This is a genomic window from Abyssibius alkaniclasticus (assembly GCF_020447305.1).
GTDB lineage: Bacteria > Pseudomonadota > Alphaproteobacteria > Rhodobacterales > Rhodobacteraceae > Abyssibius > Abyssibius alkaniclasticus.
This window is the reverse complement of the sequence record NZ_CP095732.1, coordinates 722,540-778,390: the sequence shown is the minus strand read 5'-3', so window position 1 is coordinate 778,390 and position 55,851 is coordinate 722,540. Positions and strand designations below refer to the sequence as shown.

56 protein-coding genes and 1 tRNA gene (2 of these 57 only partly in view) are annotated in these 55,851 nt (G+C 60.7%); 21 read left to right on the top strand and 36 right to left on the bottom strand.

All coding sequences use genetic code 11. The features are described 5' to 3' along the window. The 5 genes in view from LGT41_RS04025 to rph are tightly spaced (each overlapping or abutting the next) and all read right to left on the bottom strand, a layout consistent with a single transcriptional unit that may run on beyond the window. Positions 1–111, bottom strand: partial view of a YbaN family protein gene (locus LGT41_RS04025; protein WP_274128754.1) — the 5' end (the start) only. 264 nt of this gene lie to the left of the window's left edge; the window shows 111 of its 375 coding nt (coding positions 1–111); the start codon lies at positions 109–111; its stop codon lies beyond the left edge, outside the window. Beyond that, complete coding sequence (gene hemW / locus LGT41_RS04020) at positions 108–1,265, bottom strand: radical SAM family heme chaperone HemW (RefSeq protein ID WP_274128753.1); 1,158 nt, start codon at positions 1,263–1,265, stop codon at positions 108–110. Before hemW ends, LGT41_RS04025 begins: the two co-directional genes overlap by 4 nt. After that, positions 1,262–1,642, bottom strand: coding sequence for a RidA family protein (locus LGT41_RS04015; RefSeq protein ID WP_274128751.1), 381 nt, complete (start codon positions 1,640–1,642; stop codon positions 1,262–1,264). The genes hemW and LGT41_RS04015 overlap by 4 nt, the downstream gene beginning before the upstream one ends. Further along, complete coding sequence (gene rdgB / locus LGT41_RS04010; RefSeq protein WP_274128750.1) at positions 1,639–2,259, bottom strand: RdgB/HAM1 family non-canonical purine NTP pyrophosphatase; 621 nt, start codon at positions 2,257–2,259, stop codon at positions 1,639–1,641. Before rdgB ends, LGT41_RS04015 begins: the two co-directional genes overlap by 4 nt. Continuing rightward, positions 2,259–2,972, bottom strand: coding sequence for a ribonuclease PH (gene rph / locus LGT41_RS04005; RefSeq protein ID WP_274128748.1), 714 nt, complete (start codon positions 2,970–2,972; stop codon positions 2,259–2,261). The genes rdgB and rph overlap by 1 nt, the downstream gene beginning before the upstream one ends. Positions 2,973–3,072: 100 nt before the next feature. On the opposite strand from rph, the gene hrcA reads away from it, so the two are divergent. From hrcA to LGT41_RS03990, 3 genes are read left to right on the top strand one after another with little or no spacing between them, the layout of a single operon-like run. Next, entirely contained in the window at positions 3,073–4,140 is a 1,068-nt protein-coding gene (gene hrcA, locus LGT41_RS04000; RefSeq protein ID WP_274128746.1) for a heat-inducible transcriptional repressor HrcA, read from the top strand. A 21-nt stretch (positions 4,141–4,161) separates the two neighbouring features. Further along, entirely contained in the window at positions 4,162–4,755 is a 594-nt protein-coding gene (locus tag LGT41_RS03995) for a nucleotide exchange factor GrpE (protein ID WP_274128744.1), read from the top strand. Between the two features lie 56 nt (positions 4,756–4,811). Continuing rightward, complete coding sequence (locus tag LGT41_RS03990; RefSeq protein ID WP_274128743.1) at positions 4,812–5,801, top strand: hypothetical protein; 990 nt, start codon at positions 4,812–4,814, stop codon at positions 5,799–5,801. Positions 5,802–5,829: 28 nt separating this feature from the next. Here the strand turns inward: LGT41_RS03990 and mutS are convergent, their stop codons facing one another. Then, positions 5,830–8,490 (bottom strand): DNA mismatch repair protein MutS, encoded by a 2,661-nt coding sequence (mutS, locus tag LGT41_RS03985; protein ID WP_274128742.1) that lies wholly within the window; start codon positions 8,488–8,490, stop codon positions 5,830–5,832. A 78-nt stretch (positions 8,491–8,568) separates the two neighbouring features. On the opposite strand from mutS, the gene mbfA reads away from it, so the two are divergent. Next, on the top strand, positions 8,569–9,543 hold the full coding sequence (gene mbfA, locus LGT41_RS03980; protein ID WP_274128740.1) for an iron exporter MbfA: 975 nt from the start codon (positions 8,569–8,571) through the stop codon (positions 9,541–9,543). Between the two features lie 67 nt (positions 9,544–9,610). Continuing rightward, positions 9,611–11,869, top strand: coding sequence for an NADP-dependent malic enzyme (locus LGT41_RS03975; protein WP_274128739.1), 2,259 nt, complete (start codon positions 9,611–9,613; stop codon positions 11,867–11,869). A 189-nt stretch (positions 11,870–12,058) separates the two neighbouring features. On the opposite strand, the gene gyrB is transcribed toward LGT41_RS03975, so the two are convergent. The 9 genes from gyrB to mutM form a co-directional block, all read right to left on the bottom strand. Beyond that, a complete protein-coding gene (gyrB, locus tag LGT41_RS03970) occupies positions 12,059–14,476 on the bottom strand; it encodes a DNA topoisomerase (ATP-hydrolyzing) subunit B (RefSeq protein WP_274128738.1) in 2,418 nt (805 codons plus the stop codon). Between the two features lie 78 nt (positions 14,477–14,554). Next, positions 14,555–15,175: a LysE family translocator gene (locus tag LGT41_RS03965; RefSeq protein WP_274128737.1), complete on the bottom strand. Its 621-nt coding sequence runs from the start codon at positions 15,173–15,175 to the stop codon at positions 14,555–14,557. Then, positions 15,172–16,269 carry a DNA replication/repair protein RecF gene (recF, locus tag LGT41_RS03960; RefSeq protein WP_274128736.1) on the bottom strand — a complete coding sequence of 366 codons (1,098 nt, stop codon included), beginning with the start codon at positions 16,267–16,269 and terminating at the stop codon, positions 15,172–15,174. The genes LGT41_RS03965 and recF overlap by 4 nt, the downstream gene beginning before the upstream one ends. A 5-nt stretch (positions 16,270–16,274) precedes the next feature. Continuing rightward, entirely contained in the window at positions 16,275–17,381 is a 1,107-nt protein-coding gene (gene dnaN, locus LGT41_RS03955) for a DNA polymerase III subunit beta (protein ID WP_274128735.1), read from the bottom strand. Positions 17,382–17,523: 142 nt separating this feature from the next. Further along, complete coding sequence (gene dnaA, locus LGT41_RS03950) at positions 17,524–18,870, bottom strand: chromosomal replication initiator protein DnaA (RefSeq protein ID WP_274128734.1); 1,347 nt, start codon at positions 18,868–18,870, stop codon at positions 17,524–17,526. Positions 18,871–18,932: 62 nt separating this feature from the next. After that, complete coding sequence (locus LGT41_RS03945; RefSeq protein ID WP_274128733.1) at positions 18,933–19,370, bottom strand: rhodanese-like domain-containing protein; 438 nt, start codon at positions 19,368–19,370, stop codon at positions 18,933–18,935. 290 nt (positions 19,371–19,660) lie between these two features. After that, positions 19,661–19,927 (bottom strand): 30S ribosomal protein S20, encoded by a 267-nt coding sequence (gene rpsT, locus LGT41_RS03940; RefSeq protein ID WP_274128732.1) that lies wholly within the window; start codon positions 19,925–19,927, stop codon positions 19,661–19,663. Between the two features lie 97 nt (positions 19,928–20,024). Then, positions 20,025–20,801 carry an enoyl-CoA hydratase gene (locus tag LGT41_RS03935; protein ID WP_274128731.1) on the bottom strand — a complete coding sequence of 259 codons (777 nt, stop codon included), beginning with the start codon at positions 20,799–20,801 and terminating at the stop codon, positions 20,025–20,027. 60 nt (positions 20,802–20,861) lie between these two features. Further along, entirely contained in the window at positions 20,862–21,719 is an 858-nt protein-coding gene (gene mutM, locus LGT41_RS03930) for a bifunctional DNA-formamidopyrimidine glycosylase/DNA-(apurinic or apyrimidinic site) lyase (protein ID WP_274128730.1), read from the bottom strand. Positions 21,720–21,807: 88 nt separating this feature from the next. Here mutM and LGT41_RS03925 point away from each other — a divergent pair, with 88 nt between their 5' ends. The 5 genes from LGT41_RS03925 to LGT41_RS03905 all read left to right on the top strand — a co-directional run bounded on the left by LGT41_RS03925 (position 21,808) and on the right by LGT41_RS03905 (position 26,735). Continuing rightward, positions 21,808–22,743 (top strand): histone deacetylase family protein, encoded by a 936-nt coding sequence (locus tag LGT41_RS03925; RefSeq protein ID WP_274128729.1) that lies wholly within the window; start codon positions 21,808–21,810, stop codon positions 22,741–22,743. Then, entirely contained in the window at positions 22,740–22,982 is a 243-nt protein-coding gene (locus tag LGT41_RS03920; RefSeq protein ID WP_274128728.1) for an exodeoxyribonuclease VII small subunit, read from the top strand. The genes LGT41_RS03925 and LGT41_RS03920 overlap by 4 nt, the downstream gene beginning before the upstream one ends. A gap of 1 nt (position 22,983) precedes the next feature. Then, entirely contained in the window at positions 22,984–23,871 is an 888-nt protein-coding gene (locus LGT41_RS03915) for a polyprenyl synthetase family protein (protein ID WP_274128727.1), read from the top strand. Positions 23,872–23,903: 32 nt separating this feature from the next. Beyond that, complete coding sequence (gene dxs / locus LGT41_RS03910) at positions 23,904–25,826, top strand: 1-deoxy-D-xylulose-5-phosphate synthase (RefSeq protein WP_274129658.1); 1,923 nt, start codon at positions 23,904–23,906, stop codon at positions 25,824–25,826. Positions 25,827–25,898: 72 nt separating this feature from the next. Beyond that, the gene (locus LGT41_RS03905; RefSeq protein ID WP_274128726.1) at positions 25,899–26,735 is read left to right on the top strand and encodes a fumarylacetoacetate hydrolase family protein; all 837 of its coding nucleotides are present in this window, start codon (positions 25,899–25,901) and stop codon (positions 26,733–26,735) included. Here LGT41_RS03905 and LGT41_RS03900 read toward each other — a convergent pair. Both LGT41_RS03900 and LGT41_RS03895 read right to left on the bottom strand, forming a co-directional pair. Continuing rightward, positions 26,728–27,492: a C40 family peptidase gene (locus LGT41_RS03900; RefSeq protein WP_274128725.1), complete on the bottom strand. Its 765-nt coding sequence runs from the start codon at positions 27,490–27,492 to the stop codon at positions 26,728–26,730. The genes LGT41_RS03905 and LGT41_RS03900 overlap by 8 nt on opposite strands. Beyond that, positions 27,489–28,871, bottom strand: coding sequence for a leucyl aminopeptidase family protein (locus tag LGT41_RS03895; RefSeq protein ID WP_274128724.1), 1,383 nt, complete (start codon positions 28,869–28,871; stop codon positions 27,489–27,491). The genes LGT41_RS03900 and LGT41_RS03895 overlap by 4 nt, the downstream gene beginning before the upstream one ends. Positions 28,872–28,994: 123 nt before the next feature. Between LGT41_RS03895 and LGT41_RS03890 the strand changes: the two genes are divergently transcribed. Then, the gene (locus LGT41_RS03890) at positions 28,995–29,648 is read left to right on the top strand and encodes a carbonic anhydrase (protein ID WP_274129656.1); all 654 of its coding nucleotides are present in this window, start codon (positions 28,995–28,997) and stop codon (positions 29,646–29,648) included. A gap of 33 nt (positions 29,649–29,681) precedes the next feature. On the opposite strand, the gene LGT41_RS03885 is transcribed toward LGT41_RS03890, so the two are convergent. The 4 genes from LGT41_RS03885 to LGT41_RS03870 all read right to left on the bottom strand — a co-directional run bounded on the left by LGT41_RS03885 (position 29,682) and on the right by LGT41_RS03870 (position 33,980). After that, complete coding sequence (locus tag LGT41_RS03885; protein ID WP_274128723.1) at positions 29,682–31,334, bottom strand: DUF4139 domain-containing protein; 1,653 nt, start codon at positions 31,332–31,334, stop codon at positions 29,682–29,684. A 102-nt stretch (positions 31,335–31,436) separates the two neighbouring features. After that, the gene (locus tag LGT41_RS03880; protein WP_274128722.1) at positions 31,437–32,459 is read right to left on the bottom strand and encodes an aspartate-semialdehyde dehydrogenase; all 1,023 of its coding nucleotides are present in this window, start codon (positions 32,457–32,459) and stop codon (positions 31,437–31,439) included. A gap of 124 nt (positions 32,460–32,583) precedes the next feature. Next, positions 32,584–33,789: an MFS transporter gene (locus tag LGT41_RS03875; RefSeq protein WP_274128720.1), complete on the bottom strand. Its 1,206-nt coding sequence runs from the start codon at positions 33,787–33,789 to the stop codon at positions 32,584–32,586. 114 nt (positions 33,790–33,903) lie between these two features. Further along, positions 33,904–33,980 (bottom strand) — tRNA-Pro (locus LGT41_RS03870). Between the two features lie 152 nt (positions 33,981–34,132). Here LGT41_RS03870 and LGT41_RS03865 point away from each other — a divergent pair. Next, positions 34,133–34,894 (top strand): hypothetical protein, encoded by a 762-nt coding sequence (locus tag LGT41_RS03865; RefSeq protein ID WP_274128719.1) that lies wholly within the window; start codon positions 34,133–34,135, stop codon positions 34,892–34,894. A gap of 72 nt (positions 34,895–34,966) precedes the next feature. Here LGT41_RS03865 and LGT41_RS03860 read toward each other — a convergent pair whose 3' ends face one another. After that, entirely contained in the window at positions 34,967–35,536 is a 570-nt protein-coding gene (locus LGT41_RS03860; RefSeq protein WP_274128718.1) for a TetR/AcrR family transcriptional regulator, read from the bottom strand. A 63-nt stretch (positions 35,537–35,599) separates the two neighbouring features. Between LGT41_RS03860 and LGT41_RS03855 the strand changes: the two genes are divergently transcribed. After that, a complete protein-coding gene (locus tag LGT41_RS03855; protein WP_274128717.1) occupies positions 35,600–36,544 on the top strand; it encodes an SDR family NAD(P)-dependent oxidoreductase in 945 nt (314 codons plus the stop codon). A gap of 68 nt (positions 36,545–36,612) precedes the next feature. Here the strand turns inward: LGT41_RS03855 and leuB are convergent, their stop codons facing one another. Beyond that, entirely contained in the window at positions 36,613–37,722 is a 1,110-nt protein-coding gene (gene leuB, locus LGT41_RS03850; RefSeq protein ID WP_274128716.1) for a 3-isopropylmalate dehydrogenase, read from the bottom strand. Between the two features lie 57 nt (positions 37,723–37,779). Then, the gene (locus LGT41_RS03845; protein WP_274128715.1) at positions 37,780–38,664 is read right to left on the bottom strand and encodes a LysR family transcriptional regulator; all 885 of its coding nucleotides are present in this window, start codon (positions 38,662–38,664) and stop codon (positions 37,780–37,782) included. Positions 38,665–38,751: 87 nt separating this feature from the next. On the opposite strand from LGT41_RS03845, the gene LGT41_RS03840 reads away from it, so the two are divergent. Next, positions 38,752–39,648 (top strand): Rossmann-fold NAD(P)-binding domain-containing protein, encoded by an 897-nt coding sequence (locus LGT41_RS03840; RefSeq protein WP_274128714.1) that lies wholly within the window; start codon positions 38,752–38,754, stop codon positions 39,646–39,648. Here LGT41_RS03840 and LGT41_RS03835 read toward each other — a convergent pair. The 7 genes from LGT41_RS03835 to LGT41_RS03805 all read right to left on the bottom strand — a co-directional run bounded on the left by LGT41_RS03835 (position 39,602) and on the right by LGT41_RS03805 (position 46,441). Next, a complete protein-coding gene (locus LGT41_RS03835; RefSeq protein ID WP_274128712.1) occupies positions 39,602–40,615 on the bottom strand; it encodes an endonuclease/exonuclease/phosphatase family protein in 1,014 nt (337 codons plus the stop codon). The two genes, LGT41_RS03840 and LGT41_RS03835, sit on opposite strands and share 47 nt — an antisense overlap. Beyond that, positions 40,612–41,400 carry a hypothetical protein gene (locus tag LGT41_RS03830; RefSeq protein WP_274128711.1) on the bottom strand — a complete coding sequence of 263 codons (789 nt, stop codon included), beginning with the start codon at positions 41,398–41,400 and terminating at the stop codon, positions 40,612–40,614. The genes LGT41_RS03835 and LGT41_RS03830 overlap by 4 nt, the downstream gene beginning before the upstream one ends. A gap of 37 nt (positions 41,401–41,437) precedes the next feature. Next, positions 41,438–42,043 (bottom strand): 3-isopropylmalate dehydratase small subunit, encoded by a 606-nt coding sequence (gene leuD / locus LGT41_RS03825; protein ID WP_274128710.1) that lies wholly within the window; start codon positions 42,041–42,043, stop codon positions 41,438–41,440. Between the two features lie 15 nt (positions 42,044–42,058). Continuing rightward, positions 42,059–42,574 carry a DUF4276 family protein gene (locus LGT41_RS03820; RefSeq protein WP_274128709.1) on the bottom strand — a complete coding sequence of 172 codons (516 nt, stop codon included), beginning with the start codon at positions 42,572–42,574 and terminating at the stop codon, positions 42,059–42,061. A 29-nt stretch (positions 42,575–42,603) separates the two neighbouring features. Beyond that, a complete protein-coding gene (locus LGT41_RS03815) occupies positions 42,604–43,812 on the bottom strand; it encodes an AAA family ATPase (protein ID WP_274128708.1) in 1,209 nt (402 codons plus the stop codon). Then, complete coding sequence (leuC, locus tag LGT41_RS03810) at positions 43,812–45,221, bottom strand: 3-isopropylmalate dehydratase large subunit (RefSeq protein ID WP_274128707.1); 1,410 nt, start codon at positions 45,219–45,221, stop codon at positions 43,812–43,814. Before leuC ends, LGT41_RS03815 begins: the two co-directional genes overlap by 1 nt. Before the next feature lie 212 nt (positions 45,222–45,433). Then, on the bottom strand, positions 45,434–46,441 hold the full coding sequence (locus tag LGT41_RS03805) for an asparaginase (RefSeq protein WP_274128706.1): 1,008 nt from the start codon (positions 46,439–46,441) through the stop codon (positions 45,434–45,436). Between the two features lie 173 nt (positions 46,442–46,614). Between LGT41_RS03805 and LGT41_RS03800 the strand changes: the two genes are divergently transcribed. From LGT41_RS03800 to LGT41_RS03785, 4 genes are all read left to right on the top strand, one after another. Then, positions 46,615–47,178 (top strand): invasion associated locus B family protein, encoded by a 564-nt coding sequence (locus LGT41_RS03800; RefSeq protein ID WP_274128705.1) that lies wholly within the window; start codon positions 46,615–46,617, stop codon positions 47,176–47,178. Positions 47,179–47,195: 17 nt separating this feature from the next. Beyond that, positions 47,196–47,744, top strand: a complete 549-nt coding sequence (locus tag LGT41_RS03795; RefSeq protein WP_274128704.1) for an invasion associated locus B family protein — start codon at positions 47,196–47,198, stop codon at positions 47,742–47,744. A gap of 102 nt (positions 47,745–47,846) precedes the next feature. Continuing rightward, a complete protein-coding gene (gene rlmN / locus LGT41_RS03790; protein ID WP_274128702.1) occupies positions 47,847–49,034 on the top strand; it encodes a dual-specificity RNA methyltransferase RlmN in 1,188 nt (395 codons plus the stop codon). An 88-nt stretch (positions 49,035–49,122) separates the two neighbouring features. Beyond that, the gene (locus LGT41_RS03785) at positions 49,123–49,635 is read left to right on the top strand and encodes a L,D-transpeptidase family protein (RefSeq protein WP_274128701.1); all 513 of its coding nucleotides are present in this window, start codon (positions 49,123–49,125) and stop codon (positions 49,633–49,635) included. Here the strand turns inward: LGT41_RS03785 and LGT41_RS03780 are convergent. Next, positions 49,622–50,146, bottom strand: a complete 525-nt coding sequence (locus LGT41_RS03780; protein ID WP_274128700.1) for a CAP domain-containing protein — start codon at positions 50,144–50,146, stop codon at positions 49,622–49,624. The two genes, LGT41_RS03785 and LGT41_RS03780, sit on opposite strands and share 14 nt — an antisense overlap. 158 nt (positions 50,147–50,304) lie before the next feature. Here LGT41_RS03780 and LGT41_RS03775 point away from each other — a divergent pair, with 158 nt between their 5' ends. From LGT41_RS03775 to LGT41_RS03765, 3 genes are all read left to right on the top strand, one after another. Then, positions 50,305–50,898, top strand: coding sequence for a L,D-transpeptidase (locus LGT41_RS03775; protein WP_274128699.1), 594 nt, complete (start codon positions 50,305–50,307; stop codon positions 50,896–50,898). Between the two features lie 160 nt (positions 50,899–51,058). Further along, positions 51,059–51,247 carry a hypothetical protein gene (locus LGT41_RS03770; RefSeq protein WP_274128698.1) on the top strand — a complete coding sequence of 63 codons (189 nt, stop codon included), beginning with the start codon at positions 51,059–51,061 and terminating at the stop codon, positions 51,245–51,247. Positions 51,248–51,419: 172 nt separating this feature from the next. Beyond that, the gene (locus tag LGT41_RS03765) at positions 51,420–51,668 is read left to right on the top strand and encodes a hypothetical protein (protein WP_274128697.1); all 249 of its coding nucleotides are present in this window, start codon (positions 51,420–51,422) and stop codon (positions 51,666–51,668) included. 46 nt (positions 51,669–51,714) lie between these two features. Here the strand turns inward: LGT41_RS03765 and LGT41_RS03760 are convergent, their stop codons facing one another. The 4 genes in view from LGT41_RS03760 to queG are tightly spaced (at most 57 nt apart) and all read right to left on the bottom strand, a layout consistent with a single transcriptional unit that may run on beyond the window. Then, complete coding sequence (locus tag LGT41_RS03760; protein WP_274128696.1) at positions 51,715–52,389, bottom strand: YjbF family lipoprotein; 675 nt, start codon at positions 52,387–52,389, stop codon at positions 51,715–51,717. Between the two features lie 11 nt (positions 52,390–52,400). After that, on the bottom strand, positions 52,401–54,482 hold the full coding sequence (locus LGT41_RS03755; protein WP_274128695.1) for a YjbH domain-containing protein: 2,082 nt from the start codon (positions 54,480–54,482) through the stop codon (positions 52,401–52,403). Positions 54,483–54,539: 57 nt separating this feature from the next. Beyond that, complete coding sequence (locus LGT41_RS03750) at positions 54,540–55,430, bottom strand: SDR family oxidoreductase (protein ID WP_274128694.1); 891 nt, start codon at positions 55,428–55,430, stop codon at positions 54,540–54,542. Positions 55,431–55,433: 3 nt separating this feature from the next. Continuing rightward, a protein-coding gene (gene queG / locus LGT41_RS03745) for a tRNA epoxyqueuosine(34) reductase QueG (protein ID WP_274128693.1) crosses the window boundary here: on the bottom strand, positions 55,434–55,851 show its 3' end. Its footprint extends 632 nt past the window's final position; only the last 418 of its 1,050 coding nucleotides appear in the window; the start codon falls outside the window, past its right edge; the stop codon is at positions 55,434–55,436.

The following is a 55,851-nucleotide window of genomic DNA, read 5'->3' as shown; positions in this document are numbered from 1 at the left end:
GACAATCAGAAACGGCACCGTCGGGATGATCGGCAGCACAGCACCCACCAGCCCAAACCCCGTAAAGACCAGCCCGATGGCCAGCCACATGCCGTGGCGCACGCTGTTCATGGCGAAATATCGCGCAAGATTGCGTTCAAGACGATCCGACCGCGCGGCGTGGTGGCCAGCCGAGCGCCCTGTCGCACCAGCAGGCCCTCATTCGCGCAATCGGCCACAGCGGCCATGTTCAGCGGCTGTCCAGCCAATGCCTCGTATCGCCCCATATCGCAGCCTTCTACCAGCCGCATCGACATCAGCAGATACTCGCTTGCCTCCTCTTCGGCGCCTAGCAGCGCCTGTTCCACAGCCCCGTGCCCCTGATTTTCCACCCGTGCCAGCCAGGCTTCGGGGTTGCGCTGGTTTGCGCGCGCAAACCGGCCCTCATTCAGGCTCAGCCGCCCATGCGCACCCGGCCCAACGCCCGCATAATCGCCATAGCGCCAGTAAACCAGATTGTGCCGGCTTTCGGCACCGGGCCGCGCGTGGTTGGACACTTCATAGCCCGGCATCCCCGCCGCATCGCACAGATGCTGGGTCATCTCATACATATCTGCGCCCAGGTCATCACCGGGCAGGCCGCGCAGCTTGCCACGTGCGGCAAGCTCGCCAAAACGTGTGCCATCTTCGATGGTGAGCTGGTAAAGCGACAGATGGTCGACCGCCAGTTCAAGCGCGCCAGCAAGCTCCGCCTCCCAGGCCGCAAGGCTTTGGTTCTGGCGGGCATAGATCAGGTCAAAGCTGACACGCTTGAATAAACCACGTGCAATATCAAAGGCTTGCATGGCTTCAACAGCCGAGTGCATTCGCCCGAGTGCCTTGAGGTCGGGGTCATTCAGCGCCTGAATGCCCATCGAAATTCGGTTCACGCCGGCAGAAGCAAACCCACGAAACCGCTCGGCTTCAACCGATGTCGGGTTCGCTTCCAGCGTTATTTCGGCATCCGGCTCCAACACCCATAGCTTGGCAACCTCATCAATCAGCGCGCCAACCAGGGCGGGCGGCATCAGGCTGGGTGTGCCACCGCCAAAAAAGACAGACCGCACATTCCGCTGCCCGGTCAGCGCCGCATTTGCGCGTAATTCGGTGATCAGCGCGCTTTGCCATTCCGCATAATCCACCTGTTGGCGCACATGGCTGTTAAAGTCGCAATAGGGGCATTTGGCAAGGCAGAAGGGCCAGTGGATATAGATGCCAAAGCCGCCATTTTGCCAATCCTGGCTCATCCCCGCAGCGCCGTAACTTCAATCTCGATGGCCATTTCAGGCCTGATCAACCCGGCCACGATCATCGTGGCCGCCGGGCGTATATCGCCCAGCCAGCGTTCCAGCACGGGCGCGATGACATCAACCAATCCGGCATCGATGATCGTGTATTGCACACGCTGAATATCGTCGCGTGCAAAGCCCGCCTCATCCAGCACCGCGGCAATGGTCTGAAAGCAGTTTTCAGCCTGCATGGCCACATCCTTGGGCATGGCCATTGTGGTATAATCATACCCCGTCACGCCAGAGACAAAGCACCAGTCGCCCTTCACGATCGCGCGGCTAAAGCCCAGCTTCTTTTCAAACGGCGAACCTGTCGAGATGAGCCGGCGGGTCATGTGCTGGCACCTTCCAAACATTGGCGCACAAAGGCCTCGAAGGCGCGGGCGCGGTGGCTGATCTTGTTCTTTTCCCAACGGTCCATTTCACCAAAGGTGATGTCATAGCCATCGGGCTGGAAAATCGGGTCATAGCCGTGGCCCTGATTGCCGCGCATCGGCCATGTAAGCTGGCCTTGCATCACGCCTTCAAACACCTCGTCATGGCCATCGGGCCAGGCCAGCACCAGGGTGCAGTTGAACTGCGCGGTAAAGGGCGCGACAGCACCGCTTTCCTGCACCCGCGCCCAAGTGTCGGTCATCGCCATCACGAAATCGCGCCCATCGGGGGTTTCGGCCCAATCGGCGGTGTAAACACCGGGGGCACCGCCAAGCGCGTCAACCGAAATGCCGCTATCATCGGCCAGCGCGGGCAGGCCGGTGGCCTTGGCAGCGGCATGGGCCTTGATGCGGGCATTGCCGATGAAATTATCCTCGGTTTCCACGGGTTCCGGCAGACCAAGCTGGCCCGCCGACACCGCCTCCACCCCGAATGGCGCCAGCAGCGCGGCAATCTCTTCAAGCTTGCCGTGGTTATGCGTTGCCACAACCAGTTTTTGCGCCACCAGCTTGCGCATTATACAACCGCCGCAGCCTGTGCAGCCACCAGCGCCGCAATACCGCTTTCAGCCAGATCCATCAGCCTGTTCAACTCGGCGCGCGAAAACGGCGCCCCTTCAGCCGAGCCCTGCACCTCGACCAAGCCAAGCTTGCCGGTCATCACGAAATTCGCATCCGTGCCCGCATCGCTGTCTTCCAGATAATCGAGGTCCAGCACCGGCTGGCCTGCATAAATGCCGCAAGACACGGCGGCCACATGGTCGGTCAGTGGGTCGGATTTGATTGCGCCCGATGTCATCAGCGCATTCACCGCCAAACGCAGCGCCACCCAACCACCGGTAATGGCCGCGCAGCGCGTGCCGCCATCGGCCTGGATCACATCGCAATCCACAGTGATCTGGCGTTCACCCAGCGCCACACGGTCAACACCGGCGCGCAGGCTGCGGCCGATCAGGCGCTGAATTTCCATCGTGCGGCCGCCAATCTTGCCCGCCGAAGCCTCGCGCCGCATCCGCGAGCCTGTGGAACGCGGCAGCATTCCGTATTCCGCCGTGACCCAGCCCAGCCCGGAATTGCGCAGAAAGGGCGGCACCCGTTCTTCCAGCGAAGCGGTGCAAAGCACATGCGTATCGCCCATTCTGATCAGGCACGAGCCCTCGGCATGTTTGTTGACGTTGGTTTCAATCGAAATGTCGCGTAGCGCGTCGGTCGCGCGGCCGGAAGGGCGCATGGTAAACTCCTTGTTTTCTGCCTTGGCTCATACATGGCCCAGCCCCGCGCGTAAAGCGCCAGCAATTGACCTCTCCCCGGCCAGTGCCTAGATTTGGGGCATGACGCAGCAAGCATCCCCTCTTGGTGATTTGACATCCCGATCACGCGAAGTGTTTCGGCTGATTGTGGAAAGCTATCTTGCTTCGGGCGAACCCGTGGGTTCGCGCACCCTGTCGCGCAGCCTGTCCGAAGGCGTGTCTGCCGCGACCATTCGCAACACCATGCAGGATCTGGAGCTTCTGGGCCTGCTGAACGCGCCGCATACCTCGGCGGGGCGCATTCCCACACAGCTTGGATTGCGCCTGTTTGTCGACGGGATCATGGAATTTGATGCCGTGCCCTTGCCCGACCGCGCCGAGCTTGACCGCTCGATCGATGGCAATGAATCCGACCTGACCGGCGCGATCGAGCGGGCCGGCGCCATGCTGTCGGGGCTGACGCGCGGTGCCAGCCTTGTTACCGCTCCAAAGCTGGAAGCGCCAATCAAGCATCTGGAATTCGTCTCGCTTTCGGCAGAGCGCGCGCTAGTGGTGCTGGTCACCGCCGACGGGCAGGTCGAAAACCGGCTGATGACCCCGCCACCGGGGATGACCCCCTCGGCCATGCGCCAGGCGGCGAATTTTCTCAATGCCGTGCTGGAGGGCCATACCCTGTCCGAAGCGCGCAGTATTGTTTCACGTGAAATTGCCAAAAACCGTGCCGAACTTGATACGCTCAGCCAGAACCTCATCGAATCCGGTCTTGCCGTCTGGTCCGATGATATGGGCAAGGGCAGCCGCCTTGTGGTGCGCGGGCGGGCGAATCTGCTGGAGGATTCCGCCTCGTCCGCCGATCTTGAGCGCATTCGCCAGCTCTTTGATGACCTCGAACAAAAGCGCGATCTGGAGCAATTGCTGTCTTTGACCGAGGGAAGCGCCGGTGTGCGCATTTTTATTGGCTCGGAGAACAAACTTTTCTCACTTTCGGGTTCCGCTCTGGTGGTTTCTCCCTATATGAACGCCGAGCGAAAGATTGTGGGCGCTGTAGGCGTGATCGGTCCGACCCGGCTTAACTATGCCCGGATCGTGCCGATTGTGGATTATACCGCCCAGCTGATGGGGCGGCTGGTGAACAGCCGCTCACATTAAGTGGAAAGAAGGCAGGAAGTTATGGCGGACGATAAGGATCAACCGTTTCTCGACGATATTGACGCGCTGGAAGCAGAAATCGAGGCTGAAGAGGTGGCCGATGAAGATGGGCTGCTGACCCCGGAAGACATGCAGGCCGAGATTGACGCGCTGAAAGACCGGCTCATCCGCGCCTTGGCCGAGGGTGAAAACATCCGCAAACGGGCCGAGCGTGACCGGCGCGACGCCGAAATGTATGGCGGCACCAAACTGGCCCGCGATTTGCTGAGCGTGCATGACAATCTGAGCCGCGCGCTTGAAACGATCGACGATTCATTGCGCGAACAGGCCGGTGGTTTGGTCGAAGGGTTGGAGCTGACCCAGCGCGAACTGCTTTCGGTGTTCGAGCGTCACCGCGTGGTCATGGTTGCCCCCGAAATCGGCGACCGGTTCGATGCAAAGCTGCATCAGGCCATGTTCGAAGCCCCCGTGCCCAACACCCAGAAAGGCAGCATCATTCAGGTCATGGCCCCCGGCTTTACCATTGGTGACAGGTTGTTGCGCGCCGCCCATGTGGGTGTGTCATCAAACACCGCCCCGGCGGCCGAGCCCAAAAAAACGGATGCTGAAACATAAGGAATGCGCTAAAGTCCTGCCATAACTCACCAATTGGTTGAAATTAAGGTAGGATTATGTGGGACTTTAGCCTTTCCAAAAGTTTCGGATTGATGTTCAAAACCGCACCGTTTGTGGGGCTGCGGCTGGTTGTCTATTTCGGCATTGCCTTGGCCTTTGTGTTTATCACCGGCGTGGGTGCCGGGGTTGGTTGGGGCATTGGCGCAATGGGCGAGGCCGATTTTCAGGCCACCTCCACCGCCTATGGCGGCGTGTTCGGGCTGATCGCGGCCAGCGCCATTCTCTATTTCATCCGCGAATACATTCTCTATATGGTCAAGGCCGGTCATATCGCCGTGCTGGTCGAGTTGATCGACGGGCGCAAACTGCCCGCAGGCCGCGCGCAATACCACCATGCCACCGCCATTGTGAAGCAGCGCTTTGTCGCGGCAAACGTGCTGTTCGGGGTCGATCAGCTTATCAAGGGCGTCATCCGCGCCATTACCGGCATCATGGAGGGCATTGTCAGCCTCATCCCGATTCCGGCGCTGAAAAACCTTGTCGGCATTTTCAAAGTGTTCCTACAGGTTTCGGTTGGTTTCCTCGATGAAATCATCCTTGCCCATGCCATTCGCACCAAGTCGGAAAACCCCTGGGCCTCGGCGCAAGAGGCACTGGTTTTGTATGCACAAAACGGCAAACACATGTTGAAGAACGCCGCGTGGCTGGCGGTGATGATGTATGGGCTGACCTTCATCATCTTTTTGCTGATGCTCGCGCCTGCTGCGGGCATTGCCTATCTCATCCCCGGCGCATGGTCGGCGGGTGGCTTTGTGGTGGCGGTCATCTTCGCGATTGCCGCGCATAAGGCGCTGATCGAGCCGCTTGCCGTGGCCTGCATGATGCAGGTCTATTTCAAGGCGATCGAGGGCCAGACGCCCGATGCGACATGGGATGCGCGCCTGACCAAGCTGACGAAGAAATTCAGGAAGCTGAAGGACAAGGCCGTGGGCTGGATCAACCCCGACCCGGTGCCGGAACCCGCGACGGGGCCGAAAGAAGGCTGAAACTACGCGGGGGGCTTCGGCCCCCCGTTCAGTTATCGGCGTCTTGGGCAAGGTCGCGCAGCTCATAGACCAGATCGAGCGCCTCGCGCGGGCTGAGCGTGTCGGGGAGGATGGTTTTCAGCCTGTCCTGCAACGCGGTATCGCGTTTTGCCGGCGGGGTGCTGGCGGCGGGCGATGAGAAGAGCGGCAGGTCATCAACCAGCCGGGCCGATTTGCCGCCGGAGCGTTCGGCTTCCTCCAGCAGGTCCAGCACGGCGCGGGCACGCTCGACCACCGCATCGGGCAGCCCGGCCAGCCGCGCGACCTGCACACCATAGGAGCGATCCGCCGCGCCTTCGACCACCTCATGCAGGAAAATCACATCATTCTGCCATTCGCGCACCTTCACCGTGGCGTTGCGCAACCCTTTCAGCCGCCCGGCCAAGGCCGTTAGTTCGTGATAATGCGTGGCGAACAGCCCACGGCATTTATTGCCATCGTGCAGATGCTCCAGACAGGCCCAGGCGATAGACAGCCCGTCATATGTCGCTGTGCCGCGGCCAATCTCATCCAAAATAACCAATGCCCGTTCGCCCGCCTGGTTCAGAATCGCGGCGGTTTCGACCATCTCAACCATGAAGGTCGAGCGCCCGCGCGCCAGATCATCGGCAGCCCCAACGCGGCTGAACAGCTGGTCGACCATACCGATATGCGCAGCCTCGGCGGGCACATAGGCCCCCATTTGTGCGAGCAGCGCAATCAGCGCATTCTGGCGCAAATAGGTGCTTTTACCCGCCATATTCGGCCCTGTAAGCAGCCAGATCGGGCGGGCTTCGTCGCCATCGGCCCCAAGGTCGCAGTCATTGGCCACGAAAGGCGGCTTGCCCTCGGCGCGCAAGGCGGCCTCGACAACCGGGTGGCGGCCAGCGGTAATGGCGAAGGCGCGGCTGCTATCGACCTGCGGGCAGGTCCAATCGCCCTCCACCGCCAGATCGGCCAGACCGGCGGCAAGGTCGATCTCGGCAATCGCGCGGGCGGTTTGCAGAAGTTGTGCAGCGCGTTCCTGCACGGCACCGCGCAGAACGCCGAACAGGGTCTTTTCAATCTCCAGCGCCTGCGCGCCTGCATTTGCAATGCGGGTTTCCAGCGTTGAAAGCTCGACCGTTGTAAAGCGCACCGCATTCGCCGTGGTCTGGCGGTGGATGAACTGGGCTGAAAGCGGCGGGTTCAGCATTTTTTCGGCATGGGTGGCGGTGGTTTCAATGAAGTAACCCAGCACATTGTTGTGCTTGATCTTCAGACTCTGGATGCCGGTATCGGCGGTATATTGCGCTTGCAACCTGCCGATCACCCCGCGCCCTTCATCGCGCAACTGGCGGGCCTCGTCCAATTCGGCATCAAACCCGCTGGCAATGAAGCCGCCATCGCGCGCCAGCATGGGCAGGTCTTGTTGCAGCGCCTGGCCAAGAAGTGCTGCAAGGTCGTCATGCCCGGTGAGCGCGTCAAGCGCGGCGCGCAATGTATCGGGCTGCATTGTGGTGCAAAAGAAGTCACGCACAACCTGCGCCTGTGCAATGGCATCGCGCAGTGCGCCAAGGTCGCGCGGGCCGCCCCGGTCGAGCATCAGCCGGGTGAGCGCGCGCTCGATATCGGGCAGGCGGCGCAGACAGTCGCGCACATCTTCGGAAACATTGCGGTTTTCAACGAAATACCCCAGCACGGATTGGCGCGCATGAATGGTGGCAAGGTCGGTTGATGGCGCTTGCAGGCGGGTTTCCAGCAGCCGCGCGCCAGCCCCTGTCAACGTGCGGTCGATTGCGGCCAGAAGCGAGCCTGCGCGGCCACCCGACAGGGCGCGCGTGAGTTCAAGATTGCGCCGCGTGGCGGCATCAATCTGCATGGCCCGGCCCGCAGACTCGCGCAAGGGCGGGCGCAAGGCGGGGAGCTTGCCGCGCTGTGTAAGGTCGAGATAGGCGACAATGCCGCCAAGCGCGCCAAGCTCGGCGCGGCTGAAATTGCCAAAAGCATCGAGCGCTGAGACGCCGAACAGCGCTTTCAGGCGGGTTTCGGCATTCGCGCTGTCAAAACTCGCGGCCGAAAGCGGGGTGGTGACACCGTCAAGCTCTGCTGCAAGTTCGCGCAAGGCTTCTTCTTCCGGCGGCTGGCACAGCACTTCGCGCGGGGCAAGGCGGGCCAGCAGCGGGGGCAGCATCACGGGCGTGCATTCGGAAATATGAAAATCGCCGGTTGAAACATCGACCCAGGCCAGCGCGCCACTGTCGCGCACGCGGCAATAGGCGGCAAGGTAGTTATGCGCGCGCGCATCAAGCAGGCTGTCTTCGGTCAGCGTGCCGGGGGTGACAAGGCGCACGACATCGCGTTTGACGACCGCCTTATAGCCGCGCTTCCTGGCTTCGGCCGGGCTTTCCATCTGCTCGCCCACGGCCACGCGAAAGCCCTTGCGGATGAGGGTGAGCAAATACCCTTCGGCGGCATGGTGCGGCACGCCGCACATTTTGATGTCGGCGCCCTGGTGCTTGCCGCGTGTGGTCAGCGCAATATCAAGCGCGGCGGCGGCGGCAACGGCATCATCGAAAAACAGCTCGTAAAAGTCACCCATGCGGTAAAACAGCAAGGCATCGGGGTATTGCGCCTTGAGCGCAAGATATTGCGCCATCATCGGGGTGGTGCCGGAATCTTCCTTGGCCATATGCGCCCTTAGCTGCCTGTTGCACTTGTATCCTGTGTTGCTTACCTTTGATTTAAGGTAAAAACAAACGGGCAGATCATGTTTGGTTTAGGCGAGAACCGTCGGCATTTTTCGGAGTTGAACGAGGCGGAGATTCTCGCGCTGGCAATTTCGTCTGAAGAGGATGATGCGCGCATTTATGCGGGCTATGCGGCGCGGCTGCGGGCCGATTATCCGACCACCGCCGAAATGTTCGACGGAATGGTGGCTGAGGAAAACGAGCATCATGCGCGGCTGATCGAGCGCTTTCAGGCGCGGTTTGGCGAGGTGATTCCGCTGATCCGGCGTGAACATGTGGCGGGCTATTATTCGCGCCGCCCGGTCTGGCTTTCAAAAACGCTGGGATTGGAGCAGATCCGCGCCGAAGCGCATAAAATGGAGATGGATGCGCATCGCTTCTATCTGGCCGCCGCCCAGCGCAGCACCGACCCTGATACCCGCAAGTTGCTGAGCGCGCTGGCCGCCGCCGAAGCGGGCCATGCCAAGACCGCCGAACACATGAAGGCCGCGCTGGATGGACCGGCGGGCGATGATGAAACCAGGGATGCGCAGCGCCAGTTTGTGCTGACATGGGTGCAGCCGGGGCTGGCCGGGCTGATGGATGGCTCGGTGTCGACACTCGCGCCTATTTTCGCCACCGCCTTTGCCACGCAAGATACATGGACCACGTTCCTGGTGGGGCTGGCGGCCAGTGTCGGGGCCGGTATTTCAATGGGCTTTACCGAAGCCGCCCATGATGACGGGGTGATTTCGGGCCGTGGTGCGCCCTGGAAACGCGGCCTTGCCTCGGGTGTGATGACGTTGATCGGCGGGCTTGGCCATGCGCTGCCCTATCTGATTGCCGATTTCTGGACCGCAACTGTCGTGGCCTTCATTGTGGTGTTTCTGGAGCTTTGGGCGATTGCCTGGATCCAGAAACGCTATATGGAAACGCCCATGCTGCGCGCGATTTTTCAGGTTGTGCTGGGCGGTGCGCTGGTGCTGGCCGCCGGTGTGCTGATCGGCGGCGGCTAACGCTTTTCTTGCGTCGTAGCGCCGGGCGGGCTACCAATTCTGTCTGAGTTGACAAAAGGATACGCCCATGTCGCCGCGCACCAAAGTGACCCCGGAAGAGGCGCTGGCCTATCATTTGGAGCCGGTGCCGGGCAAAATCGAAATTTCCGCATCGACCCCGATGGTCACGCAGCGCGACCTGTCGCTGGCCTATTCGCCCGGCGTGGCCGTGCCGGTGCAGGCCATCGCCGACAACCCCGCCACGGCCTATGACTATACGACCAAGGGCAACCTTGTGGCGGTGATTTCCAACGGTTCGGCCATTCTGGGCATGGGCAATCTGGGGGCGCTGGCCTCCAAACCGGTGATGGAAGGCAAGGCGGTTCTGTTCAAACGCTTTGCCGATGTAAACGCCATCGACATCGAGCTGGACACCGAAGATGCCGATGAGATCATCAATGCCGTGCGGCTGATGGGGCCGACTTTTGGTGGCATCAACCTTGAAGACATAAAGGCGCCGGAATGCTTCATCATCGAGCAGCAGCTCAAGGAGCTGATGGATATTCCGGTTTTCCATGATGACCAGCACGGCACGGCGGTGATTTGCGCCGCCGGGCTGATCAACGCGCTGCATATTTCCGGCAAGAAGATTGCCGATTGCCGCATTGTGCTGAACGGGGCCGGGGCGGCGGGCATTGCCTGCCTTGAACTGCTCAAGGCGATGGGCGCGACCCATGACAATTGCATCATGTGCGACACGAAGGGCGTAATCTATCAGGGCCGGACCGAGGGCATGAACCAGTGGAAATCGGCCCATGCCGCCAGGACCGACACCCGCACATTGGCCGAGGCGATGGTTGGGGCCGATGTGTTTCTGGGCGTCAGTGCCAAGGGGGCTGTCAGTGCTGAAATGGTGGCCAGCATGGCCGATAATCCGGTGATTTTTGCAATGGCCAATCCCGACCCGGAAATTACCCCCGAAGAGGCCCATGCCGTGCGCGCCGATGCGATTGTGGCGACGGGGCGTTCGGATTACCCCAATCAGGTCAACAATGTGCTGGGTTTTCCCTATCTGTTTCGCGGTGCGCTCGATATTCACGCCACCGCCATCAACGATGCCATGAAAATCGCCTGTGCCGAGGCTTTGGCGGCGCTGGCGCGCGAGGATGTGCCCGACGAGGTGGCGATGGCCTATGGCACCAAGCTCAGCTTCGGGCCGGAATACATCATCCCCACGCCGTTTGACCCGCGGCTGATTCACGTGATTCCGCCCGCTGTGGCGCGGGCCGGTATGGAAACCGGCGTGGCGCGCCGCCCGATTGTCGATATGGATGCCTACGAGCATAGCTTGCGCGCGCGGATGGACCCGACGGCCAGCATCCTGCAATCGCTTTCGGTGCGGGCGCGGCGCGAACAGGCGCGGATCATCTTTGCCGAGGGCGATGATGAACGTGTGGTGCGCGCCGCCGTGACCTTCAAGCGCAGCGGGCTTGGCCAGCCGCTTGTGGTGGGCCGCCCTGAACAAATTGCCGGTTTTCTGACAACGCTGGGGATGCCCGAGGCGATTGACGAGATTGAAATCGTCAATGCCGCGATGATCGACAATCTGGAAACCTATACCGATTTTCTGTATCAGCGCCTTCACCGCAAAGGGTTTGACCAGCGCGACTGCCACAAACTCGCCAGCCGCGACCGCCATGTTTTTGCAGCACTTCTGCTGGCCCATGACATGGCCGATGGCATGGTCACCGGGGCGACGCGCAAATCGGCGCATGTGCTGAACCTGATAAACCATGTGTTTGACGCCGAACCCGGCGATGGTGCGGTGGGTGTGACCGCGCTCTTGGCGCGCGGGCGCATGGTGCTGCTGGCCGATACATTGGTGCAGGAATGGCCGACCGAGAATGACCTTGCCGATATTGCCATGCGCGCCGCCGATGTGGCCCGCTCGCTGGGGCTGGAACCGCGCGTGGCCTTTTGCAGCTTTTCCAATTTCGGCTATCCGGTTTCGGAGCGCGCGGTCAAAATGGCGCGCGCCTCAGAGGTTCTGGCGGCGCGCGGGGTCGATTTCGAGTTTGATGGCGAGATGACCGTCGATGTCGCGCTGAACATCGAAGTGATGAAAAGCTTCCCCTTCTGTCGCCTGACCGGCCCGGCCAATATTCTGGTCATGCCGGCGCGGCATTCGGCCTCGATCTCGGTGAAGCTGTTGCAGGAAATGGGCCATGTCACGGTGATCGGCCCCATCCTGACGGGAATCGACCGTCAGGTGAAGCTGTGTTCAACCTCATCCACCGTGAATGACATCGTGAACATGGCCATTATGGCTGCCTGCAAGGTGGGTTGATCGGGCAGAGCTGGGGGTTTTGCACCCCCAGACCCCCGCAGGATATTTTTGAGCAAAAGATGAAAAGCGCAACGGGACAGGGCGGCGCGTGTGCCTGGCTTGGGCCAGGTGCAACTTCGCCGCGCCGCCACCGCCAAGCTGCGCAAGCGCCCCTTGGGGCGCGCCGGCGCGGCGCGGCAGAGCGCGGGATCAGGCGTCGAGGTTTTCCACGCTGAGCGCGTTTTCCTGAATGAAGGCGCGGCGGGGTTCGACCACGTCGCCCATCAGCTTGGTGAAAATCTCGTCGGCATCATCGACATGGCCGATACGCACTTGCAACAGCGTGCGCGCCTCGGGGTCGAGCGTGGTTTCCCAGAGCTGGCCGGGGTTCATTTCGCCAAGACCTTTGTAGCGTTGCAGGTTCAGACCCTTTTCGCCCTCGGCCAGCACCGCCATCAGCAAGGCGCTTGGTGCAAAAATCTCGATGTCACGGTCTTTGCGCATCAGTTTGGCGGGTTGCTCGTAGATTTCGCGCAAACTGTCGGTAAGGGCGGCAAGCTTGCGCGCTTCGGCGCTGCGCAAGGCGCTGGCTTCAAGCGTGCGCACCTCTTCCACACCGCGCAGCACGCGGCTGAAGCGCAAGCCGCCATCCTGGGTGGGGCGGCCTGTCCAGCCTTTTTCGTATTCGGTGGCGATCAGGTCGAGCCGGGTGGCCACGCGGTCGGCATTGCCCTGTGCATCGGCATCGAGCGCGCCTTGCCGCAACGCACCGGCAATTGCCGCCTGTTCCAGCACAAAGCGCGGGTGATGCGTGGGGAAGTTGTTGAGGATGGCGCGCACCTGGCGGGCCTCGTTCAGCACGCGGGCAAGGTCGGCGCCGGAAAGCTGGCTGCCATTGCCGAGTTGCAGCATTGCGCCTTCCAGCCCCTGTTCGATCAGGTAATCTTCCAGAGCCAGATGGTCCTTGAGGTAAACTTCCGAGCGACCGCGCGCCACTTTGTAAAGCGGCGGCTGGGCAATGTAGAGATAGCCGCCCTCAATCAGTTCCGGCATCTGCCTAAAGAAGAAGGTCAGCAGCAGGGTGCGGATATGCGCGCCATCGACATCGGCATCGGTCATGATGATGACCTTGTGGTAGCGCAGTTTTTCGATATTGAACTCGTCGCGCCCGATGCCGGTGCCAAGGGCTGTGATGATCGTGCCGATCTCCTGGCTTGACAGCATCCTGTCAAACCGTGCGCGCTCGACATTCAGAATTTTACCGCGCAGCGGCAGCACCGCCTGATTGTGGCGCGAACGGCCCTGTTTTGCGGACCCGCCAGCCGAATCCCCCTCGACAAAGAAGATTTCGGATTTCGACGGGTCTTTTTCCTGACAATCGGCGAGCTTGCCGGGCAGGCTGGCAATATCCATCGCCGATTTGCGGCGGGTCAGCTCGCGTGCCTTACGGGCGGCATCGCGCGCCAGCGCCGCCTCGACAATCTTGCCGACAATGGTTTTGGCATGGGCGGGGTTTTCCTCGAACCACTCGGCCAGCTTTTCGTTCATCAGGCCTTCAACCGCCGGGCGCACTTCGGAACTGACGAGCTTGTCCTTCGTTTGGCTCGAAAACTTGGGGTCGGGCACCTTGACCGACAGCACGCAGGTCAGCCCTTCGCGGGCATCATCGCCGGAAAACGTGACCTTTTCCTTTTTCAGAATGCCGGAGCTGGCCGCGTAATTGTTGATGGTGCGGGTCAGCGCGCCGCGAAACCCCGCCATATGCGTACCGCCATCGCGCTGCGGAATGTTGTTGGTAAAGGGCAGCACATTTTCGTGGTAGCTGTCATTCCACCACATGGCCACCTCAACGCCGATGCCGTCTTTTTCGCCGGTCATGAAGATCGGCTCGGGGATGAGCGGGGTTTTGGAACGGTCGAGATAGCGCACGAATTCGCGCACGCCGCCCTCATAGACAAGGGTCGTTTCCAGCGGCTCGGCGGGGCGTTCATCGCGCAGGGTGATGCGCACACCGGAATTCAGAAAGGCCAGTTCGCGCAGGCGGTGTTCGAGCGTTTTGAAGCTGTATTCGAGGTTTGAAAACGTGCTGGTTGCCGCCATGAAGCGCACGCGCGTGCCCTTTTGGCCATTGGCATCGCCCACAACGCGCAAGGATTCCGTGGTGAAGCCACCCTCGAACCGTGCGTAATGTTCCTTGCCATTGCGCCAGATCGTCAGCTCCAGAAAATCCGAAAGGGCATTCACGACCGAAACGCCAACCCCGTGCAGACCGCCGGAAACCTTATAGGAATTCTGGTCGAATTTGCCGCCCGCATGAAGCTGGGTCATGATCACTTCGGCGGCGGAAACACCTTCGCCCTTGTGCATATCCACCGGAATGCCGCGGCCATTATCGGCCACGGAAACCGAACTGTCGGCATGGATTGTCACCGAAACCGTGTCGGCATGACCGGCCAAAGCCTCGTCGATGCCGTTATCCACAACCTCATACACCATATGGTGGAGGCCCGAACCGTCATCAGTGTCGCCAATATACATGCCGGGGCGTTTGCGGACCGCCTCCAACCCTTTGAGAACCTTGATAGAATCCGCACCATATTCTTCGTGCGGCTGCTCGATTTCCGACATGTATCATATCCTGTATATTGTGGTGGCAATACTACTGCCCCCGCGCGGGATTGTCACGCGCTGACGGTGCTGTTTTGCCTATGTCAGCGCAATGCCGAGCGCGACCAGAACCAGCAAACCGCCCGAAACCAGATTGGTGCGGAACACCGCATTTGGACTGGACAGAAACCGCTGCGCGCGGCCCACCAATCCGGCCAGCACCAGATTGCCCGAAAGCGGCACGGCGAAGGACAGAACGCAGATGGCCACGATGTCGAGCAGGGTGAGATTGCCCATGTCGAAAAACCCCGGCAGCAGGCCCATATAGAACAATATCGCCTTTGGGTTGCCGAGGATGACCATGAGACCGGCCAGAAACCCCGCGCGCCATCCGGGGCGGGTAAGGGCGCGGTCCTTGCCCGGGATCATCCGCGCATGGCGGATGATTTGCAGCCCGATCAGCGCCAGCATGAGCGCGCCCGCATAGCGCAGCCAGATCAGAAAATCGGCATAGAGAGCGATCAGCGCGCTGACCCCGAAAATTGCCGCCAGGGGCCACAGCGCATCGCCCACCGCCACCCCCAGCGCCAGCGGCCAGGCAGAAGCATAGCCCCCCGAAACCGCCCGCGCCACCAAAGCTGCCCAAACCGGGCCGGGGGTAAGGAACAGCACCGCCAAAGCGCCCGCATAAAGCGCAAGTTCAGAAAGGTCGAGAGTCATGATTGCGGGTTGATCACGGAGGCACCATCGCGCTCGACCACTTCAAACTGCATGGCGCGCGCGCCTAGGTCGGTAAAGAGTTCCGCGCCGGTGCCGGTCATCCAGGCCTGCGTGCCAAGGGTGCAGATTTCATCGTAAAGGGCGGCGCGCCGCGTGGCATCCAGATGGGCGGCCACCTCGTCAAGCAGCAAAAGCGGGGTCGCGCCGGTATCTTCAAGCAGGGCACGGGCAGCGGCCAGCATCAGCGAGATGAGCAGCGCCTTTTGCTCGCCGGTGGAACACAGATGCGCGGCGATGGATTTTTCGGCATAGATGGCCTGTAAATCGGCGCGGTGCGGGCCCGAAAGCGTGCGCCCCGCCGCCATATCGCGGCTGCGACCACGGGCCAGCAGCTTCGCCAAATCCTCATCGGGCGTATCATCACCGGGCGCAATGGCAAGCGCGGCCACCGGAAAGGCGGTTGCGGCACCGTCCTGCGCGCGGGCAAGACGACCAACCACCCAGTTGCGGGTTTGGCTGATGGCGGCCCCGCTTTGCGCCATTTGCTGTTCAAGCGCCTCATACCATGCCGCATCGCGCACCTGGTCTTTCAGCAGGCGGTTGCGCTCGCGTATGGCTTTTTCATAAGTCAGCGTTGCCTCGGCATGGGCCGGGTTGAACGACAGCGCCAGCCGGTCGATGAAGCGGCGGCGCTCGGCGGCACCCTCGGTCCAGAGCCTGTCCATTGCCGGCACAAGCCAAAGCAGGCGCATAAGCTGGCCCAGCGCGGTTTGCGGGGCTGGCTTGCCGTCAATCTCAACCGTGCGGTTCTGTCCGGGCGTGGCGCGGCTGGCCAGCGCATGGTCCTGGCCCTCGGCGCGCAGCAGCGCATCAATCCGCCAGCCAAGCGTTTCGGGGCGGCGCATAAGCTCGGCACCATCGGCCCGGCGCAAGCCACGCCCCGGCGAAAGCAGCGACAGCGCCTCCAGCACATTGGTTTTGCCCCCACCATTGGCCCCGTAAAGCGCAACCGGCCGCCCATCCAGTTCCAGATGGGCGGCCTTGTGGCTGCGAAAATGCGATAGCCGCAGCTGGCGGATATAGGTGGTCGGCATCGCGCCTAAACGCGCATGGGCATCACGACATAGACGGCGGATTCGTCATTGCCTTCGCGCATCAAGGTCGGGTCGCCCGATGAATTGAACATGAAGACCGCATTCTCACGGTCGACCTGACTGGCGATTTCCAGCAGATATTTGGCGTTGAAGCCAATCTCAAGCCGTTCGTCCTGGTAGGCAACGGCCAGTTCCTCATCGGCGGCACCGGCATCGGGCGCGTTGACCGACAGGATCAGCCGGTCATCCTCCAGCACCAGTTTCACGGCGCGTGACCGTTCGCTTGATACGGTTGAAACACGGTCAACCGCCTGGGCAAATTCGGCGGCGTCCACCTCCATGCGCTTGGTGTTGCCGGTCGGAATGACGCGGGTGTAATCGGGGAAAGACCCGTCGATCACCTTCGATGTCAGCGTGATTTCCGGCGTGGCAAAGCGGATTTTGGTTTCCGAAACCGACACCGCAATCTGCGCATCGTCATCATCAAGCAGCTTGCGCAATTCGCCCACGGTTTTGCGCGGCACGATCACGCCGGGCAAATCTTCCGCCCCTTCGGGCAGGTCGGCATCGATGCGCGCAAGGCGGTGGCCATCGGTGGCCACGCAGCGCAGCTTGCCCTCGGCGGAATGCATGTAAACGCCGTTGAGGTAATAACGGGTTTCCTCGGTTGAAATGGCGAATTTCGCCTTGTCGAACAGGCGGCGCAGCATGGGCGCCTTGGCGGCGAAATTGCAGGCATATTCCGAGCTTGCCATAATCGGAAAATCTTCGCGCGGTAAGGTGGCAAGGCTGAAATGGCTGCGCCCGGCGCGCACTTCCAGCCGGCCCGATGCGCCATCGTCATGCAGCTCGATCATCGCGCCATCGGGCAGTTTGCGCACGATTTCATGCAAGGTATGCGCGCCCACGGTTGTGGCACCGGCGCGCTCCACCACGGCGGCGGTGCGGTCTACCACCTCGATATCAAGGTCTGTGGCGCGAAAGGCAATTTGCGCGCCCTCAGCCTCGATCAGCACATTGCCCAGAATGGGAATGGTATTGCGCCGTTCGACAACCGACTGGGCGCGGCCCATTGCCCTGAGAAGGGCAGAACGCTCGATGCTTGCTTTCATTGTCTCCACCGTCTTTTTGGCGCAAAATACCGCGCGCTTTGGGGAATGACCCTAACGAAATTTGCAAGCAGTTCAAAGGCAAATACGCACCGGCACCGCAGAATTAGCGCCCCAGCCGGGTGCATTATTTCTGCAGGATTCGCTAGGCTTCCAGCATCCGGCGCAGCAGTTCCACATCTTCGGCGATTTGAAAGTCGCTCATCTGCAGCTCTTCGATCTTCTTCACGGCATGGATGACCGTTGTATGATCGCGCCCGCCAATACGGCGGCCAATTTCCGGCAGGCTTTTGGAGGTGAGCGTTTTGCTGAGATACATGGCAATCTGGCGCGGGCGGGCCACGGAACGCGCGCGCCGGGCCGAAAGCAGGTCGGTCATGCGCAGATTGTAATGCGTGGCCACCTTGCGGATGATTTCATCAATCGTCACCTTGCGTTCAGAGGCGCGCAGCAGGTCCGACAGGCATTCGGTGGCCAGATCGAGGGTAATTTCGCGCCCCACAAGCCCACCATGCGCAAAAAGCCGGTTCAGCGCGCCTTCAAGCACGCGCACGTTTTGCGAAATGCGCTGGGCAAGAAACTCCAGCACACCATCCTGCACAACCATATTGGGGTAATGCTGCATCTGGCCTTCGAGCTTGGATTGCAGAATGCCGAGGCGCAGCTCGTAGTCGGTCGGGTGCAGATCAACCGCCAACCCGCATTGCAGGCGCGAACGAATCCGCTCCTCCAGCCCGTCAATATCGCTGGGGGCTTTGTCGGCCGACAGCACAACCTGCTTGTGGTTCTCAACCAAAGCATTGAATGTATGGAAGAATTCTTCCTGGGTGGATTCCTTGCCGGCGATGAATTGCACATCGTCAACCATCAGCACATCGACCGAACGAAAGAGCTGCTTGAAGCCGTGCATATCCTTGAAGCGCAGCGCCTGCACGAAGCGATACATGAACTGTTCGGCCGATACATACAGCACGCGCGCACCGGGGCGTTTGGCGCGAATGTCATGGGCGATGGCGTGCATCAGATGGGTTTTGCCAAGCCCGACACCGCCATAGAAAAACAGCGGGTTGAAGGCCACATCGCCGCCTTCGGCCACGCGGCGCGCGGCGGCATGGGCCAGCTCGTTGGGTTTGCCGACCACGAAAGCATCAAAGGTGAAATTGTTGTTCAGCGGCATCGAGGGCAGCTCGGCCTCGCCCGTCTCGAACGGTGCCTGAACGGCGGGGGCCGCCGGTTTGGCGGCGGCGGGCTGTGTGGTGTTGGACAGCACGACACGGTCGATCGCAACGCCATGTTCGGCCCAAAGCCCGTGAATTTTTTCGCCATAATGCCGCTGCACCCAGGTGGCAATGAAGCGGGTTGGGGCGGCGATATGGGCGATGCCGGCGTCAAACCGCTCAAAGGTCAGCGGCTCGATCCAGTTGCCATAGGCCTGTGCGCCAAGCTGAGATTGCAGCGAATTGCGCACCTTGCCCCAAATTTCGTTACTCATTCATCTGTCCGTTCCGGTTTGGCCCGCTCGTCACGCCAATGCGCGCGGCAGCCTTTTTGTGATCAGGATTGCCGCCAGGGCAAGCCAGCGGCTTTCCAGCCATTTGATTGGCCGCGATGCGCGGCAGGGTCGAGATCGCCTTCAAAGCCTTCGGCGACATTTATGCATTCGGGTGGATTGTCTTGGCCGCCAAGCGCGCTGGCCACAAGGCGCGCCGCTTCCAGCGACCGCGCGCCCGAGCGGCAGATGAACAGCAGCTTGCTGGCCGGCGCATCATCAAGCCCGGTCAGCAATTCGCTGACAAAATTCTCGTTGCGCTGCATCTGGGGAAAGCTTTTCCATTCAACCAGCAGGGTCTGCCCCGAAAGCGGCGCAAGATCCGGCACGCCAACAAAGCTCCATTCGGCGCGTGTGCGCACATCTACCAGCCGCGCGGTCGGATCATTGCTGAGAATCTCCCAGGCCTGTTGCGGCCCGACCTCGCCAATGTCTTTTTGCATAAACATCCCCAAACAAATGCCCCAAAGCGGTTCCGCAAGGTGGGTCTGCTTGGGCTGACAAGGCAAAATCTTCCCATCACATGCTTGGCCTGCGCCCTCCATGCGGTGTTGGTATTTCAAATTTGGCAGCGCCCAGAGCAGTCGATCACCAGGGAATCGCAAGGCGTAAGTCACCATACCCAAGCCCATAGATTCGGACAATAGAACAGGTAGGCAACTGTGGAAGATTCATGACAAAAAAATAACGCGCCCGAAATTCGGACGCGTTTTCAACAGCTTAAAGCGTAATATTACGCAGACATCGCGTTTATGCGGCCAGCAAGGCGCGAAATCTTGCGGCTGGCGGTGTTCAGGTGGACAACGCCTTTTGTGACGCCGCGCATAATTTCGGGCTGTGCGTTTTTCAACGCTTCCTGCGCCTTGGACTGATCGCCAGAGCTGATCGCCTCTTCAACGCGGCGGATGAAGGTCTTGATGCGCGAGCGGCGCGATTTGTTGATCGCGGTGCGGCGCTCGGCCGTCCGGGCGCGTTTCTTGGATTGGGGCGAGTTGGCCATGTTTAATTTCCGGTTCTGTCGAATGGTCGAAAGATGAAGCGTCCCTCTACATCCGACTCGGGGGCCATGTCAACACGCCAAGCAGCAGAATCTGGGACTAGGTGTCGCGGAATTGCGGGCTGCGCTTTTCGGCAAAGGCATTCATGCCCTCTTTTTGGTCGTTTGTCGCAAAAAGCGCGTGGAAGATGCGGCGTTCAAACAACAATCCTTCGCGCAGACTGACCTCGTAGCTGCGGTTCACGGCTTCCTTGACGGCCATCACGGTGAGCATGGATTTTTCGCTGATCTTGGTGGCCGTGGCCCGCGCCTCGCTCAGCAAGTCTTTCAGCGGCACGACCCGGCTGACAAGGCCAGAGCTTTCCGCTTCCTTTGCATCCATGAACCGGCCTGTCAGGTTCATTTCCATCGATTTGGATTTGCCCACAAACCGCGTAAGCCGCTGCGTGCCGCCCATGCCGGCGACAACGCCGAGGTTGATTTCGGGCTGGCCGAATTTGGCGTTATCCGCGGCGATCATGATGTCGCAGATCATCGCCAGTTCCAGCCCGCCACCCAGCGCATAGCCGGCAACCGCCGCAATGATGGGCTTGCGGATGCGCATCAGCGCCTCGGTTTCCGGGGTGAAAAAGTCACCACCGAACATATCGACAAAGGATTTATCCGCCATTTCCTTGATATCGGCCCCCGCGGCAAAGGCCTTGTCGGACCCGGTCAGCACGATACAGCGGATATCCGGGTTTTCATCGGCATCGGCCAGTGCATTGCCAAGCTCGCCCAGCAGGGTGGAGTTCAGCGCGTTCAGCGCCTCGGGCCGGTTCAGCCGGATCAGGGCGACATGGTCTTCAATGTCTACAAGAATCGTTTCATAGGCCATGTCCAGGCTCCTTTGATGCCGCGTATGGGGTTTGAGTCTTGTGCTATTTCGCGGCGCGGATCAACCCTTTGGCTGGCAGAGGGGGCAGAAATAGCTGGAACGCCCGGCCTGGGTGATGCGCGCAATCTGCCCGGCGCAGCCCGGCCTGGCGCAGGGGTGTTCGGCGCGGTCATACACCGCAAAACCATGCTGGAAATAGCCGAGTTCACCATCGGTCTGGCGATAGTCGCGCAGGCTGGAGCCACCGGCCGCTATCGCCTCGTCCAGCACATCGCGGATTTGGCGGATGAGGGTTTCGATTTGTGCAAGGCCCAGCGCGCCGATGGGGGTTTCGGGGTGAATTTGCGCACGCCACAGCGCCTCGGACACATAGATATTGCCAAGCCCCGCAATAATGCGCTGATCCAGCAGCGCGGTTTTGATCGGAGATTTGCGCCCGGCAAACCGGTCGGCCAGCGCAGCGGCGTTCAGATCATTGCCCAAAGGCTCCGGCCCCAGTTTGGCCAGCAAGGGCTGGGCCGCCTCGGCCCCGGTGGCAAAAAGATCGAGCATTCCAAAGCGGCGGGCATCGTTGAAGGTGATGCGCGCGCCGTTGTGCATATCAAACAGCGCATGGTCGTGCCGGGTGGGCGCGGCACGGTCATGCGCGCGGGCATCGGGGCTGGCGCCCTCTATCAGAATCCGCCCCGACATGCCCATATGAAACAGCAGCGTGTGGCGGTTGTCGAGATCGGCCAGAATGTATTTGGCGCGGCGGCGCAGCAGCAATACGCGCGCGCCGCTGACGGTTTCGGCCATAGCGGCGGGGAATGGCCAGCGCAGCCCGGCGCGGCGCAGGGTCAGCCGTGCAATCACCGCGCCCTCCATGACCGGCAGCAGGCCGCGGCGGATGGTTTCAACTTCGGGCAGTTCGGGCATTTGGCCTCCTGTCGGGGTATCTCTAGCAACGGTGCGGCAAATTGCAATCGCCCTTGGCAAATGCCGCGCCTTGGGCCAAGTTGCAGGCATGACAACAGCACTCATCACACATGAATCGGCGCTTGATCACGTCACCCCGGATGGCCACCCCGAGCGGGTGGAGCGGGTTGTGCGCCTGAACGCAGAATTTGCCACCCCTGCCTATGCCAGCCTGCTGCGCGTTGAAGCCCCGGCGGTGGCAGATGAGGCGATTTTGCGCGCGCATCCGCCGGAATATCTTGCCAGCCTCAAGGCGCGCATCCCCAGCCGGGGCTTTGCCGCGATCGACCCCGATACCCATCTTTCGCCCGAAAGCTGGCAAGCGGTGTTGCGCAGCGCCGGGGCCGCCGTGCAGGCGGTCGATATGGTCATGGCGGGCGCGGCGCGAAACGCATTCGCCATGATGCGCCCCCCCGGCCACCATGCCGAAAAAGCCGAGGCGATGGGCTTTTGCTTTCTGGGCAATGTGGCGATTGCCGCCAAACATGCGCTGGAGCATCACGGGCTTTCACGCGTGGCAATACTGGATTTTGACGTGCATCACGGGAATGGCACGCAAGATCTGGTATGGGATGATGCGCGCATCGCCTTTTGCTCCAGCCATCAGATGCCGCTTTACCCCGGCACCGGCCGGGCCGATGAGCGCGGCGCGCATGGCAATGTGCTGAATATCCCCTTGCCGGGGCTGAGCGATGGGCCGGCATTCCGCGCGGCCATGCAGCGCCTTGCCCTGCCGTTTCTGCGCGACCACAGGCCCGAAATGCTGTTCATATCGGCAGGGTTCGATGCCCACAGGCTTGACCCGCTGGCAAATCTGAACCTTGAGGGCGATGATTTTTACTGGATCACCGCTGAAATTTGCAAACTGGCGCAGGAATTCGCACAGGGTCGCGTGGTGTCGGTGCTGGAGGGCGGCTATAGTCTCGACGGGCTGGCCGATGGGGCCACCGCCCATATGCGCGCGTTGATGGAGGCAGGCGAATGAGCGACAAACCCGTAGAGCAGATGAGCTTTGAAGAGGCGATGGCCGCCTTGGAAGATGTGGTGAAGCAGCTTGAAAGCGGCGAGGTGCCGCTGGATGAATCGATCAGGCTTTATGAACGCGGCGGCGCGCTGAAAGCCCATTGCGCCGCGCGGCTGAAAGAGGCGGAAGAGGCGGTGACGCGCATCACGCTTGGCGCCGATGGCAAGCCGGACGGGGCCGAGCCGGTCGATATTTCCTGATATGGCAGCGTCCGCACCCGATTTTGCCGCCGTGCTGGCAGGGGCGGCGGCGCGCAGCGAGGCGCGTCTGGATGCCGAGCTGCCATCCGCCGCCGAAGGTCGTATCGCCAAGGCCATGCGCTATGCCGCGCTGGCCAAGGGCAAGCGGCTGCGCGGGTTTCTGGCGATCGAGGGTGCAGAACTGCACGGGCTCAGCCCCGACATTGGCGATGGTCTGGCCGCGGCCGTGGAATGCCTGCACGCCTATTCCTTGGTGCATGACGATCTGCCGGCAATGGATGATGACGATCTGCGCCGCGGCCTGCCGACCCTGCATGTCAAATGGGACGAGGCGACGGCAATTCTGGCGGGCGATGCGCTGCAGGCCGAAGCCTTTGACATTCTTGCCAACCTGAACGCGCCCAATGCGACTGGTTTGCTGAATGCCATCAAAGCACTGGCACATGCGGCGGGCGGGCGCGGCATGGTGCAGGGTCAGGCGCTGGATATTGCGGCTGAGTCCGCGACCGTGCCGCTGGGTCTGGATGACATCACGCATCTGCAATCACTCAAGACCGGCGCGCTGATCGGCTGGTCGGCCACGGCGGGGGCCGTGGTGGCGGGCGATGATCCATCGGCACTGGCCGATTATGCCGCCGCCATTGGCCTCGCCTTCCAGATCCATGATGATGTGCTGGATGTTGCGGGCGACGCCACGCTGGCCGGCAAGCGCCTTGGCAAGGACGAGGCGGCCGGAAAAGCCACCTTTGTTTCGCTGCTGGGGCTGGAGGCTGCACAGGGCCGCGCGCAACAGCTTTGCGCGCGCGCTTGTGACGCGCTTGCGCCTTATGGTAAGCGCGGCGATAATTTGCGTGCAGCCGCGCGCTATATCGTAACGCGCCGCTCATAACCGAAAGGCCCGAAGTGACCCAGCCCGACTCCATGCGCCCGGCAACCCCGTTGCTCGATACCGTTTCCAGCCCGGCCGACCTGAAGGGCATGAGCGCCGCGCAACTGCGCCAACTGGCCGACGAGCTGCGCGCCGAAACCATTTCGGCAGTGTCTGTCACCGGCGGGCATTTGGGCGCCGGGCTTGGCGTGGTGGAACTGACCGTGGCGCTGCACGCCATTTTCGATGCGCCGCGCGACAAGATCATTTTTGACGTTGGCCACCAGTGCTATCCGCATAAAATTCTGACCGGGCGGCGTGACCGCATCCGCACCTTGCGCAGCGGCGGCGGGCTATCGGGCTTCACCAAGCGCAGCGAAAGCCCGTATGACCCGTTTGGCGCGGCGCATTCCTCCACCTCTATTTCGGCCGCCCTTGGTTTTGCCGCAGCGCGCGAGCTTGGCGGCGCACCCGAGACCGGGGTTGGCGATGCCGTGGCGGTCATTGGCGATGGCGCGATGAGCGCCGGCATGGCGTTCGAGGCGCTGAACAATGCCGGGCATATGAACAAGCGGCTGTTTGTCATTCTGAACGACAACGAAATGTCGATCGCCCCGCCGGTGGGCGCGCTTTCGGCCTATCTGTCGCGCATTTACAGCCAGGAACCGTTTCAGGAGCTGAAATCCGCCGCCAAGGGCTTTGCGCAGCTTTTGCCGCCACCGCTGGCCGAAGGCGCGCGCCGCGCCAAGGAAATGGTCAAATCCCTGACCGTGGGTGGCACATTGTTTGAAGAGCTTGGCTTTTCCTATGTCGGCCCGGTCGATGGGCATGACATGGCCGCGCTGACCAGCATTTTGCGCACATTGCATGACCGCGCCGATGGCCCCGTTCTGCTGCATGTTCTTACAACCAAGGGCAAGGGCTATGCCCCTGCCGAGCAGGCCGCCGACAAGGGCCATGCGCGGGCGAAGTTCGATGTGCTGACCGGCGAGCAGGCCAAGGCCGCCCCGAATGCGCCAAGCTATACCAGTGTTTTTGCGCGTGCGCTGATCGCCGAGGCCGAGGCCGATAGCCGCGTCGTGGGCATCACCGCCGCCATGCCCGATGGCACCGGCATGGATAAATTCGCCGCCAAATTCCCGCGCCGGATGTTCGATGTCGGCATTGCCGAACAGCATGGCGTAACCTTCAGCGCCGGTCTGGCGGCTGGCGGGCTGAAACCGTTTTGCGCGATCTATTCGACCTTCCTGCAGCGCGGTTATGATCAGGTTGTGCATGATGTTGCCATCCAGCGCCTGCCGGTGCGCTTTGCGATCGACCGTGCCGGGCTGGTTGGCGCCGATGGGGCCACCCATGCCGGCAGCTTTGACATTGCCTTTCTTGCCAACCTGCCCGATTTCGTTGTGATGGCGGCGGCAGACGAGGCAGAGTTGATGCATATGGTTGCCACGGCGGCCAGCATCAACGACCGGCCCAGCGCCTTTCGTTTTCCGCGTGGCGAGGGTGTGGGGGTAGAGCTTCCGGCGCGCGGCTCGGTCCTGGAAATCGGCAAGGGCCGCGTGGTGCAGAAGGGTAGCCGCGTGGCGATACTGTCCTTCGGGGCGCGGCTTTCAGAATGCCAGCGTGCGGCTGAGGCGCTTGCCGCGCGCGGCATAACGCCCACCATTGCCGATGCGCGCTTTGCCAAACCGCTCGACACCGATCTGATTGATCGCTTGGCCGCTGAACACGAGGCGCTGATCACCATTGAAGAAGGTGCGATTGGCGGCTTTGGCAGCCATGTCGCCCAGCATCTGGCCGAATCCGGCGTGTTCGATACCGGGTTGAAATTCCGTTCGATGGTGCTGCCCGATACCTTCCTTGACCATGACAGCCCGGCGGCGATGTATAAGGCCGCCAGGCTCTCGGCCGCCGATATCGAGGCCAGGGTGTTGCATGTGCTGGGCATTGGCAACCTTGGGGCGGCGCGCGCCTAAACGCCTTGCACCAGTTGGTTGCGCGGGGTATCTGCTAGGCGCGCAATCGGGCGCCTATCTGGAAAGGCCGGCATGAAGCTTTTACGCTATGGACCCTTGGGGCAAGAGCGCCCCGGCATGATCGATGCCGAAGGCCGGATTCGCGACCTGTCCGACCATGTGACCGATTTTGGCGGCAGCACGGTGGCCATTTCCGCGCTGGAACGCCTGCACCGGCTGGACCCGGCCAATCTGCCGCTTGTCTCTGGCCAGCAGCGCATTGGCGCCTGCCTTGCCGATGCACCGAATTTTTATGCCATCGGGCGTAACTATGCCGCCCATGCCGCCGAAACCGGTTCCGATCTGCCGAACGAGCCACTGGTGTTCAACAAGGCCACGAGCTGCATTGCCGGCCCGTTTGATGCCGTGCCTTTGCCCAAGGGTAGCGACAGGATTGACTGGGAGATCGAGCTTGGCGTGGTCATCGGCGCGCCCACCTTCAATGTGTCGCGCCGCGAGGCGCTGTCGCATGTGGCGGGCTATTGCATTGTGAACGATGTATCGGCGCGCGATTGGCAGAAAGACCGTGGCGGCCAATGGGTCAAAGGCAAATCAGCCCCCGGTTTTGGCCCGATCGGCCCCTGGCTTGTCACGGCCGACGAGGTGCCAGACCCGCAGGCGCTGGCGCTGAACCTTAGCCTGAATGGCGAAATGCGCCAGGCGGCGCGCACATCCGATATGGTGTTCGATGTCGCGCATCTCATTTCCTATATGTCGGGGTTTCTTGCGCTGCGTCCGGGCGATATTATCGCCACCGGCACACCGGAAGGCGTGGGGCTGGGGGCAAAACCGCCGCGCTTTCTGGCCAAAGGCGATATTCTGCGGCTGGAAATTTCCGGCCTCGGGCGGCAGGAATATTCGGTTAAATAACCAGGCGGCGGCGATGGGTGATCGGCCCGCCGCCCTTGTGGGCAATGCGCGTTGCGGCCTCTTCCAGCGGCTCCACCGCCACCTGCATACTGTAAGCATTGGCATGGAGCAGGCTTTCACCATCGATCATGATGCCGACATGGCCGCGCCAGAAGACCAGATCGCCGCGTTTCAGCGGCCCGGTTACCGGCGCACCCAAAGCCTGTTGCATGTCGGAATCGCGCGGGGCGCTGTGGCCGGCGGCCTGTAGTGCCAGTTGCACAAGGCCCGAACAATCAAGCCCGGAATCCGACCGCCCGCCCCATAAATACGGCGCGCCGATGAATTTCACGGCAACGGCGACATGGTCCTTGGCCGGGCCGCTGGCCAGATGGCGGCTGAAAACGAAACCATCGGCGGTTTCTGAAAACTCGCCCTCGGTGCCTGTTACCGCCAGCCGCGCCCCAAAAGGCAGGCGCGCGCGTGTGGGCGATTTCAGGTCGGCCCGTTCATAGAGGAAACTGCCCTGCACGCAGACGCGGTGACCTGGCGCAAGCCACGGGCCAAGCGCATCTGCCGCCACCCAGCCCATATAGCCGCACGCGGCCTGCCCGTAGGTGAAACCGCCGTCATGGTCAAAGGGCGTAAAGGCTTCGCCCCATAGAAGCTGGTTTTCGCGCGCCCCATTCGCTGTGGCGGTTTGGTCGGCAATGGCCTGCAGGATGCGCTGCTTCTCGCCGGGCAGGCCGCGCATCGGGGTCAGCCGCGCATCGCTCATTTCAAATGCGCCTCGATCGCGGCAAGCATGGCGCGCGCGCCTTGCATTTCGCCACCTTTGGGGCGGGCGGGCAAGGCGGCGGGCACCCAGCCATAGAGGTCGAAATGCGTAAACACCTTCGCCTGTTCCACAAAGCGGCGCAGGAAAAGTGCAGCGGTGATCGACCCCGCCATGCCCCCGCCCGGCGCATTGTCCAGATCGGCGATGCCGGGCTCGATCATCGCCTCATAGGGGGTATGGAAGGGCATACGCCACAGCGGGTCGGCCCTGGTGGCCGCACCGGCGGCGATCTGCGCCGCAAAGCTGTCGTTATCGGTGTAAAACGGCGGCGTATCGGGGCCAAGGGCGACGCGCGCCGCGCCGGTCAGCGTGGCAAGCGACAACAGAATATCGGGGCATTCCTCATCGGCCAGTGCCAGCGCATCGGCCAGCACAAGCCGGCCCTCGGCATCGGTGTTGTTGATCTCGACCGTCAGCCCCTTGCGCGAGGTCAGAATATCTTGCGGGCGAAAGGAAGTGCCGGAGACCGCGTTTTCAACCGCAGGCACCAGCAGGCGCAGGCGCAGCGGCAGGTTCAGCTCCATGATCATCTGCGCAAGGCCAATGGCGGTGGCCGCCCCGCCCATATCCTTTTTCATCAGCCCCATGCTGGCACCGGGTTTCAGGTTCAGCCCGCCCGTATCAAAGCACACGCCTTTGCCGACAAGGGTCACTTTGGGGTGGGTCTCGTCGCCCCAGATCAGGTCAACCAGGCGCGGTGCAGTGGCGGCGGCGCGGCCAACCGCGTGGATCATCGGCAGGTTTTCCTTCAGCAGATCATCGCCGACAATGGCCGAAACCCTGGCCTTGTGGCGCTGGGCGAGCGCGGTTATTGCGGCTTCCAGCGCGGCGGGGGTCATATCATTGGCGGGGGTGTTGATCAGGTCGCGGGCCAGATAGGTGGCGCGCGCCTCAACCTCGATCCGCGCTGCATCAACGCCGTTGGGGGCCAGCAGCCGCGCGCCCTGGCTGCCCTGTTTGCGATACCGCTCGAACCGGTAAGCAGCCAGCAGCCAGGCCAGAGCCGATTCGGCGCGTTCACTTGCGTCCAGCCCATCGGCGAAACGATAATCGCCCGCGGGCAGTTTTGCGGCAACCGTTGCCATGTGGAAGCGCCCGCGCGCCCGCGTTGTCGCATCACCCCAGCCCGCCAGCACGGCGCGCAGGCTGCCATCGGTGTTCGGAATAAGCGCAAGCTCGCCCAGCTTGGCGGCAAAGCCCGCACCTTCAACCCATTTGCGCGCAGCCTCATCCAGCGCGGCCAGCGTTTGGGGCAGCATTTGCGGGGTAATGGCATGAATTGGCGTGGCATTTTCGGCGGTTGAAAAGCTGGCGGACATGGTGGCTCCTTTATGTTCGCGCGAAGTCTAGACCTTCACCTGCTCAAGGTGAAGCGCCGTGATGGGGTTGAATTCGGGCGCATTACACGGCACAGATAGGCAAGCAAAATTGTAGGGTTGATGATGAAACACGCAAAGCCGCTCCCGACATTTCTAAGCAAACGTTTCGCGGGCTGGAAGGCCACGACCTATCAGGAAAATTCCGCCTGGTATGCGCGTCTTGCCGATGAGGGCCAGCGCCCGCGCGCGATGATCATTTCGTGTTGCGACAGCCGCGTGCATGTGACCAGCATTTTCGGGGCGGAAACCGGCGAGTTCTTCATTCACCGCAACATTGCCAACCTCGTGCCGCCCTATCGCCCGGATGATGACCATCACGGCACCTCGGCGGCCATTGAATATGCGGTGAAGTTTCTGAAGGTCTCGAACCTGCTTGTGGTTGGCCATTCCAATTGCGGCGGCGTGGCCGCGTCGCATGATCTGTGCTGCGGCGAGGCTGAAGATCTGCGCACCAATTCCGAGTTCATCGGCCCCTGGGTCGAAATTCTCAAACCCGGCTTTGACAGGCTGGACCCGAATGAAAAAGACCGCGCCAAGCGCCTGACCCAGCTTGAGAAAAACGCCGTTGTCGTCAGCCTTGAAAACCTGATGACCTTCCCCTTCGTTGCCGATGCCGTCGAGGCGGGAACGCTCAGCCTGCACGGGCTGTGGAACGAAATCCGTGATGGCGGGCTGGAATGCTACAACCCCGCCGATAACGCGTTTCACCAGATCTAGGCACTGGCCCCGCGCAAGCGGGGCCAATGGGCGCTAGTTGCCATCCATGTAAAGTTCCTTATCCGATGGCCAGCCAAGCTCGTAGCCAAAGGTGATGGTTTGTTCTTGCCCGGGTGAAAGTGTCAAATCCCATGCGACAACGCCGCGTTTGCCGTCGACCTCGGTTGCGGAAATGCGCGGGTTGGCGGTGACATTCACGGTCAGGTCTTCCTGCTCCGATACCGGAACACGGTCGAGAATGCGCAGATCATAGGGCAGTCCGGTCACGTTTTCCGCCGTAATTTCAAACCGGTCGCCGCGCCGGTTGGACGAGGTGAACACGCCGGTATCGCCCTCTTCGCGCGACAGGATGCGCCGGCTCACAAGCAGGCCTTCTATTGCGCCAAAGGGCAGATCTATCGTTTTGCCGGCGGCGGTAAGCGGCAGTTGTGCCTCTCCGATCATCGCGCCATCGCGGAACAGGCGGGCATTGCCGGGCAGAAGAATCTCGCCGCTGCCATTGGTGATTTCCGCCATGTAAAAGGCGGTGGCATCGCTGGCCGGCACGGCAAGGGCGGTCACATCGACCTCCAGCGCCTTGCTGTCAAGCGCAAGCTGCACCTCGGTGCCATCGCCGGCCAAAGACACAGGGCTAGCCATATCATACACAACCGTCTGGCCCTGATAACGCGCAGCGAAAGGCTCGGCGCGCATTGCTTCTTCGACAATGATCGGCGCAGGCGCTGCGAAGGCGGTCGCACCCATTGCGTCGGAAAGGGCTTCGTTTTGAGTGGGAGGTTTAATGCGCGCGATTAGAGGGTAAATATCGCTAGGCGCCGATTGGTCGCTGGGGCGGGCCGTGGAAACAGTAAGTAAAATATTGTCCCAGTTTTCGCCAGTTTCTTGCGAAACTACAATGCTGCGATCAACATCCAGTGCAGGCGTTTCTTCCAAGCTAAGATTCACATCGTATACGGGCATCCAAAAGGCAAACTCTACCAGATAGCTTATCTCCAGTGTCCCCGATGTTGCCGCCTCGGCTGAAACCGCGATGGACAGGCGCGGGCTGTCATTTTCGGGCAACAGCAATGCGGCAAGGCGCTGGCGGGCATCGGCAAGCTCTTCGCGCAAATCGTTGGACTCGCCGCGCAAGGCGGTTGCATCTATCCGTGCTTGCAGGGCGGCAGCAAGTGCTGCGTTGGTCTCTTCGCCAATCATCGCGGCAATGGCGCGCAAATCCTCGGCGCTGGCGCTATCCAACTGGTCGGCGGCTTTGGATTGGCCGATGGCGTTCAAAAACGCGATCTGGGCTTCGGCGGCACGCTGGCGCTGGGTTGCGGCTTCAACCTCGTAATCCTTGGCCTGAACGGCGTCTTCAAGGCGCTCGATCTCGGCCTCTATCGCGCGGCTTTCGGGCGTAGAAACGGGTTCGCTTGGTGGCAGGTTGTCGCGGCGCATCTCGAATGTGCCAAGGGTAAAATCACCCGTGCCGACAATGCGCAGGGTTGAAAAATCAAACGCATCGGGCAGGTCGGCGATGATAAGCTGATGCGCACCTGCATCCATATCAAACGGCACCATGCGGGTGACTTTCGCACCCTGAGGGTAGACCGTAGCCGCCGTGATGGCGCTGTTGACCGGAATTTCTTCGGCCCAGGCCGCATGGGCCAAAAGCGCGATAATGCTGGTATAAACAAGGGTTTTCATGAGAATGGCTCCGCAATCATGGATTGCGCAAGCCTTGCCGACAATGGGCTGAAAAGCAAGCGGCGCCCGCAGGCGCCGCCAGTCATGCGCGGAAAGGCGCGCTTAGCCTTTTTTCAGCACACGGCGGCCCAGAAGTTCGGCGATTTGCACGGCGTTGAGCGCCGCACCCTTGCGCAAATTGTCAGATACGCACCACAGGTTGATGCCATTATCAATCGTCGGGTCCTGGCGGATACGGCTGATATAGGTGGCAAATTCGCCCACGCATTCGGTTGGGGTGACATAGCCGCCATCTTCGCGCTTATCGACCACCATGATCCCCGGGGCTTCGCGCAGAATGTCGCGCGCTTCGGCCTCGTCCAGATGGTCTTCAAACTCGATATTGATCGCCTCGGAATGGCCAACAAAGACCGGCACGCGCACGCAGGTTGCCGTGACCTTGATCTTCGGGTCAACGATCTTCTTGGTTTCGGCGACCATTTTCCATTCTTCCTTGGTCTGGCCGTCTTCCAGAAACACATCAATATGCGGGATCACGTTGAAGGCGATCTGCTTGGTGAATTTCTTGGACTCATATTCCTGACCGGGCACATAAATGCCCTTGGTCTGTAGCCAAAGCTCGTCCATGCCTTCCTTGCCAGCACCGGAAACCGACTGGTAGGTGCTGACCACAACGCGCTTGATGCGCGCACGGTCATGCAGGGGTTTCAGCGCCACAACCATTTGCGCGGTGGAACAGTTGGGGTTGGCGATGATGTTCTTGTTTTTATACTGCTCAATGGCGTCCGGGTTCACCTCGGGCACGATCAGCGGCACAAGCGGGTCATAGCGGTAAAGCGAGCTGTTATCGATCACCACGCAGCCAGCCTTGGCGGCGATGGGCGCGTATTTTTTGGTGGCCTCGGACCCCACGGCAAACAGCGCAATGTCCCAGCCGGTGAAATCAAACCCGTCCAGATCCTGGGTGGTCAGGGTTTTATCGCCAAAGCTGCATTCGGTGCCCAGCGAACGGCGCGAAGCCAGCGCGGCGATCTTGGCGACGGGAAATTCCCGTTCGGCCAGAATGTTCAGCATTTCGCGGCCCACATTGCCCGTGGCGCCAACGACGACGATATTATAGCCCATTACGCGATTCTCCTGAAAACAAGGGGCGGATGCGAGGCGGTTCTAACGGGTGTTGTGCCAAGATAAAACGCCAAAAGCGATTCTTGCGCCAAATCGCAGCTTTCGGGGCCAATGGGTGCCCGGCCTACAGGCTGCGCGGCAGGTAGCGCAGCGCGGTCAGCCCCATTGCGCCCATCAGCGCCGCCAGCGCCAGGAACACGCCGGTAAAGCCTGCAAGGCCAAACAACGCGGCGTATACCAGCGGTGGAATCAGCTCGGAAACATCCAGATAGGTGCGGTAAACCGTGGTCATTTGCGGGCGCTCATGGGCGCGGACGGCGCGCAGAAACGGCACCGGGCCAAGCCCGTCCATCACCGAAACAAAGAAGGAGGCCACGACAAGCAGAATGCCGGCGGCCAGCGCGTTATTGGCGGCGAAAAGCGCGGTTGGCACAAGCGCAAGGGCTGCACATATTTGCGCGCCCGCCAGAATGCGGCGCACGCTGTAGCGCCGCGCAATGCGCTCAACAAAGATATTGGTGAACAGCATCAGGTTGCCAAATGCTACAATCGCGCCCGCCGTGGTGGCCGAATAGCCGCCTTCGAGCATCAGAATCGGGGTATAGATGAAAAACGTCACCCAAAAGGACGAGCGTGAAAAGGCAATCGCCCAGGCCAGCCGCAGGCGTGGTTGGGCCACAAAGCGCGGCACGGCCGATAACGGGTTGATCACCCGTGCCGCGCCTGCTTTTGCGGCGCGTATGGGCAGTTTCTCGTTCAGCCGCACCATCCAGAACACCGCAAACAGCGCCACCGCCGCCCCGGCGCTGAACAGGGTCGGGGCCAGCACCCCGTAGCTGCCATAGGACCAGGCACCGATGAACGGCGCCGCCGTCCAGGCGATTGTGGCAATGGCATAACGCTGCGGTTCCGAGCGCACCAATTGCTGTTTGCGGATATTGTCCATGATGTAAAGGTTGAGCGTGATGTTCAGCAGCGCCGCCCCGAAAGTGCGCAACAGCATGGCCAGAACCATGCTCCACCCCATGCCCATATTGAGCAACAGCGCGCAGGCCGCCAGCAACAGCGCGCCCAAAGAATAGGTCCAGCGGCGCGACAGGTGGCGGATGAGGCTGGGAATGGTGAAGCTCAGCGCCAGCGCAACAAGCGACACAGCCGTATAGGCCAGCGATACGCTTTGCTTGTCACCGAAAATCCCATAGGCGACCAGCGGCATGACCGTGGCCAAAGTCGCCCGCGATACGGATTCGACGAAAAACAGCAGCGTAAAGGTCCACGCGCCGGGCTGGGCGCTGAAAACCCAAACCGGATGACGCACATGCAAAGCCATATAACAACCTTCAAGCCAGTGCCTTCATCTGGCCTGAAATGCGCGCGCGCTCTTGCCCGTTCGCGGCGCGAATCGCGTATTCGCGACCTTATTGGGATGGGCATGTGGCGGGACTGGTCGGAGTGAGAGGATTCGAACCTCCGACCCCCTGCTCCCGAAGCAGGTGCGCTACCAGGCTGCGCTACACTCCGACGCAACGGGATTTAGTGAGAATCGCAAGGCGGCACAAGTGGGAAATAGTCCAGGAAATTGCGAAACCGCCCCGAAACAGCAACGAAAACACTTTGCGAAAACGCAAAACGCATTAGAATACGCGAATTCGTAAATAAATTTGGAGCTTAGAATGGCTGGTATCAGTGCAACGCAACTTGTGTATCCGACAGAATTGACCGATGCCGATTGGCAGAAGAAAAAGGGCAAACTGGGCAAGCTCACCTCGACAGGCCTGGGTGCGGTGCTGAAAAGTGCCGAAGCGGCCTGGAAGAAGGTTGATGTCAATCAGCTCAACCCGGCGATGACCCCGTCAAAAACCCGCGAGCAACTGGCTGAAAAGGTGAAGGCGTGCAAAACCTATTACGCCTCGAAGGTTGTGCCAATCAGCAAGGAAATGGACAATATTGTCAAGGCAGCGAAAGACGCACAGGCCAAGCTGAACAAGGCGGTCACCGGCAAATCCGCCGCCAAAGCCGCAGCGGCAGTGCAAAAAGCGGCCGAGACTTTCCGCGTATCGTTGAAAAGCGTCGATCTTCAGGCGGCGATTGACAAGGTTTTGGCCGATATCAAGCGCAAGGAAGATCTGGCGGCAAAGAATCTTGCGCCAATGCTCAAGCAGTTTGCGGCCTCCAGCAAGGTGTTTCTAAGCAAGCCAAGCAAGGCAAGCTGGGGGGACAATATCAAACAGCAGGGCCGCAGCGTTTCAAACCAGATTGCGCAGCTACCGGCCTATCGCGATGAATTCTGGAAAGATTGGGTCAAGCTCAAGGGCTTCGATCTTGGCACGATCGGCATTGACAGCGATGAGCCGGCCGACGTGGCCAAAATGGTCAAGCTGGTGAAAATCGCACAGCAACAGGTGGGCAAAATCGCCGCCTTCAAGCCCAAGTAAGCTGCTTGCGGGGTCGGGTAAGCCGACCCCGCAACGCCCTGCACAACCCATCTCGTATATGCATGAGATGGGCTAGGCTGCCGTTGCTGCCAGGCAAAGCTGCCTGAGGCTGTGCAATTGTTGCAATAGATGCGCCCTGTCGCGCGCCGTTCGGCCCATTGCCTTGGCCGCATGTTGCACGAAATCGGCCAATGCGTCTGCATCCAGCCCGTTTCGCGCCAGTGCCGCATGGTGCGGCTTCAGCAGATCTGCGATCAGCAGGCGGAATGTCTCGGCGGCGGCGTCCATCTCTGCCTTGCCAGAGGCGTTGAAACCGTCGATCAGATCCTGCGCATTGGGCATTTGTGCGACAAGGTCAAAGCCTGTCACCGTCAGGTTATGCAACACGATATCGAGCTGGCCGCCAAGGTCATGCACATTGCGCAGCGCCTTTGTGCTGTCGGCCAAAGCGGCGCTGGCAAAAGCGCGGATCAGCGCCCGCAGCACCTCGTCCTTGTTCTTGTAGGCATTGTAGAGCGTTTGGCGGCTTATTCCCGCCTCCTGCGCGAGGTCAGCCATGCTGGTGCGCTTCACGCCATAGCGCGAAAACATCCGCATTGCGGCGTTCAGGATATTGTTTTCGGTTTTTATCATGATCGGCATATTGACATTCAGCCAATAATTGTCAATTAGACAAATGAACAGAAATTGTCCAAAGGTCATGTCATGCCGCTTGTCAGCGAAAAAACCCGTATCATCCTGAAACTCTTCACCCCGCAACGCCGCAAGCCAAACCCGCGCCATGCGCTGGCGGCCGCCGAGCGCGACCTTGCTGGCAAGACGATTGTCTTTACCGGCGGCACCGATGGAATTGGTCGCGTGGCGGTTGAGATGCTGCACCAGATGGGCGCGCATGTGGTGGTGCCTGGCCGCGATGCCGCCAAGGGCAAGGCGCTGCTTGCCGCGCTTGCCGCGCGCGGCGGTCGTGGCAAAGCCAGCTTTGAGCCTTGCGACCTGGCCGATCTGCAAAGCGTGAAAGACTGCGCCGCGCGCATTCTGGCCGCGCAGAGCCGCATAGATGTGCTGGTCAACTGCGCGGGCATCAACGCGATGAGCGATGTGCCAACCAAAGATGGTTTTGCGATGAACTGGTCGGTCAACTATCTGGCCCCGGTGCTGCTGACGCGGCTATTGCTTGACCGGCTGCGCGACGCGGCACCGGCGCGCATTGTCAACCTGACAACCGACACCGCCTATCTGGATGTGATCGACCTTGAGACGATGGAAACCGACCCGGACCTTGGCCAGAAGGACAGTTATGCCGCCTCGAAACTGGCATTCGAGATGTTTTCGGTCGATCTGGCGCAAAGCCTTTCGGGCAGTGGTGTTACCGTCAACCTTCAGCATCCGGGCTATATCCGGTCCAACCTGCTGCGCAATCTGCGCGGGGCCGAGAGGGTGATGCAGGGCGTGATGCGCATCATGGCCTCGCCAACCGAGGTGGGGGCCGACCGGATTGTGCGTCAGGTGGCCGCGTCAGGATTCAACGGCGTTTCGGGCGTGCTGATCGCCGAGGACACGCAACGCGCGCATCATTCCGAAGTGGGGATTGCGGCAAAGCGCCAGCGGCTCGCCGCGTTTACCGACAGGATTCTGGCGCGCTGGCTGTAGGGCGGCAACAGGCGGAAAAACAAAAGGCCACCGCATTGGTGGCCCCTTGTATCATGGCTTGGCGGTGGCTACTGGCTTGCGGCCAGTGCTGCCACAATCGCGTCGCCCATTTCGGTGGTGCTGATCGCCGTGCCACCTTGCGGGCCAAGCAAATCGGCCGTGCGCGCGCCACCGGCCAGCACTTTCTGAACCGCACCTTCCAGCAAGGTGGCGGCTTCGCCCTCGTCAAACGAATAGCGCAGCGCCATTGCAAAGCTCAGGATGCAGGCAATCGGGTTGGCCTTGCCCTGCCCGGTAATATCGGGGGCGGAACCATGCACCGGCTCATACATCGCCTTCGGGCGCCCATTCGCCATTGGTGCGCCAAGGCTGGCGCTGGGCAACATGCCAAGCGAGCCGGTCAGCATGGCGGCGCAATCGCTCAGCACATCGCCAAACAGGTTATCGGTGACGATCACGTCAAACTGCTTGGGCCAGCGCACAAGCTGCATGGCACCGTTATCGGCATACATATGGGAAAGTTCGACATCGGAGTATTCGTTGTCATGCACCCATTGCACCTCTTCGCGCCACAGAATGCCGCTTTCCATGACATTGGCCTTTTCCATCGAACAAAGCTTGTTGTTGCGCTTGCGCGCCAGCTCGAAGGCCGCGCGCGCCACGCGTCGGATCTCCTCGGTGGTGTAACGCTGGGTGTTGATACCCACGCGCCCGCCCTCATTATCGGGGAAAATGCCGCGCGGTTCGCCGAAATACACACCCGAGGTGAGTTCGCGCACGATCATGATATCGAGCCCGGCAACCACATCGCGCTTCAGGCTCGAAAAATCGGCCAGCGCATCAAAGCATTGCGCGGGGCGCAGGTTGGCAAACAAATCCATTTCCTTGCGCAGGCGCAGCAGGCCACGCTCGGGCTTTACGCTGAAATCGAGCGCATCGTATTTCGGGCCGCCAACCGCACCCAGCAGCACGGCATCGGCGGCCTGGGCCCTGGCCATCGTGTCATCATGCAAGGGCGTGCCATGCGCATCATAGGCGGCGCCGCCCACAAGGTCTTCTTCCACATCAAATTTCAGCCCGCGCGCATCGCCAAACCAGGTGATGACCTTGCGGACCTCGGCCATGACTTCCGGGCCGATCCCGTCGCCGGGGAGAATGAGCAATGATGGGTTGGACATGATGCACCTGATCTGTTGGAAATACAGGCGCAGGGCTAGCCAATTGGGCTGGGCGCGTCAAGCCAGCAGGTGGCGCGCCAGCATATCCCAGGCCTTGCGCACCCGTGGATTGCGCAGCAAATCGGCTTGCGCCACCAAATGTGCCGGCAGCACGGGCAATGGCGTGTCGGGCAAAATTTGCACAAGGCCGGGGGTTTGCTGGCCAAGGCGCAGCTGCATGGCTCCAATGCCAAGGCCGGCAGCGATCAGCGCCATGTAATGCACATCGGAATCGCTGCGGGCCACAAAATGCGCGCGGTTAACCGGCAGGCCCATGCTGGTCATGAAATCGATGATACGTGTATCGGTATCATAGCCGACAAGGTCATGGGCCAGCATTTCGGCAGCGGTTACGGGCACACCCCGCCGCGCCAGATAGGTTTCATGCGCGAACAGGCCAAGCTTTATTTCACCCAAAAAGCGCACGACCATATCGGGCGCGGTCGGGCGAAACATGCGGATGGCGATATCGGCCTTGCCGAACAGCAGGCTTTCAACGCTGTCGCTTGGCACGACATCATAGCTGATGCGCGGCTCGTCCAGCCGCATTTTCGCCAGCGCGCGCGGCAGTTGATTGAGCGCAACGGTGGTGGATGCGGTGATGCGCACCGTGCCCTGCACCCCTGCCCTGAAGCCGCTTGCCGCCAGCTTCAGCCGCGCCGCTGCTTCCGCCATCTGGTGCAATTGCGGCAGCAAGGCCGTGCAGGCTTCACTTGGCTGCAACCCCTTTGGATGGCGCGCAAACAGCGTGCAGCCAAGCGCGGCTTCGGCGGCATGAATCTGCCGCCCCAAAGTGGGCTGGCTGGTGCCAATGGCGCGCGCAGCAGCAGATAGCGAGCCATGTTCGGCCACCGCGCGCACGGCGCTAAGCAAGGCCCAGTCGAGGTGATCTACATTATCCATTCATAAATGAATAGCAGATGGTTTCTTCTGTGCAATTTCAATTCGCACATGCATGGATATTCTGGTGCCAGTCAAAAGGAGACGATCATGAACACGGTTTTGATTTTGGGCGCATCGGGCAATTTCGGCAGCCATGCGGCGGCGGCATTTTCCAGGGCTGGCTGGCAGGTGCGGCGCTATAAGCGTGGCAGCGATATTGCCGCCGCCGCACAGGGGGTTGATGTTGTGGTGAACGCGATGAACCCGCCGGGCTACAGGAACTGGGCCAAATTCCAGCCCGAAATTGCCGCGCTTGGCCTAAAGGCTGCGCGCGTGTCGGGGGCCACGCTGCTGGTGCCGGGCAATGTTTACAACTTTGGCACCGCAGCCGCCCCCTGGGGGGTGGATACGCCACAGCGCCCGCAGACACGCAAAGGCAGAATTCGCGTGGCGATGGAGCAAAGCCTGCGCGACGCGACCGATGTGCAGGTGATCATTTTGCGCGGCGGTGATTTCATTGCCGATGGCGGTGGGCAGGGTGTGTTCGGGCTGGTGGTGGCAAAGCAGCTTGGCAAGGGCGTGGTCACCGCGATGGGCGACATGAACGCCGCCCATGCCTATGCCTATCTGCCCGATATGGCCCGCGCCGCCGTGGAGCTGGCCGCAGCCCGCGACAGCCTGCCGCGCTTTGCCGATATTCCCTTTGCGGGCCACAGGCTGAGCATTCGGCAAATCGCCGATACATATGCAGCGCTGTTGAACCGTTCGATGCGCATCAAACCCTTTGGCTGGTGGATGCTGCGCCTTGCTTCGCCCTTCATGGTGCTGGCGCGGGAATTGCTGGAAATGCGCTATCTGGCAAGCCACCCGCATTGGATGGAAAACACCGAACTGCGCCGCTATCTGCCGGATTTCAAGCCGACCACGACCGAAGCGATGCTTTCGGCGGCCATGCCCGCTAGTCTAGCGCCACATCCAGCCAGACCAGCCGATGCGCGGTCCTAGTGCCCTCGACGGCGCCCGCGACACCGCCATCGACAATGCGAAACCGGGCCGAGGGCAGGATATAGTCTACCCGCATCGGCGGCAGACCCGCCCAAAAGGCAGTGGGCTGGTCAAGTGCGGCAGGGTTGATCAGGCGCGGGTCGGCCAGCAGCGCGCGCATCGCGGTCTTGATGCCATCACCCGCATCCGGGTCGGCGTTAAGATCCCCGAGAATGATGAAGGGTGCATCGCCCGGCGGGCTGGAATTGCCCGCATCATCGGCAAGCGGCGCGCCGTTCAGATAATGCTGCCAGAAGGCGATTTCGTCATTGTTGCGCAAACGGTTGCGTTGCTCCGGCCCATCAAATGTGGGCGGAGTCGGGTATGAAATGAGCAAATTCACATCACCCGCCGGTGTCTGCGCGGTCACTTGCCAATGCCCACCCGATGACAGGCGAAGCTGCGCGGCAGTTTCCGCATCTGGAAACGGTGCATTGCCACGTTGCGGCATTCGGGCATTGGGCAGGTCGGCCCAGCGCAATTTGGTCCAACGGCGCGAAACCGCGAGCGGATAGCGCGACAGCAGCACCGTGGAATCATGGCCCGGATAGCGCCCGAAGCCCCAATTATCGCCCCAGCCGTTCAATTGCCCATCGCCATCAAGGTCCAGCCCCGACGGCATTCCCGCATTGCCAACCAGCGCAAGCGCGCTGGAATAATTCAACCCCGCCGCGGCCAGACGGGCCTGAAAAGCCGCAAGGCTTTGGCCCGCATAATCATTGTCAAACCCGACGAGCAGCAGAATATCGGCATTGCGCTGCACAAGGTCTTGCAGGATCGCCGCAATTTCAGGGCCGTCCTTGCGGATCTCGGCCAGCAAAAGCCCCGGCCCGTCCCGGTCGAGCGCGACATTCCAGTTCACAACACGCAGGGTTTCGGCCTGACAGGCCAGGCCAAGCCAGCTCAAAAACAGCGCAAGCCTGATCAAAGCTGTTTGGCCTGCCGCAAGATCCGGTTGATTTTCAGGATCGCCGCACCGCGGATGATCAGCGAGGCAGGCACAAAGGCCCAGAGCGTGGCCAGCCAGATCACCGATTGCGGCTCGCGCAGCAGGTTACTGCCCAGTGTATTGCTGGCCAGCGGCAAAACATAGGGCGCGGCATACAGCACCAGCGGCGCGAAAATGATGTTCAACATCCCGTCGCGATACAGCCGCCGTTCGGTTTTCCCGACCTCGGAAGGTTCAAAATTCGGCATGTTGACCCAGAGGTTGAAGCCCGCCCGGTCGACCGGCCAGCGCGACAGCCACAGCAAGGCCGCGAACACCACCGAAAGGCCGATGGCCGTGACCATTGCCAGCGACATGACCACCCCAAGCCGCGAAAGCTGGCCGGGGGTAAGCGTATCGGCGAACATTTCCAGGGTCATGCGCACGGGGCTGCCCGGCATTTCGGCAAGAAAGGCGAATTTCGCGCCAAACTCCACCATCGGCCCGCCAAGCGTGAGGTCGCGGAAGTAGAACGCAATGAGCAAAAGCTCGGTGGCAATAATCGCCACGCGCATCCGGTTATAGGGGGGCGCAAAACGAAAATCGACGAAACCGGGAGATTTCGCCGCATATTCAAAGATCGTAAAGGCGGCAACCACACCGCCCGCGATCAGGGAAAGTTCGCGGGCGTTGAGCGTGGTATTGGGCAATATAAACGCCGGAAGCGCGATGATGAAGATCACCACCGCGGCTCGAAATACTGCGCCGATCAAGCGATTCAGCACCGTGTCCCCCTTATATTGCCGCCTTCATCGGGCAGCTTCAGACCCAGGGCGCCGCCGTTTTGTAGCGGTCTTCAAAGCCCCCGATCGCATCCACCTTTTGCAGCGTGAGGCCAATATCATCAAGCCCGTTGATCAGGCAGTGTTTCTTGAACGCATCAACCTCGAACCCGATCTCGCCGCCATCCGGCCCAGTAATCACCTGGTTTTCAAGGTCAACACTTACCACTGCATTCGCGCCACGCCGCGCATCATCCATCAGTTTATCGACATCTTCTTGCGGTAACACAATTGGCAGAATACCGTTTTTGAAACAGTTATTATAAAAGATATCAGCAAAACTGGTTGAGATCACAACACGAATGCCGAAATCAAGCAAGGCCCAAGGCGCGTGTTCACGCGAAGACCCGCAGCCAAAGTTCTCGCCCGCCACAAGAATCTGGGCGTTGCGATAGGCGGGCTGGTTGAGAACGAAATCAGGAATCTCGCTGCCATCCTGATTGAAACGCATCTCGTCAAACAGGTTCACCCCAAGGCCCGAACGCTTGATGGTTTTGAGGAACTGTTTGGGGATGATCATGTCGGTATCGACATTCACAAGCGGCATGGGCGCGGCCACGCCAGTGATTTTGGTGAATTTTTCCATATTTGGTTTCCTCAATTAAGCGGTCAGGCAACGGATCGCCTGAACTGTGTAGCGGAAGCTTTTCGACCGGTTGTTTTTGGGGTCCATATGCTTGGCGATGGCTTGGGCGCCCTTGATTTCCGTATAGCCGTCACGGAGTTTGCGCAGCTCCGCCTTTGGATTGGGCTGGCTGTCAGGGTCGCAGGTTTTCAAACGCTTAGGTATGGGCTTTGTCAGATGCCTTGAACTGTCTAAAGCATTTGTATCGCCAATGAACCAGCCCTCCAGCATCTGACAAACGACGCGGACGCGGGCCCTCCCTGCCAGTCCTGCACGATTGATCATTTCGACAAGCCTAGCTTTGTGCTCCGCGCAATTGCCGTTGTCATTGTCACGCAGGATCAGCACTTTCGTATCGCGCTCCTTCGATACGGCACGTAACTGGGCAGGAAGGCTCTTCTCCATGTTCCCCACCCCATCGAAAGCGATGATTTGCACATCTCGGCGATCAACCGCAAGCTTGGGCAAGAGAGCGTTGAGTGTTTCCTTCATCGAAGGTTCTTCGGTAAAAATTATGAGTGTCATGTAGGATGCGCGCCTTTGAACCAGCCCTCGCGCCAAAGCCAGCCTGGCTTTTGACCCTCGGTGAAAAGATTGCGAAGCCTTTCGTTGTCGGACGCCTTGTGCACCGTTGTGAAACCTGCCTCCTTCCTCAGCCAGAAGATGGAGTCCAAGGGAACGCTCGACAGAAAGTCAGGCGAATGGGTTGTGACAAAGACTTGAGCTCCGGATCTCCGAGCTGTGCAGTAGGCTGCAATCTCTTCCGCCAAAACGGGCAAAAGGCTGGGATAAAGCTGGTTCTCTGGTTCCTCGATGCACAAAAGCGGATGTGGATCGGGATCTTTCAGCAACGCGAGATAGGCAAACATCTTGATCGTGCCATCCGACACATAGCGCGCGAGAAACCCTTTGTCGAAGGCAGCATCCCTGAATCGCAGCGCGATGCGCCCGTCGCCCGTGTCTTCGGGGGAGACTTCCGCAACGCCGGGAACACGTTCTTGCATGGTTCTCAGCAAGTCTTGAAAAGTCTCTCTGTGGTCCTCCGCTAGGTATTGCGCGTAGAGTGCAAGATTTGAGCCGTCCTCGTTCAGATGTTCCGCCGGCGCTGCGTCTGGTTCAGGGCGAGCCTTGTCGATATGGAAATCGCTTACTGTCCACCCCTCTATCAGTTCGCGCAATTGGCTAACAGCTGGGAATCGTTTTAAATTGCCCAGGGCTTTTAGAGCCAAAATATCAGAGGAATCGAGGGTTTCTTCATCGCGCTCCAATTCGCTTTCCGGCACCGGATGCCCGTTATCGTCAGTGCGGTCGACAACGGCGCTGCCTCTACCATCTTTAAAGTCGAGGAAATTGAAAGGTGCCCCATAGCTTCCGCGTTTCCAACTGAGGCGTTCGGCGCGAACCTGGATTTTGCGGTCTACCTCTCCGACCCCCAGCATATAAGTAACGCGCCGGGTTAGATTTTCGGCAACATCAAGTTCGACTTTCAATTCAATATCGATCGTTTCGTTTTCGTGCCCGCGTGAGACCAGTTGCCCAAAGCCCGCGCGCTTTTGGACGGCCATTTTCGCATTTCCCGAAAGGCAGTCCTTTAGGAACCCAAACACGTCGATAAGTGTGGTCTTCCCGGTTCCATTCGCGCCAATGAACACAGCAAAAGGCGGGATATCCTTTATAGTGATATCTCTTAGACTTTTAAAGTTTTTCACGCGAATGGAATGAATCCGCATTACATCATCTCCCGCACATCGGTCAGTTTTCCGGTAATCGCCGCTGCAGCCGCCATAGCGGGGCTCATCAGGTGTGTGCGGCCGCCGCGGCCCTGGCGGCCTTCGAAGTTGCGGTTGGAGGTGGCGGCGCAACGTTCGCCCGGCGCAAGCTGGTCGGGGTTCATGGCAAGGCACATGGAACAGCCCGCAAGGCGCCATTCGAAACCGGCATCGATGAAAACCTGTGCCAGCCCCTCTTCTTCGGCCTGGGCGCGCACAAGGCCCGAGCCGGGCACGACCATTGCGCGCATCCCGTCCTTGATTTTCTTGCCGCGCAGAATTTCGGCGGCGGCGCGCAAATCCTCGATCCGGCCATTGGTGCAGGAGCCGATGAAGACGGTATCAATCGCGATATCGGTCAGCTTCTGGCCAGCGGTCAGGCCCATATAGTCAAGGCTGCGCTGGGCGGCCTCGACCTTGCCACCCTTGAACGAGGTGGGCGCGGGCACCGAAGCGGTGATCGGCAGCACATCTTCGGGGCTGGTGCCCCATGTCACAACGGGGGCGATATCTTCGCCTTTCAGGGTGACAACCTTGTCCCAATGCGCATCATCATCGGAAAACAGGGTTTTCCAATAGGCGAGCGCGGCATCCCAGGCGGCCCCTTTCGGGGCATGGGGGCGGCCCTGACAATAGGCGAAGGTTTTCGCGTCCGGCGCGATCAGGCCAGCGCGCGCGCCGCCCTCGATCGCCATGTTGCACACCGTCATGCGGCCTTCCATCGAAAGATCGCGGATGGCCTGGCCGCAATATTCGATGACATAGCCGGTGCCGCCCGCCGTGCCGGTGGCGCCGATGACCGATAGCGTAATGTCCTTGGCGGTGACTCCGGGGCGCAGCTTGCCGGTGATTTCCACCTTCATGTTCTTGCCCTTGCGCTGAATCAGCGTTTGCGTGGCCAGAACATGCTCCACTTCCGAGGTGCCGATGCCATGCGCCAGCGCGCCAAAGGCGCCATGCGTTGCGGTGTGGCTGTCGCCGCAGACCACGGTCATGCCTGGCAGGGTCCAGCCCTGTTCGGGGCCAACGATATGCACAATGCCCTGGCGCACGTCGGAGACAGGGTAGTAATGGATGCCGAAATCACGTGCGTTCTTGTCCAGCGCATCCACCTGAATGCGGCTGTCTTCGGTCATTGTGGCGGCATTGGCGCGGTCAAGCGTGGTGGGCACGTTATGGTCGGGCACGGCGATGGTTTTTTCGGGCGCGCGCACGGGGCGGTTGGCCATGCGCAAACCTTCAAAGGCCTGCGGGCTGGTCACTTCATGCACGAGGTGACGGTCGATATACAAAAGGCAGGTGCCATCGGTGTCTTCTTGCACCAGATGGGCATCCCAGATTTTATCATAGAGCGTTTTGGGGGCGGTCATAGCGGGTTCCTGTTCAGGAAATTAAAACTGAAAGCGATGCGGCAGGGCCGTTCAGCCCGCAGCGCAAAGCACCAAAGTTTCGGCGTGGAACCGCCACGGCAGGCGGTTACGGTCGGCAATGTCAAAAACACGTTTCATGGCTAACGGATACAGAAATTCGCCAGCAGCGGCAAGCCTTGCTCGCGACGGGTGAACCGGGAGGGTCTGGCGCTTTACAGCCCGAGTGCTGCGGCAAAACCGGGATGGGGGCGAAGGCCACCGGCGCGAAGGCCCCGCCGGCTTGGCAAGGGTTTGTAAAGCCGCGCCTGCACCGCCGGGTCATCTGCGGCGATCACACCCAAATGCACCAGCACGGCCGCCATTGCCGCTTCGGATGCGCGCGTGGCCCCGTCTTCGATTTTGATCGCAACGCCAACACCCATGTCAGGCAGGATGGCCAGAAACACGCCTTCGGCCCCGGTCTTGATGGCGGCGCGGCCCTTGGCGGCAACCATCAATTCGGCACAGGCGCGCCCTTCGCCGGAAACAAGCAGCGGATGCGCCATCATTGCGCAAACGAGGCTGCGCGCCGCGTTGCCGCGCGCCTTGCCCAGCGTATCGGGGCGCGCCATTGCGCTGGCGGCGCGCGCCAGCCCGGCCATTGTGCAGGCAAAATTCGGGGCCGAGCAGCCATCAATCCCGTGGCCGGGGCTGGTTTCGCCGGTCATCTCCTCAAACGCCTGTTTGATGGCGATCTGCACCGGATGGTCTATTTCTATGTAATCGGCATGGCCGTGCAGATGCGCGTTCAGCGTTAGAAACCCGGCATGTTTGCCCGAGCAGTTGTTGTGCAGCTGACAGGGGCTTTGGCCTGCATCATGCAGCGCGAGCCGGTCTTCAACCGCATCGGGCTGCTGGGGGCCGCAGCGCAGATCTGTCTCGCTCAGGCCAAGCCCTTTCAGCCACGCCTCAACCCGTTTGGTATGGATTTGCGCGCCGTTATGGCTGGCGCAAGACAGCGCAAGCTGCTCGCTGGTCAGACCGGCGCTGGCCGCAGCCCCGGATTCGATAAGCGGCAGCGCCTGGATCATTTTGCACGACGAGCGCGGGTAGATCACCGCATCGGCATCGCCCCAGCAGGCGCGGAGCCCGCTTTCATCGGCGATCACCACATGGCCGCGGTGCAGCGATTCCGGCAGATCACCCCGCCATGCCTCGACCAGTTTGAAGCTGTCAGCCACATTATCCCCCAATGCGCATGAATCAGCCCAAACAGGCCCGCGCGGTAATATTTTTGAGCAAAGGGCTGGAAAAACCCCGTTGAGTGGCGATAAGTTACGCCCCATCGAACAGGAAACACAAGCGCTGCGAGCAACCATAAAAATCGGCCGCAGTCGTGCAGGAAAGGGCGAAGATGCAGGCGCGGACACTCGGGCTGTTGGGCGGGCTATTGGGCATTCTGATGCCCGCAATGGCCGCTGCACAGTCGCTTGAACTTATTGGTGTGCAGGAAGACTGGCGGATTTATCGTGACAATGACGCCGGGCCATCCTGTTTTATCTATTCCGAACCGTCAAGCTGGAGCGCCGCCCGCGATGGCCAGCCTGTAAGCGTCGAGCGCGGCGACATTCGCCTGTTCATCAACCTGTTCGCCGATTCGCCCGGTGTGACCGAGCCGAGCTTTCGCGCCGGCTATACGCTGACAACCGATTCGCCCGCCACGGTGACCATTGGCGGCGCAGAAACACCGCTTTACCCCAATGCCGCCTATTGCACACAAGATGGCGCCATTGATCGCTGCGACCAATATGCCTGGACCGAACCCGATGACGATGCCGGGCTGGTTGCCGCCATGAAAGGCGGGCGCGAAGCGGTTGTGACGGCCCGCTCGCAGCGCGGCACGATCACCACCGATACCTTTTCCTTGACCGGGTTTACCGCTGCGTTGAATGATGCCATTCAAGCCTGTTCACAATAGACCGAGGCAGAAGATTGATGAAGATTTTGAGCGTTGACGTGCAAAAAATGCTGGCCGCGGCCCTGTTCGGGCTGGTGGCCAGCGCCGGAGCGGGTGCCGCCCAAGAGGCGACCCTGACCGAATCCTCGACCGACTGGGCCATCTATGTGGTGGAAAATCCGAAAGAATGCTTCATCGTATCGGCCCCGACCACCTGGCGGGCCGAACGCGGTGGCCAGGCCGTGGATGTGCGCCGCGACGATATCCGCTTTTATGTTTCGGTCATACCCAGCGAGAATGTCACAAACGAGCCAAGCTTCAAGGCGGGCTACCCGCTTCGCAATGACGGCACGGTTGAAATGCGCATTGGCAGTGACAGCTTCACGCTATTCCCCAATCCCGATATCAACCCCGAATATGCCTGGTCAAAACCCGAAGATGACAGCGGGCTGATCGCCGCCATGCGCGGCGGTGCCGAGGCGTTGGTGACCGGCGTTTCGCAGCGCGGCACCACCACGTTTGATACATTTTCGCTGATCGGTTTTACCGCCGCAATCGAACGCGCGCAGGAGCTTTGCGCCAGCTAGGCGACCTGCCCTGCCGCCCCCTTCACCTTGGCGCGCGAAACTGTTAAACTGCTGTCACGCCCCCAATACGGGGGCGTTTGCTTTTGCCAATGGAACTTTGCCATGCCCGCCGCGAATTTGCCCAGTGCAACCCCGATTACCCCCGATATGCTGACCGTGCCGCGCAAGCCGGTTGACGGTCTGCGCCCCAGCCTGATCGGCCTGTCGCGTGAGCAACTGGCCGGGGCGCTTGCCGCGATTGATGTGCCGGAAAAAACCATCAAGATGCGGGTCGGGCAGATCTGGCAGTGGCTATACAACAAGGGCGCGCAAGATTTCGAGGCGATGACCAATATCGCCAAGGATGTGCGCGCGCGGCTGGCCGAGAGTTATTCAATCGACCGGCCCGAGATTGTGACCAAACAGGTATCTGCCGACGGCACGCGCAAATACCTGCTGCGCATTGCCGGCGGGCACGAGGTTGAGACCGTCTATATTCCGGAAAGCGACCGTGGCACCCTGTGCATTTCCAGCCAGGTCGGCTGCACGCTCACCTGTTCGTTTTGCCATACCGGCACGCAAAAGCTGGTGCGCAACCTGACAGCGGGCGAGATTGTCGCGCAAATCATGGTGGCGCGCGACGATCTTGGCGATTGGGGCCATAAGGTTGAGGGCAAGCGCCTTGTCAGCAATGTCGTGCTGATGGGCATGGGCGAGCCGCTTTACAATTTCAACAATGTGCGCGACGCGATGCATATCGCGATGGATCATGAAGGCATTGCCCTGAGCCGGCGGCGGATCACGCTTTCCACCTCGGGCGTTGTGCCGGAAATCTACAAGACCGGCGATGAAATCGGCTGCCTGCTGGCGGTGAGCTTTCATGCCACCACCGATGACGTGCGCGACGGGCTGGTGCCGATCAACAAGCGTTGGAATATCGAAAAGCTGCTCGAAGCCCTGCGCGCCTATCCGCGGCTTTCAAACTCCGAGCGGATCACCTTTGAATATGTGATGCTGAAGGATGTGAATGACAGCGATGCCGATGCCCGCCGCCTTGTGAAGCTGATCGCCGGCATCCCTGCGAAGATCAACCTCATCCCCTTCAACCCCTGGCCCGGCGCCCCTTATGAGCGGTCGAGCTGGGAGCGGATTGAAGCCTTTGCCGAGATCGTGAACCGTGCCGGCTATGCCAGTCCGGTGCGCACGCCGCGCGGTGAAGACATCATGGCCGCCTGCGGGCAGCTCAAATCTGCCACGGAACGGGCGCGCAAATCGGCGGCACAAATCGCCGCCGACGTTGCGGCGGGCTAGGTTCAATTTGCTGTGATCTGCTTGGCGGAAACCGCTATTGGGTGTATACGGGCGAAAAGGGTATAAACCCGTAACCGAGGCAGACAGCATGACACATCATTCCCGCCGCAAATTGCTTGCGTCCGGCGTGGCATTTGCCACCGCCCCGCTTTTGGCAATGCCGAATATTTCCAGCGCCAACCCGCGCAACATGGCGACATTGATCGCGGTGTTCAAGGAATCGCGCCGCCTGTATATGTATAACGACGACCGGGTTCTGAAGAATTACCGCTTCGACCTTGGCTGGGCGCCCGTGGGCCACAAGCAGTTTGAAGGTGACGGGCGCACGCCGGAGGGCAGCTATATCATCGACCGGCGCAACCCCAATTCAAGCTTCCACCTGAGCCTTGGGATTTCCTATCCGAACGCGAATGACATTGCCTTTGCGCAAGCCCAGGGCCGTTCGCCGGGTGGCGATATCTTCATTCACGGCTGGCGCAATTACGGCCCCTATCGGGGCCGCCGTGACTGGACTGCCGGCTGTATCGCAATTACCAACCGCGCAATCGAAGATATGTGGACCCGCGTGGCCGACTTTACACCGGTGATCATTCAACCCTAGAGACGGTGATACCCTCATCGGTGGTGAAGCTGGTGGCGCGCGCGGCCGCGGTCATCTGCACCCACCAGATGCGGCCATCGGGGTCTTGATGCCAGCCAATGCCAAAATCGGTTGCATCGGGGTTCAGAATTGCGGCGCGCGAACGCGTGTCGGCAAGCCAGACGCGCAAGATCTCCTGGTTCATCACGAAGGTTTCGGCAACGTTTTCACCCGTGACACGCCCGACGAACCCGGCGCGCTGGGCGCGTGATTGCGGCGAAGACCGGTCAGACCCGTAATCCCAGGCGCGGCGCTGGTCGGACATGTCGCTGGCATGGGTGTCGGATGCGGCATTCAGCGCGGCCGACATGACCAGTGGCCGCAAACCCTGTTCGCTGCGCACCAGATTCACCGCTTCAAGCTGGTCGGCGCGAATCCGCTCACCCTCGTTTGCGCGAATGAATCTTACACCTTCAACGCCGCCAATTTCACAAGCGGACAATGTAAACAACAGCCCAACGATAATTCCCATTCGTGCAAACATAGTATCCTCATGCAATGTTTCCCCACGTCTTTACCCGCTAATGAAAGTAGTTTCAAACGCAGACTGCGCGGCATAACAGGGCTGTGAATTGTCACTTTCATTCGCGTGAAGTAATGTAGAGTGAATCTGCGAATCTGGGGTTAGATATGATTGATCGGAAGTTTTCACGACGCGGCGTTATGGGCATGGCGCTTGGCGGCGCTGCATCGGTTGCAGTCAGCAGCCCGCTTTTGGCGCAAGCCGTTACGATAGATGGTGGTGCGCAGGGTCAGGCGCCGCTGCACATGATCAACGCATTTGTTTCGCGCGACTGGCGCGGCCATTTTGACAATCTGAACAATGGCGCGATTCTGGTCGATATCGATGGCACGACCCTGCACTACTGGTCGGAAGATGAATCGGAATATCTGATTTATCCGACATCCGTGCCGGCAAGCGAGGATCTGACCCGCCGCGGGCGCACCAGCATCATCCGCAAAGTGGTTGGCCCGGAATGGCGGCCAACCCCGAACATGCTGAAGCGCAACCCGGAATGGCCGCGTTATGTTGGCCCCGGCCCGGAAAACCCGCTTGGCACACATGCGCTATACCTGAGCTGGCAATATTACCGGATTCACGGCACGAACGACACGCGCAAGATCGGGCGTCAGTCCTCCAACGGTTGCATTGGTCTGTATAACGAAGACATTCTTGCGCTTTTCGAGCGGGCCGAGATCGGCACACAGGTGCTTATCATCTAGCGAAGTGATGCAGAATTGCAGCAGGTGGCGTGAAATGGTAACATTTTCACCGCCGTCTGCGACATTATGCGCAAATCTGTTGCGCTGGCTATTCCGCTTGGCATAATAAAGGCCATCTCGGCTGGTTCGGTCGCGAAATCAAATTTCTATGGAGTTAGTCATGAAAAAAGTCGTTACTTTCGTTGCCGCCCTGCTTGGCGCCGGTGCCGCTGCCGCTGGCACACCCGTCTATGTTGCCCCCGAGGTTACTATGGTTGAAGAGCCGATGCGCAACGGTTCGGGCGCATGGCTGATCCCGCTGGCAATCATCGCGATCCTCGCGCTGACGCTGACCGCCGGCGACGAATAAGCGATACCGCACTTCGGTGTTTTGATTGAACGGGTTGGCCTGGCCAGCCCGTTTTCATTTGCCCATCCAGGATTTGCCCATCCAGGATTTGCCCAGCAAAGCTGTTGAGCCGCCGTTAATATTCAATTAACGTGAGCGCCTCGACCTTGTTCATTAACGATTAGGAAATTCCATGAAAGCACTTCTGCTCGCATCGACACTGGCTTTTGCTGCGGCCACTGCTACCCAAGCCGGAGGTGCTGTCTATGTCCCGCCAGCCGCCTCAGGCGTTGAGGCACCAATGGCCAATAGCGGCCCAGTCAATTGGCTTGTGCCTTTGGCGATGATCGCCATCATCGTGCTGGCAACAACAAATGATGACAATCCCTGCCGTAAAGCCGCCGCCGAGCTTAGCCTGATCGCTGCGCCCTGCGCCAAATAAACGAAACACTGCTTTGTCCTGGCGCCGGCACAACCCACGCCAGGGCTCAGTCTATCGGTTCCAGAACCTCGATCTCGAACTGGTCCATTTGCGGACCGACCCATTGCGCCGTGCGCCAGACATTGCCGTCTTCATCCACCATATGCAGGTTCTGGAAGGTCGCATCGCCGGTGCAGCTTTCCTGCACGATGCGGGTTTCATAGGTGACTTCAACCTGGGTTATGGGAAAGGGCGGCCCCACGCGAAACGCGCAGTTTACGCTTAGCACGGTGCCGTCCGGACCATTGCCGAGCAGGCGATAATCCCGGCGCACGGCGCTTGGCCAGTCATCCAGCGGTGTGCGCACGGCCAGCGGGTCATTCGGGGCATGGGCAACCGACAACAAATCAAAGCCGATGCCGCGATGCGCCGTTACCAGGGCGCCAAACAGCGTTACAGTTTGCTGGTTGGTCGAAGAATAGGTGGCATAGCCGCCATTCAACGTGCGCGCGGTCAGAATGCTGCCATTGGCGGCTGCGCCCACCTTCACGCGGATCATGGCGATGTTGAGTTCATCAATTCGTGCGCGGGTCAGCGCGGGCGCGGCCGCCGCGGTGGTCGTTTCGCTGGTTTCCGGCGCGGCCTGACCGGGGCGGACCTTGTCCCAGACCGCACGAAAGACCGGGTTTACGCCACCCGACGACGAACAGGCGCCCAGAATGACCAGGGCGCCGAGTGCCATAGAAATGCGCATCATTGCCAGTAGGCTCCCCAGCTATCGTAAAGATCCTGCTGATTGTAATCGCGGATGATCGGGTAAAGCCGGTTGGAGATATTGGCGCGCGCGCCGCCATCGCTGCCATACCCACCCAGCCCGATCGTGGTGCGCGAGCGGCTTTCATAGGGCAATGTCCAGTCCAGCGGAATGGTCAGCGCAATGCCCTTGTCAAAGTTGCCTGCGCCGAAATCGTCAAAGCTGACATCGGTCAAGGTGATATAGCCCGAAAGCTCCCAGCCATTGGTGAACCGCCGCGACAGCGAGAAGGTTGCGCCCCAGTCACCCGCCAGATAGCGGCCGACATCGACCTGCGCTTCAAAACCGTTCCAGCCCGTATCCCAATAGAGCGAGACAAAGCCCGACAGGGTTTCGTAATCCTGCAAATCGAACATGCTGTCAAAGGCGCGCTGGCGCACATAATTCAGCTCAACCCCAAGACCCCAGTTCTGGGCGGTCGGGTGCCACAGAACCTCGGCGCTGACCCCGGCGAAATACCGTTCCAGATAGCCCGCCGAAACCCGGCCATAGGTGCTTGGGTTCAGCTTGAACAGGTAATCGGCGGTCAGCCGGGTCAGCACGGGGCCGCTTGAATCATACAAGGCGGCATCGCTGCGCACATGCGGCAAGGGGCTGGTCGACGGGCCTGCCCCTTCGCCGATATTGCCGATCAGCCGCTGCGACACGGCAAGGTTGAAGGACAGGCCGCGATTGATCCGGTAGCTGGCATTGCCGCGCAAGATGATATCGGCCTGGGTAAAGGCATCGCCTCCAAACAGGTTTACATCAATCTGCGGGGTGAGCGACCAGGAGAAGCGCGGGTCGATCTCGCGCACGAAATCGGCATCTTCAATACGGTTCGGCGCGTCGACAAACTGCGTGGTTGCATAGCTTTGCGGCCCGGCATCGGGGCGTTCAACCTGGGCTTCGATATCGCTGCGGCGCAGAACGACCGTGGTGGTCGCCAGCCCGTTATTGACCAGTGAAATACGGAAGTTTTCAACCGATGGCGGCAAGGCCACGGTCAGCGCGCGGGCCAGACGGCCTATCGCCTTGGGTTCGCGCACATAGCGGTTGTTCTGGATCTGCAGATCGATCGTGTCGCCACGCAGCCGCGCCTCGATGATGGAAATGCCGATTTCACCCAGCGACGTGGCCAGAAGATTCGCCATTTGCCCGCGCACAGGCGCGTTCGAGGCCCAGGCGGTTGTCATGTTGCTATCGGCGGTGCGGGCGCGCACGGGCAGCGGGCCGGTGCCAAAATCGGGCGGGGTGACGGGCGTGTTGGGGTTGCCTGTCAGCGTAACGCGAAAGCCAAAGGCGTTGCCGCGCATGTAATAGGCGCCAAGGTTGAGGTTGCGGCTGATCTGGTAATCCAGCCCGAAATTGAACGGCGAGTTCACCGTGAACCCGGCCAGTTGCTCGCCGACATAGGCATCCGAAGAATATTCGGCCTTGAAGGTCAGCCCGTTGACCGGCGTATCCCACTCAAACCCGCCGAAAAACGCCATATCGCCGGCGAAGAAATGGTCTATCCCCGGTGTGTTGCTGGTTTGCGGGGCACGGCTGCCAAAGGGCGCGCCGATGGGGTTATAGGTGCCAAGCCGCCCCCAACCCAGCCCGGCGGTAACGCGGAAATTTTCGCCAAGGCTTTTGGTGGCCACAAGATATTCGCTGGCCAATGGGCCGTTTGCGCCAAAATCGGTAAATCCAAGCGCCAGCGCCGGGCGCCAGCCCTGTTCTTCAAACAGCACGAATTTGAGGTCGAGGCTGCGTTCGGCCTGATTGTCACCGGGGCCGTTCCAGTCTTGCAGGTTCTGCATACGGATCACGGCTTCGACATTCGGCAAAAGCTGGAAGCTCAGCACCGTGCCCGACATGGTATCGCTGCCGGTGAACGACCAGCTTGTCTGCCCGTCCGGAAAGGTCAGCGCGCTGGGCATATCGATCAGCCCGACCGTGCCATTGATGTTCAGACTTGTGCCAAAAGTCACCGCGGAGGCGGGCAGTGTTGAAGCGGCCAGAAAGCCGATTGTAGCCAATTGATATGCCCGGCGCATAGGTTCCCTCGTCACAAGATATAGTAGCTCAACTCTTCTAACCTGCTTTCAGCAGAATTAGGAGTCGGAATGCGGGGCGGCGGGCGAAGAATTTCCTTCCGCAGCCAGCACAGCGCGCAGCCCCGCCATATAGGTCGGGTAGCGCAGATTCACCCCAAGCTCGGCCTTGATGCGGGCATTGGACACGCGCTTGGATTCGCCATAAAATGATTTAGCCATTGCCCCCATCTGCGCAGATTCAAAGGATTCTTCCGCCGGAGGCTCCATGCCCAAAAGCCTGGCGGCTGCGGCAATCACATCCTGTGGCGGGGCGGGCTCGTCATCGCAAACATTATAGGCGCGCCCCGGATCTGGCTGCGCCATCGAGGCGGCAAGAACCTGCGCGATATCGTCAACATGGATGCGGCTGAACACTTGATTTGGCTTGATGATTCGCCGCGCCGTGCCCGCGCGCAGCTTGGCGAACGGCCCGCGCCCGGGGCCGTAGATGCCCGCAAGCCGGAAAATATGCACCGCCAGACCGTTGGCGCGGTGCAAGGCCAGCCAGCCATCCTCGGCTTCTACGCGCAACTGCCCGCGCGAACCGGCCGGAACGCGCACTGTGTCCTCATCCACCCAGCCGCCACCCGCATCGCCATAAACGCCGGTGGTCGACAGATAGCCGAGCCACTTCAAATGCGTTGCGGCGGCAAATTCGCCAGCCAGCGCGTTCAAAACCGGATCGCCCGCCGCATCGGGGCCGGCGGAAATTAGCACATGGCTGGCAGCGGCAAGTGCAGCGCGCATATCGGCACCGGGCCAGATATGCGGGGCAATGCCCAATGCGCGCATGGCTTCGGCCTTTGCGGCGCTGCGTGTGGTGGCGGCAACATGCCAGCCCTGCGCCAGCAGATGCAGCGCCAGCGCCCTGGCGGAATAGCCAAAGCCGAATATGAGCAAAGATTTCATGGCCTATCCTGTTGCGGTTTCAAGCCGGGTCAGCGCCCAGCGTGCCGCATCTTGCAATACCGGGTCGGGGTCGTCCAGCAAGCGGGCGGCATAGGGGCGCAAGCCGCGCTCGTTCGAATTGCCGATGGCGTAAAGCACGTTGCGCACAAAGCGGTTACGCCCGATGCGTTTGATGGGCGAGCCGGAAAACACCTCGCGGAACTCGGCATCCGACAGGCTGACAAAATGCGCCAGTTTCGGGCGCGAAAGCTCGATCCGGGGCCAATAGCCCGGCTCGGTTGTGTCAACCGCGTATTTGTTCCAGGGGCAGACGGCAAGGCAATCGTCGCAGCCATAAATCCGGTTGCCCAGCAGCGGGCGCAAGGCTTCATCGACCGGGCCGTGATGCTCGATCGTCAGGTAGGAAATGCAGCGCCGCGCA

Coding starts and splice junctions, on each gene's coding strand:
- hemW (WP_274128753.1), bottom strand. CDS start 1,265: ATGAGCCAGGATTGGCAAAATGGCGGCTTTGGCATCTATATCCACTGG.
- LGT41_RS04015 (WP_274128751.1), bottom strand. CDS start 1,642: ATGACCCGCCGGCTCATCTCGACAGGTTCGCCGTTTGAAAAGAAGCTG.
- rdgB (WP_274128750.1), bottom strand. CDS start 2,259: ATGCGCAAGCTGGTGGCGCAAAAACTGGTTGTGGCAACGCATAACCAC.
- rph (WP_274128748.1), bottom strand. CDS start 2,972: ATGCGCCCTTCCGGCCGCGCGACCGACGCGCTACGCGACATTTCGATT.
- hrcA (WP_274128746.1), top strand. CDS start 3,073: ATGACGCAGCAAGCATCCCCTCTTGGTGATTTGACATCCCGATCACGC.
- LGT41_RS03995 (WP_274128744.1), top strand. CDS start 4,162: ATGGCGGACGATAAGGATCAACCGTTTCTCGACGATATTGACGCGCTG.
- LGT41_RS03990 (WP_274128743.1), top strand. CDS start 4,812: ATGTGGGACTTTAGCCTTTCCAAAAGTTTCGGATTGATGTTCAAAACC.
- mutS (WP_274128742.1), bottom strand. CDS start 8,490: ATGGCCAAGGAAGATTCCGGCACCACCCCGATGATGGCGCAATATCTT.
- mbfA (WP_274128740.1), top strand. CDS start 8,569: ATGTTTGGTTTAGGCGAGAACCGTCGGCATTTTTCGGAGTTGAACGAG.
- LGT41_RS03975 (WP_274128739.1), top strand. CDS start 9,611: ATGTCGCCGCGCACCAAAGTGACCCCGGAAGAGGCGCTGGCCTATCAT.
- gyrB (WP_274128738.1), bottom strand. CDS start 14,476: ATGTCGGAAATCGAGCAGCCGCACGAAGAATATGGTGCGGATTCTATC.
- LGT41_RS03965 (WP_274128737.1), bottom strand. CDS start 15,175: ATGACTCTCGACCTTTCTGAACTTGCGCTTTATGCGGGCGCTTTGGCG.
- recF (WP_274128736.1), bottom strand. CDS start 16,269: ATGCCGACCACCTATATCCGCCAGCTGCGGCTATCGCATTTTCGCAGC.
- dnaN (WP_274128735.1), bottom strand. CDS start 17,381: ATGAAAGCAAGCATCGAGCGTTCTGCCCTTCTCAGGGCAATGGGCCGC.
- dnaA (WP_274128734.1), bottom strand. CDS start 18,870: ATGAGTAACGAAATTTGGGGCAAGGTGCGCAATTCGCTGCAATCTCAG.
- LGT41_RS03945 (WP_274128733.1), bottom strand. CDS start 19,370: ATGCAAAAAGACATTGGCGAGGTCGGGCCGCAACAGGCCTGGGAGATT.
- rpsT (WP_274128732.1), bottom strand. CDS start 19,927: ATGGCCAACTCGCCCCAATCCAAGAAACGCGCCCGGACGGCCGAGCGC.
- LGT41_RS03935 (WP_274128731.1), bottom strand. CDS start 20,801: ATGGCCTATGAAACGATTCTTGTAGACATTGAAGACCATGTCGCCCTG.
- mutM (WP_274128730.1), bottom strand. CDS start 21,719: ATGCCCGAACTGCCCGAAGTTGAAACCATCCGCCGCGGCCTGCTGCCG.
- LGT41_RS03925 (WP_274128729.1), top strand. CDS start 21,808: ATGACAACAGCACTCATCACACATGAATCGGCGCTTGATCACGTCACC.
- LGT41_RS03920 (WP_274128728.1), top strand. CDS start 22,740: ATGAGCGACAAACCCGTAGAGCAGATGAGCTTTGAAGAGGCGATGGCC.
- LGT41_RS03915 (WP_274128727.1), top strand. CDS start 22,984: ATGGCAGCGTCCGCACCCGATTTTGCCGCCGTGCTGGCAGGGGCGGCG.
- dxs (WP_274129658.1), top strand. CDS start 23,904: ATGCGCCCGGCAACCCCGTTGCTCGATACCGTTTCCAGCCCGGCCGAC.
- LGT41_RS03905 (WP_274128726.1), top strand. CDS start 25,899: ATGAAGCTTTTACGCTATGGACCCTTGGGGCAAGAGCGCCCCGGCATG.
- LGT41_RS03900 (WP_274128725.1), bottom strand. CDS start 27,492: ATGAGCGATGCGCGGCTGACCCCGATGCGCGGCCTGCCCGGCGAGAAG.
- LGT41_RS03895 (WP_274128724.1), bottom strand. CDS start 28,871: ATGTCCGCCAGCTTTTCAACCGCCGAAAATGCCACGCCAATTCATGCC.
- LGT41_RS03890 (WP_274129656.1), top strand. CDS start 28,995: ATGAAACACGCAAAGCCGCTCCCGACATTTCTAAGCAAACGTTTCGCG.
- LGT41_RS03885 (WP_274128723.1), bottom strand. CDS start 31,334: ATGAAAACCCTTGTTTATACCAGCATTATCGCGCTTTTGGCCCATGCG.
- LGT41_RS03880 (WP_274128722.1), bottom strand. CDS start 32,459: ATGGGCTATAATATCGTCGTCGTTGGCGCCACGGGCAATGTGGGCCGC.
- LGT41_RS03875 (WP_274128720.1), bottom strand. CDS start 33,789: ATGGCTTTGCATGTGCGTCATCCGGTTTGGGTTTTCAGCGCCCAGCCC.
- LGT41_RS03865 (WP_274128719.1), top strand. CDS start 34,133: ATGGCTGGTATCAGTGCAACGCAACTTGTGTATCCGACAGAATTGACC.
- LGT41_RS03860 (WP_274128718.1), bottom strand. CDS start 35,536: ATGCCGATCATGATAAAAACCGAAAACAATATCCTGAACGCCGCAATG.
- LGT41_RS03855 (WP_274128717.1), top strand. CDS start 35,600: ATGCCGCTTGTCAGCGAAAAAACCCGTATCATCCTGAAACTCTTCACC.
- leuB (WP_274128716.1), bottom strand. CDS start 37,722: ATGTCCAACCCATCATTGCTCATTCTCCCCGGCGACGGGATCGGCCCG.
- LGT41_RS03845 (WP_274128715.1), bottom strand. CDS start 38,664: ATGGATAATGTAGATCACCTCGACTGGGCCTTGCTTAGCGCCGTGCGC.
- LGT41_RS03840 (WP_274128714.1), top strand. CDS start 38,752: ATGAACACGGTTTTGATTTTGGGCGCATCGGGCAATTTCGGCAGCCAT.
- leuD (WP_274128710.1), bottom strand. CDS start 42,043: ATGGAAAAATTCACCAAAATCACTGGCGTGGCCGCGCCCATGCCGCTT.
- LGT41_RS03820 (WP_274128709.1), bottom strand. CDS start 42,574: ATGAAGGAAACACTCAACGCTCTCTTGCCCAAGCTTGCGGTTGATCGC.
- LGT41_RS03815 (WP_274128708.1), bottom strand. CDS start 43,812: ATGCGGATTCATTCCATTCGCGTGAAAAACTTTAAAAGTCTAAGAGAT.
- leuC (WP_274128707.1), bottom strand. CDS start 45,221: ATGACCGCCCCCAAAACGCTCTATGATAAAATCTGGGATGCCCATCTG.
- LGT41_RS03800 (WP_274128705.1), top strand. CDS start 46,615: ATGCAGGCGCGGACACTCGGGCTGTTGGGCGGGCTATTGGGCATTCTG.
- LGT41_RS03795 (WP_274128704.1), top strand. CDS start 47,196: ATGAAGATTTTGAGCGTTGACGTGCAAAAAATGCTGGCCGCGGCCCTG.
- rlmN (WP_274128702.1), top strand. CDS start 47,847: ATGCCCGCCGCGAATTTGCCCAGTGCAACCCCGATTACCCCCGATATG.
- LGT41_RS03785 (WP_274128701.1), top strand. CDS start 49,123: ATGACACATCATTCCCGCCGCAAATTGCTTGCGTCCGGCGTGGCATTT.
- LGT41_RS03780 (WP_274128700.1), bottom strand. CDS start 50,146: ATGGGAATTATCGTTGGGCTGTTGTTTACATTGTCCGCTTGTGAAATT.
- LGT41_RS03775 (WP_274128699.1), top strand. CDS start 50,305: ATGATTGATCGGAAGTTTTCACGACGCGGCGTTATGGGCATGGCGCTT.
- LGT41_RS03770 (WP_274128698.1), top strand. CDS start 51,059: ATGAAAAAAGTCGTTACTTTCGTTGCCGCCCTGCTTGGCGCCGGTGCC.
- LGT41_RS03765 (WP_274128697.1), top strand. CDS start 51,420: ATGAAAGCACTTCTGCTCGCATCGACACTGGCTTTTGCTGCGGCCACT.
- LGT41_RS03760 (WP_274128696.1), bottom strand. CDS start 52,389: ATGGCACTCGGCGCCCTGGTCATTCTGGGCGCCTGTTCGTCGTCGGGT.
- LGT41_RS03755 (WP_274128695.1), bottom strand. CDS start 54,482: ATGCGCCGGGCATATCAATTGGCTACAATCGGCTTTCTGGCCGCTTCA.
- LGT41_RS03750 (WP_274128694.1), bottom strand. CDS start 55,430: ATGAAATCTTTGCTCATATTCGGCTTTGGCTATTCCGCCAGGGCGCTG.